The organism is Microcoleus sp. B6-A1 (genome assembly GCF_036705085.1).
Classification (GTDB): Bacteria; Cyanobacteriota; Cyanobacteriia; order Cyanobacteriales; family Microcoleaceae; genus Microcoleus.
Genome location: NZ_JAUBTU010000002.1, coordinates 137,994 through 180,099, shown reverse-complemented (window position 1 = coordinate 180,099; position 42,106 = coordinate 137,994). Strand labels below are relative to the sequence as shown.

Below are 42,106 nucleotides of genomic sequence, written 5' to 3'. Positions count from 1 at the left end.
AGTTTTTCTTGCAATTCTGCAATGATTTTTTGCAGCCCCAGTACCATTTCTACCAGTTCAGCTTGGCTCAACTGCTCGATTTCGGTTTTTTCCTTCTGTCTGGTTGCTGCGGGCTTTTTCATTCTTTTATTTTACCAGATGCCGCCACTTAAGTCTTTTTTGACCTGAATCCTTACAACAGTGAAATCTTAAAACAGTTGGCGACAGAGAAACTGGTAGAGATGATCGTTGAGCAGGCAAGGGCTATAGAGCAATGGCACAGAAAAAGTCTCAATCACGCCCTCCGTTTAGATTTCAAGACAGAGCGAGGTTCCTGCATTCGAGGATACGGTTTCGGTCTGCGTTTCAAGACTCTAGGTTCGGAACGCTCAGGTCGAATCATGAGTAAATTAGTTGCCACCTGTTCCAACAGCAATTGATGCCATTGTCGCTGTTGGCGTTTCCCTGTAGTTGCCAACAGCGTCAAGAACTGATTAAACAACTGCCGAGTTGATTGGAATGTATCCGCTCAATAAATCGGGGTAACAGTAAAAAAATAAGGTTCACAATCTAGGCACAGCATGGTAGAATATGACATATTATTATTAATCATAAAATCAAGAATGTCATAGTCTTTTTTAGCCACTAAAGTCACAATTAACCGTGGGTTTATACGACACTTACTACAGGAATCAAGTGCCAATAATTCAGAGCCTTTATATTTTTTTGAATTTCTTCAATCAGACCAGGACACACCCAGAGAATAAACCGAAGATTGTTGACGAATAATCGTCCCTAGAGATGGAATATTTCCCAGGTAAGAAATACGGTCGTGCATATATTCAAAAAAGCTAATTCCTAATTTGCGGGTAGTCGCCACCAGAGACATGAAAACATCCATCGCCTTAGTTCCTTCACAAGTTTGGGTTGCATAACTAATATTTCGTCGCTGCACGATTGTTCTAGCAGCTAATTGGGCCGGGTTATTATGTAAAGGTAATTCCGGATGCTCCAAAACTAAAAGCAACTCAGATATTTTACTCAAAGTTAATTTTGTATCGGCTCAATAAGTAGGGGTAGGAGAGAAAAAAAAGTAAGCAGAGTACACAAAGTGTCATAAAATAGGACACATGACGCCAAAGATTATTTCACAAGACAAGTCATCCTTCAAGATACTGCAAACCATCGACCCAAAAGGTATTGCAGACGAATCCATGCGTCACACAGTAGAGATATTACTGAACCTAATAGAGCAATTAGAATTAAAAGTCAAAGACTTGGAGTCAGAGAATCAACGGTTAAAAGATGAAAATAACCGATTGAAGGGAGAGCAAGGAAAACCAGACATCAAAGCCAAGTCCAAAGGATTCAAAAGCCAGCACTCATAGCGAGAAAGAACGAAAAACCCCAAAAAAGCACAGCAAAGGCAGTAAGAACGCCACAATTAAAATAGATCGAGAAGAAATACTAGAATATCCTTGCATACCAACTACCAGCAGATGCAGAATTTAAAGGATACGAACAAGTAATCATCCAAGATATCAGCTTGGCAACCGACAACATATTATTCCGCAAACAGAAATATTACTCACCCTCAGTCGGAAAAACTTATGTAGCAGAATTACCAATGGGCTACGAAGGAGAATTTGGACCAGGAATCAAAGCCTTAATCATTAGTTTGTACTATGGTGGCAATATGACGCAAGGCAAACTACTGGAGTTTTTAGCAGATCTAGGTATTTCTATATCAGCGGGTTATTTATCCAACCTGTTAATCAAAAACCACTCAGGTTTTGAAACCGAGAAAAAAGAAGTTTATGATTCAGGACTAGCAAGTAGTCTGCAGGCAACACTTCGACCAAACTGGTGCGCGTGTAGGTGGAGTAAACCATACTACCAATATCATCTGCAACCCTTTATATACAGTCTACTTTACAACAGCGAATAAAGACAGATTGACTGTCCTGAAAGGATTACAGCCAGGACGAGAACTAGAATTCCTGTTGAATCCACTCACATTCTCACTAATTGGGGACTTCAAAATCCCGACTAAATGGCAGAATGCTCTCAAGCTATTACCTCAAGAAACGGTGTTGAGTGAGTCACAGTTTAATCACCTACTCAATAAGTATCTACCCAAACTGGGTGTTCAACAACTGACCCGGATTAAGGAAGCAGCAGCTATTGCCTTCTACCATCAGCAAACAGATTGTCCAGTCGTACAAACTCTTTGTTGTGATGATGCTCCGCAATTCAAGTTAATCACTGCCGAGCGAGCGTTATGTTGGGTACACGAGGGAAGGCATTACAAGAAGTTAAGCCCGGTATTCCCTTGCCATCAAGTAATTTTAGGGCAGTTTATCGAAGATTTTTGGGATTATTATCGGGAATTATTAGCTTATAAAGATGCTCCCAGTCCCGAAGCTGCACAGCCTTTAAAGGCTAAATTTCGGCTGCTTTTTGAAACTCCGAGTGGCTATGAATTGTTGGATGAGCGCAAACAATTAACTGCGACAAAAGTATCGGAGTTGCTGAGAGTTTTAGAGCATCCTGAATTACCTTTACACAATAATCCGGCTGAGCTAGCTGCCAGAACTATGGTGCAGCGACGTAATATTAGCTATGCAACTCAAACGATTGAGGGTACGAGGGCTTGGGATACTTTTATGTCTCTTGTTGCTACTACTCGTCAGTTGGGAATCAGTTTTTTCGATTATGTCCGGGACCGAATTTCTCAACTTCGAGTTATTCCCTCTCTCTCTACTATTATTCGCGAATAATCTTCTCTTCATCCCTTGGGCTTGTCTTGGCAACTAGAATAACTGCTCCCCCTATTTATTGAGCCGATACGACCCGACTATAACTTAATTGAATTCGTAGGAAAATCGACAAAAGAATATATTGTCAATCGATTTTTTACATCACTTGAAGAGCTAGAGTATTTATTGCATAGCCTCTTAAATGAATGACATTTAATAATTAAATGGGGGCGAAAAATCCAAAACAAGGGTAATGCTTGTATCACTGTTTAAATGTGCAACAGCTTACCAACAATCTTCCTTCTTCCTTCTGCTATTCCTCTAGGTTAAGAGCGTCAAGAGCGGTTAATTAAAAAAATTAGTGATTTTGAATACAATTCCCGACTCAACAGTCGATCGAACTCCTCAATTTTCGATGCGGATCTAAAATTCACCTAAAGTTTAGCGCCCTTTCGCAAAACCCTTCCTAAGATAGAAGTTGGGGGACGATCGGTCTCTTAGCCGATTTAGGGGCAAGTGTCAAGGACTCCATCGAACCCAAATCCACAGCAGCAAGACAGGGAGGTTATCAATATCATGGTACAAGCGCCGACAGGGGAAACCCGACTGGGCCCGATCGATCAGGTGCAAGCCTTAGACCGCGATTGCACTACTCTATCCCGTCACGTACTCCAGCAACTTCACAGCTTTTCAGCAGATGCTCAGGATCTCAGCGCTCTGATGAATCGCATCGGGCTCGCAGCCAAGCTGATCGCGAGGCGACTCAGCAGAGCCGGATTAATGGCAGATGCCTTGGGGTTTACAGGGGCTACGAACGTGCAGGGAGAATCCGTCAAAAAGATGGATATCTATGCCAATGAAGTGTTTATCTCGGTCTTCCAGCAAAGCGGACTTGTCTGCCGCTTGGCTTCCGAGGAAATGGAAAAACCCTACTACATTCCCGAAAACTGTCCGATCGGGCGTTACAGTCTGCTCTACGACCCCATAGACGGTTCTTCCAATCTTGACATCAATCTCAATGTAGGCTCCATATTCAGCATCCGCAAGCAAGAGGGGGACGATGCAGATGGCTCTGCTTCCGACTTGCTGCAACATGGACACAAACAAATTGCCGCTGGCTATGTACTCTACGGCCCCAGTACCATGTTGGTTTATTCGATCGGTCAGGGTGTTCATTCCTTTACCCTCGACCCCAGTTTGGGCGAGTTTATTCTAGCTAACGAAAACATTAAGGTTCCCGATCGCGGCCCGATTTACAGCGTTAATGAAGGCAACTTCTGGCAGTGGGAGGAATCTTTGAGAGACTACATTCGCTACGTACACCGCAGCGAAGGCTACACCGCCCGGTACGGCGGGGCTTTGGTGGGAGATTTCCACCGGATTTTATTCCAGGGAGGCGTGTTTTTGTACCCCGGAACGGTCAAACAACCGGAGGGCAAATTGCGTTTGCTCTACGAATCTGCTCCTTTGGCGTTTTTGATGGAGCAAGCCGGCGGGCGCGCCAGTACGGGCATTCAAGACATCTTAGACGTTGTGCCGACCAAGCTGCACGAGCGATCGCCCTTGATTATCGGCAGTAAAGAAAATGTAGCGATGGTCGAGTCTTTTATTCAAGATCGATCGCGCAATCCTAGAACAGTCCAAGAGTGAAGTCATTAGTCATTAGTTATTGGTAATTAGTCATTAGTTATTGGTCATTAGTTATTGGTGATTAAAACCAAAAAATCACAACTAACAACTAACAACTAAGCAAGACCCAATGCTTTTAGACCCGATCCTAAATTCCCAATTAACAGCTATCAAATTGTAGGAGTTACAGTAATGACAGCAACACCAACGAATCACCTGTTAGAAATCAAAGAAATTGGCCAAAGTATCTGGATGGACAATTTGACTCGCGATCTGATCGAGTCCGGCGAACTAAAACAGATGATTGAAAGTCGAGGACTGCGCGGGATTACATCTAATCCGGCTATTTTTGAGAAAGCGATCGCGGGTAATGTGATTTACGACGCGGATATCGAAGCGGGCATCCGGGCGGGTAAATCTGTAATGGAGATTTACGAATCTCTGGTATTTGAAGATATCCGCAACGCTTGCGACATCTTCGCCCCCGTTTACGCAGAGTCGAAGGGTTTGGACGGCTACATTAGCATTGAAGTGCCACCGACGATCGCCAACGACACAGAAAGCACGATTAGCGAAGCCATACGCTATTACCAAGCCCTCGGCAAAGAAAACGTGATGATTAAGATTCCGGGAACCGCTCAAGGTTTGCCCGCAGTCGAGCAAGTCATCAGCGAAGGAATTAACGTTAACGTGACTTTACTGTTCTCGGTTGACAGCTACGTCGAAACCTTCTGGGCTTACATTCGCGGATTGGAAGCGCGGGTGGCTAAAGGTTTGGATGTGAGCAATATTGCTTCTGTTGCCAGTTTCTTCTTGAGCCGGATCGACATCAATATCGATGGCAAGATTGACGAGAAACTCAAAAATGTCACAGATATTTCCACCAAAGCTAAACTGGAAGCGGTGAAGGGGAAAATTGCGATCGCCAATGCGAAGGTAGCTTACCAGAAGTATAAAGAGATCGTAGCGAGCGATCGCTGGCAAGCTTTAGCAGCCAAAGGAGCGAAAGTGCAGCGCTTGCTGTGGGCTTCCACCAGCACCAAAAACCCCAACTACAGCGATGTCATGTACGTCGATGAACTAATCGGCCCCGACACCGTTAACACTTTGCCGCCGAACACTGTTGAAGCTTGTTTCGATCACTGCGATGTCGCACCCCGGATTGAGAACAACGTTGCAGAAGCTTACACGCTAATCGAAAGTCTCAAAGATCCCGACATCGACATCAACTTAGACCAAGTGATGGCAGACTTGCTCTTGGACGGGATTGATAAATTCGTCACCCCGTTCCAATCCCTGATGGATTCCTTGCAAGAGAAAGTGCAGAAGCTCTCACCCGTTGCCTAGTGTGATATCTGTATCCTTAGAGGCAGAAGCATTTAGGAGTCGGAATGGATAATTGTTTTGGTTCCTAAATGCTGAGTTTCCATTCCTAACTACGAAGCACAGATTAGCTATCTGGCCGAGCAACTAGCAGAAATGAGTAGCAAAGAAACAGAGTAATTCGGGGTCTTCCCGAATCTTCAGTAGTTAATCTACCTGCTACGCCAGATCCCACCCTTGAGGAAGGTGGAGACGCTTGAAAGGTCACAACCTTAATGGGATTTTCTCAGCTATAGAGATTGCTAGTCCCAAGCGGTTAGGGGAGGAACATCGCCTAGTTTCTGAAGGTAGAACACCAAACCGATTAACAAGCCCTCAAGCCGATCGAAGCAAACTTAACCCAATATGTGGAGAAGGCAGAAATGCCAAATTATGTGTTTCTTTTGAATACCGATAAAATGCCATTAGATCTGATTCATCCTGCTCGTGCGAGAGAGATTCAATCAAAGGGGAAGGCGAAAGTGTTTCGCCAATATCCCTACGTTTTGATTTTGCCAGAGCGAGTGCAAAATCCTGTCACAAAGTTGTATTCCATCAAGATAGATCCGGGGTCAAAATTCACCGGATTCGCCTTGCAATGCGGTCAAGATATTGTGTGGAGGATGGAGTTGCAGCATCGTGGCGAAACGATTAAAGCAGGCCTGGAGCAACGGGCAGGATTCAGACGGGGAAGACGTTCTCGCAATCTGCGGTATCGCAAAAAGCGGTTAGATCGCCGCAAACCCGAAGGATGGTTAGCACCTTCCATTCGGCACCGCGTCTTAACCGTTGAGACGTGGATTAAGCGGTTGATTCGGTATTGCCCCGTGGAGTGCATTGAAATTGAGCAAGTTCGCTTCGATATACAGAAGTTGCAGCATCCTGAAATCAACGGTATAGAGTATCAGCAAGGGACGTTATTCGGCTATGAAGTGCGTGAATATCTGTTGCAAAAATGGGAGAGAAAATGTGCGTACTGTGGCACTGAGAATGTGCCATTAGAAATCGAACACATTTATCCAAAATCAAAAGGAGGAAGCGATCGGGTTTCTAATCTCACATTGGCTTGCCATGCTTGTAATCAGGCGAAAGGCGATCGAGACATCAGAGATTTTTTATTACAAAAGCCGAGCACCCTAGATCGAATTCTCAAACAAGTAAAGCAACCTTTGAAGGATGCGGCAGCAGTCAACGCGACTCGTTACGCAATTGTGCGAATGGCGAAAGGATTATGTGATTCGGTCAAATGCTGGACGGGTGGGAGAACGAAATATAACCGATGCTCTCAGGGGTTAGAAAAGGCTCACAGCATTGATGCCGCCTGTATTGGGGAATCAGGGCAGTCGATCAATTTGCGAACCCATCAACCTTTACTTGTTACCTGTAAAGGACATGGGAACCGTCAAGCACGGCGCGTCAACGCATCAGGATTCCCGGCAGTCAAGAGGGCGAAAGATGTGTTTCATCATGTCAGTGCTGGCGATATTGTCAAGGTTTCGATCAACAAGGATAGAAAAAAGGTGAAAGCAGGAATCTACACCGCACGGGTGAAAACCCCAAACAAGAACGGTTGTGAAGTTCTCATCAACGGGAACCGAATCAGCTTTTCAACCATGAAAGATGTACATTTCGTTTACAGGAATGATGGTTATGGATACGCATTCTCAGACTGCGAAATACTAAGAAATACTCCGAAATACTCCAAGATTTCGTTGCCGAACGCTATAACTGCTAATTATCAAGCCGTATTAGCGCGGCTGTCAGCTTTAGAAGGAGCAAAATAGAAACATGGTCACAATTCTTGAAAACCCGCTGCGGGTAGGTTTGCGAAAAGAACGAGTGCCGGAACCACAAATTCTGGTCATCTTCGGAGCTTCTGGGGATCTCACCCAGCGCAAACTGGTACCTGCAATTTATCAGATGAAGCGCGATCGACGCTTGCCACCGGAAACTACCGTGGTGGGAGTTGCCCGCCGCCCTTGGAGTCACGATTACTTCCGAGAGCAAATGCGCGAAGGCATTGAAGAATTTGGCGGCGGCATTGGCAATGAAGAATTTTGGCAAGATTTCGCTAAAGGTTTGTACTACTGTCCGGGCGACATTGACAACCCCGAAAGCTATGAAAAACTCAAAGCTTTCTTAGCCGAACTCGACGAAGAAAGGAGAACTCGCGGCAATCACATATTTTATCTGTCGGTTTCCCCGAACTTTTTCCCAGAAGCAATTAGGCAACTGGGCGCGGCTCAAATGCTAGTCGATCCAGTAAAACACCGCTTAGTAATTGAAAAACCCTTCGGCCGCGACTTGAGTTCAGCAAAAGCTCTTAACCGAGTCGTGCAGAAGGTTTGCCAAGAACAGCAAGTTTACCGGATCGACCACTATTTGGGTAAAGAAACTGTTCAGAATTTAATGGTGTTCCGGTTTGCTAACGCGATTTTTGAACCGCTGTGGAATCGGCAATTTGTCGATCACGTACAAATTACAGTTGCAGAAACAGTAGGCGTAGAAGACCGGGCCGGTTACTACGAATCCTCTGGGGCGTTGCGGGATATGCTGCAAAACCACTTGATGCAGATTTTCTGTCTGACGGCGATGGAACCGCCGAACTCGCTCGACGCTGACAGCATCCGCACCGAAAAGATGAAAGTTCTGCAAGCAACTCGCTTGGCAGATTTGAATAACTTAGAGTTCTCAGCGATTCGCGGTCAATATTCCGCAGGTTGGATGAAGGGCAAACAGGTGCCGGGGTATCACGAAGAACCGGGGGTGGCTCCCAACTCGACAACGCCGACTTTTGTGGCCATGAAGTTTATGATTGACAACTGGCGCTGGCAGGGAGTGCCTTTTTACCTGCGAACCGGCAAACGGTTGCCGAAAAAAGTTAGCGAAATTGCGATTCAGTTCCGCGAAGTTCCGCTGCTAATCTTTCAGTCCGCGGCCCAACAAACTACTCCTAACGTTTTGACTATGCGCGTGCATCCGAACGAGGGGATTTCGCTGAGGTTTGAGGCGAAAATGCCGGGGCCGGATTTGCGGACGCGGACGGTGGATATGGATTTCAGTTACGGTTCTTCCTTTGGGGTGACATCTTCGGATGCTTACGATCGCCTGTTAATTGATTGTATGCTGGGCGACCAAACTTTGTTTACCCGTTCTGATGAAGTGGAAGAAGCTTGGCGGGTGGTAACGCCGGCGTTGATGGCTTGGGAATCGTCCAACGACCAAGATTTGGTTCCTAAATACGAAGCGGGTACTTGGGAACCTGCGGAAGCAGAACTGCTAATTAACAGAGATGGCCGCAAGTGGCGCAGACTTTAAGAGTCAGTCGATTTTAGATTTTAGATTTTAGATTTTAGATTTACTGGACAGATGAATCTGAGAGCTTAAACTAGGGTCTAAAATTTTCTGATCTCCAGGACTACTGAACTAATGACCAATCACTGATGACTAAAAACTGACAAAGGAGAAAAAACCGATGACGATGACACCGATGAAAGCTCCGCCTCTGGTTTCGCTACAAAGTCCTAAAGATGTGTCGATCGACCAAATAGAGGCCGAATTGAGTCAAATTTGGGAAAGTTACAGAGAATCGGGGTCGAAGGGCGATTTTCCGATCGCTAGTAGGGCAACAACTTTTACTTTTGTAGTCTACGAACCCGAAGAAACTCAGCGGTTATTGGCGGATCTAGGGTTTTACGACGGGCCGGTGGACGGTATTACCGGGCCGATGACGGCATCTAGCATCAGGGCTGCTCAAAAAGCTTACGGACTGCCGAGAACTGGCAAAGCTAACGCTGAATTGCTGGCGACTTTGCGGGAAGAAGTGGCTCGCAAAAATTCCAATGGCGAGGAGATGGGATCGAGTGGTTTGGGTTCGGGGGGTTCGGGCGTGGCTGACGCGATCGTGGCTGCCAATCCCTGCCGGATTATTGCTCTGTGTCCGACGGCGGGGGAAGATACGGGCGTGCAGGCTCAAGTGGCTGCTTATTGTCCGGTTCACAAGCGCACCAGTGGCAATCTGATCTGCTGCGAGTACATTACGCTGCGCGGTACGGAAGCTGCTTTGGAACGGGTGAGCGGCATCGTGACGGCGTTGACTATCGCTGATTTGCCGACGCTGCTGTGGTGGAAGGCGAATCCTGATGCCGATCGAGGTTTGTTCCAGCGGCTGGCGGCAGTTAGCAGTTCTGTGATTGTTGACTCTAGCAGCTTTGCCGAGTGTGAAGCGGAATTGCTGTTGATGCAAAGTCTGATCGAGGAGGGAATTCCGATCGCGGATCTCAATTGGCGCCGGCTGGCCGCGTGGCAGGAGTTGGCTGCTGAGGCTTTTGACGCCCCGGAACGTCGCGCTGCGATTCGGGAAATTGATCGGGTGACGATCGATTACGAACAGGACAATTCTACGCAAGCGCTGATGTATTTGGGTTGGCTGGCGAGTCGGCTTCAGTGGCGTCCTGTTGCTTTCAAACAGGAAGAGGGCGATTACCACATCAAGCGAATTAAATTCGCCGGGCCGGACGAACGCGTTGTCGAAGCCGAGTTGGCTGCTATTCCTACTGCTGATTCGGGCGATGTCGCGGGCGATTTGATTGCTCTGCGTTTGAATTCTACGAACGAGAAGGCTGACTGCGGTACAGTGCTGTGTTCGGAAGCGGGTGGCTGTATGCGGATGGAAACGAAGGGCGGCGCTCAAACCGATCGGTTTAACCAGGTGAGTCCTCTGTTCGATCAGGTGACGGAACAGTTGCTGGGCCAGCACTTGCAGAGTTGGGGCCGAGATGTGCTTTACGAAGAAAGTTTGGCAGTGACGGCTCAAATGCTGAAGTTGGCTAAGCGGTAAAAAGAAGTTCGGCAACGGATTGTGTAGCGGATGTAACGGATGTAACGGATGGATGGAATCAGGAGAAAGGAGAAAGGAATAAGCAAGACGGATTGAGTTAATATTCAGTGGGGCAGGCAATGTCTGCCCTACTTTTTTAGGAGTTATGAATTTTAAGTTAGGAGTTTTGAATTAATCCTGTTATTTAACTCAAAACTCTAAATTACTTCCCAAAAGCCACTAAATTACCTCTCTTCTTCTCATTCTTCCTTCGCGCCCTAGCGCTTACGCGCGGCTTCGCCTAACGCGTCTTCGCGGTTCGTTAAATATGTATTTTTTGTGAATAACCTAGAACTATGGCTTTAGTAATTGCTGGCGAACGCAGCGGTGCGGGAAAGACTACTGTGACGATCGCCCTTTTAGCTTTTTTAATCCGTCGCGGCTTGAATGTTCAGTCTTTTAAGGTAGGCCCGGATTACATTGACCCGATGTTTCATGCTTTTGTTACTGGTCGCCCCTGTCGGAATTTAGACCCGGTATTAACGTCTGAATCTTATGTAAAAAAGTGTTTTTATCGTCATATTCAAGATGTCGATTATGCCTTAGTTGAAGGGGTGATGGGACTATTTGATGGAGTGAGTCGAAGGAATCAGGAATCACAAAGGCACGACACGGATACAGGGATTAATTATCGAAAAGAAGAAGGCAATTATGATTTTTCCTTTGCTTCTACGGCTCATGTGGCTTATTTGCTGAATTTGCCGGTATTGTTTGTGATAGATTGCAGCAGGCTCTCTGGTTCTGTGGCTGCGATCGCCCACGGTTTTCGTTCTTTTAACCCTGACCTTAAATTCGCTGGTTTGGTGCTGAATCGGGTGGCGAGCGATCGACATTTGGAACTGCTTCAAGATGCTCTCAAACCGATCAATTTACCTATTTTGGGCGTTTTGCGTAGGGATGAGGCTGTTACTATTCCCGATCGACATTTGGGGCTGATTCCTGCTGAGGAGTTGCCGAATCTTCATGCTGCGATCGATAAACTGGCTGATTTGGCTGCTGTTAGTTTTGACTGGGAGCAACTTTTGCCTTTGTTGGCTGCAACTCGAAATGGGGGGGGTGAGGGGTCTGAGCAACTTTCGGGTAGGCACAGTCTCCCTTCGGGAATTGTAACTCAAAAAAATGATGTTGTCAACTGTTTGGGAAAACAATTTGGAGTGAGGATTGCGGTTGCGCGCGATCGGGCTTTTAATTTTTACTATCAGGACAATCTTGATTTGTTGGAAGAGTTGGGTGCCCAGTTGGTGTTTTGGAGTCCTCTTGATGACTCGGTTTTTCCTGACAATGTGCAAGGGTTATATTTTGGTGGTGGTTTTCCCGAAGTGTTTGCTCAAAAATTGAGCGGTAATGTTTTAATTCGGGATGCGGTAAGAAGTGCGATTTTTTCGGGAATGCCGACTTATGCGGAGTGCGGCGGTTTGATGTATTTGTGCGATTCTATTGTAGACTTCGATGGCAATTCTTGGCCAGGGGTGGGTGTGTTGGAAACTGCTGCTGCGATGGGAAAGCGTTTGACGCTGGGATACCGAGAAGCGGTGGCGGTGAGGGATAGTTTGGTGTTAACTGCTTTTGATGAGGTTTGGGGACATGAGTTTCATCGATCGCATTTAACTGTTGAACCGAGTAATCCAGTTTATCACAGTTGGAGGTATGGGAAGCGGGGGGAGGTTGAGGCGGTTGCTGAAGGTTGGGGAGTTTGTCAGGTACACGCTTCTTATTTGCATTTGCATTGGGGTGCTCGGCCTGATATTCCGGCTCGTTTTTTGCAGCAGTGTGCTGAGTTTGATTGTAAGGGTGTTTTGGGCGATCGAGAAAGCGAACTGGATTTTTTTATTTAATTAACCGCAGAGGGCACAGAGGGCACAGAGAAGAGAAGAGAGAGGAGTTACTGTATTAAAATGCTTTTGATGGAAAGCAGGGAGGGGGTGTTGGGATTTATGAGCGAATCAATTTCGACTAAGCAGTTGTTTGCCCAATGGGTGACACGGGAGAATTTTCGGAGTTACGGTCAAGTTATCTTTACGGCTGTTGATGGCAAGTCTTTCGATGCTGAGGATGCTCAGTTAAATTTGCAAAATGGTGTTCCTAGATTTTACATTATGCGGCTCCATAAGGAAGGTCGCAAGTTTCGCAAAATTACGCGGCACGTTGAATGTACTCAGTGTTTGGGTTCTTTGGATGGGAAGGATTGGTTGATGGCGGTTGCGCCTCCTGGGGATAGCGATAAACCGAGTTTAGAGGATATGGCTGCTTTTCGGATTCCGGGCAATTGTTTTATTAAGTTAGATGTGGGGACTTGGCACGCTGGGCCGTATTTTGATGCGGATTTTGTTGATTTTTACAATCTGGAATTGAGCGATACTAATGTGGTTGACCATTTTACTTTTGATTTTGTGAAAAATCACAATCTGGAGTTTGAGATTGTCTGATGTTGGCGATTTGTAGTTGCGCTTTCTTTTTGGTGATTTTTGAGTAAGATTTTTTAACCGCAGAGGGCGCAGAGGACGCAGAGGAGGAGAAGGAGGGGGTTCGCAAGTGATTGGGGAATTATTTTGGAATCACTAGGCCCAATCGCAACTAGGAAGGATAAAGTTTACAAGTATTAAAATAGCTGCAATTGTCATGCCTGAGCAAAAGTATAGCATTGTTCTGCGCGAATGTCGTTTGTTAGGTGCGGGCGATGATCGCCCAACGGTTGATATTGCTATCGAGGATGACCAAATAGTCGCCGTTTCGCATCGGGTATCAGAACTTGGCGAACGCGAAATCGACATTCAAGGCAATTTAGTTAGTCCTCCTTTTGTGGATTCGCACATTCATCTCGATTCGGCTTTGACTGAAAGCATCCAGGATACAAGCCCCCGGATTCATCGGTGGAGAAATAAAAACCTGTATCCGATGAAACTTGCCCCCCGAATTTATCCGTGGGGTCAATGCTTCAGTCTAAAATCTAAAATCTAAAATCTAAAATCTAAAATCGATTGACTGCGGGGGAACCGCGATGGAATGAAAGCGGCACTTTGTTCGAGGGTATTCAAATCTGGGGGGAACGCAAGCAATGTTTAACTCTGGATGATGTCAAAAAACGGGCTGTAGAAACTTTAAAGCTGCAAGCGTCTCAAGGGATTTTGTTTGTCAGGAGTCACGCTGATGTTAGCGAACCGACGCTGACTGCTTTGCAAGGACTTTTGGAAGTTCGTGAACAAGTCAAAGATTGGATGACTCTGCAAGTTGTGGCTTTTCCTCAAGACGGGATTTACGGAAGTCCAGAAAATGACAAACTCTTAGAGAAATCTCTGGATATGGGTGCGGATGCTGTGGGCGGGATTCCGCATTATGAGTTGACGCGGGAAGATGGGGTGAAGTCGGTTGAGCGAATTTTTGAACTTGCTGAAAAATACCATAGATTAATAGATGTTCACTGCGATGAAATCGATGATGAACAGTCGAGATTTTTGGAGGTTGTAGCGGCTTGTGCGATTAGAAGCGGGGCTGGTTCGCGGGTGACTGCAAGCCACACGACGGCTTTCGGTTCTTACAACAATGCTTATGCTTTTAAGCTGATGGGAAGTTTGGCCAAATCGCGAATTAATTTCATCGCCAATCCTTTAATTAATATCACCCTGCAAGGCCGCGCTGATACTTATCCCAAACGCCGTGGGGTGACGCGAGTTAAGGAGTTGTGGCAGCAGGGATTGAATGTGAGTTTTGGCCACGACTGTGTGCAAGATCCTTGGTATAGTTTAGGTACGGGAAATATGTTGGATGTCGCTCATATGGCGGTTCATGTTTGTCAGATGACGGGAATGGCTGAGATTGCAGCTTGTTTTGATATGGTCACTGTCAACGGTGCTAAAACTCTCAATCTGGGAGATGATAATTATGGGATAGAGGCGGGGAAACCTGCTAATTTGATTGTGTTGGACGCTGAGGATTGTTATGATGCAATTAGGATGCGCGCTGCGGTTCGCTATGTGATTTCGCGGGGAAAGTTGCTGGCGGAAACTGAACCTGCTAAAATTAGTTTTTATGGTATTTGACAAACAATATTTGAAGCTGTTAAATTGTGAATCAAGGTGCTATTCCCGATGAGAGTCCGAGAAATTTGCCGGAGCAACTTCTGTTGCAAGATGCTAAAGCTAGCGTCGGCAAACGAATTCTAGGCAGTGCAGATAAGCCGTTGGGAGATGCTCCCCGATTGGTCGCTAATTACGGGGGCAAAGTCGGTGATTGGGTTAAAATGGTTAGTTCCCAAACCGCAGTAATTGAGGGAGCAGTTGTTGAAGTACATTGGTTCAGAAATAACGAGACTGCCCAAACTGTTGAGTTTAAATTCAAACGTACATATCCTAAAACTACACTAAAAAATCTGTAGTTATAAAAAACATGAAAATTCGCTGTATTGCCAATACAGGTAATGCTCTCCCTGAAAGTTACCTCAAGCCTGAGTTCTATTTTACGAAAGAAGTGGAATTTCCGCTAACGCTTGGCAAAGAATATGTTGTCTACGCTCTTTACCAATCGCAGGGTAATGTTTGGTACTATATCTGTGACGATAACTACACCTATTATCCCATGCAGAATCCTGCACCGCTGTTTGAGGTGGTTGATAGTAGAGTTTCTAAGTATTGGCGGTTTGAACTAGCACCGAATGGGCGGTTAGAGATTGCTTTTGAGCAGTGGTTTACTGACCCTTATTTTTATGATAAGCTGACGGATCAGGAAGAGGCAGAGGTTGAGGTTTTTGAGAAGGTTAAGGAATTGATGGATGCTGAGGATTTTGCTTTGCCTCCGCTGGATGTTGCAGTTGAGAAGTTGCGGGAAAGTGTCAGTGTTTGAGTTGAGAAAGTGGGAAGGTAAATTTAGTCTTTTGCCGTTGATTCAAACAGCTTTTTGACAAATAACATCTGCAACTGTTAAACTATGAATCAAGGTGCTATTCCCGATGAGAGTCCGAGAAATTTGCCGGAGCAATTGCTCCTGGAAGATGCTAAGGCTGGTAATTGCATAGTCATTCATTGCGGTACAGATAGACTGTTGGGCGATGCACGGAGACTTATTGCTGTTTATGGCGGGAATGCTGAAGATTGGGATAAAATGACAAGTATTGAGGCTTTTGAAATTAATGGAGCTTCCGTACAAGTCCATTGGTTTCGGAACAGTCAGACTCTTCAAGATGTGGAGTTTAAGTTCAAGCGACAGTATCCCAAAACAGCCCCTAAAAATCTGTAGGTAATCAAGTTATGAAAATTCGTTGTATTGCTAAGACTGGTGAATCTCTTCCTGAAGAATATATAGATCCGCCACGCGGTTACACTAGAAAGGTTGAGTTACCGCTAACTATAGGCAAGGAATATGTTGTTTATGCTATCCGAGAATGGAAAGGGACTATTTGGTACTACATCTGCAATGATAATTATAGCTATTATCCCATCCATAATCCGGCGCCGATGTTTGAAGTGGTTGACAGCAGAATTTCTAAGTATTGGCGGTTTGACCTTTCACCCAATGGCTTGTTAATGATAGCGTTTGAACAGTGGTTTACTGACCCTTATTTTTATGATAAGCTGACAGACCAAGAAGAGGCGGAGGTTGAGATTTTTGAGAAGGTTAAGGAATTGATGGATGCTGAGGATTTTGCTTTGCCTCCGCTGGATGTTGCAGTTGAGAAGTTGCGGGAAACTGTTAGTGTTTGAGTGGAAAAGTGCGATCGCAAATTGTTTCTTTACCACCTTGACTCAGAGATATTGAAATGGTATCAAAGAGGAATAACCCGAATTTTGAAAAAAAATGAACGATAAAATTGAATCCAATAAAAACTATGAGGCAGTAGGCGATGATGATGTTTTGTTATTCGGTCAAACAACTTTTCTGGTACGAAAGTTTAAAGAGCTATCGGGTAGCAAGTTGAGTGAGATCCTGGGGATTCCCGCAAATGGACAATACATAAGGGATTGGATGAGAGAGCTAAAGATTAACCCAGAAACAATAATTAGTGTAGGCGAGATAAACTGGAAATCGCATGAAGAAGGAATCGATTGTCAAATTATCAAAATTGGTTCCAAGGGTTGGCAAAAAGGAAAGGTTCAAATCGAAGTTAATAAAAACATAAAGTCTGGGGAAACGCAGACATCTATAAAGTTTTGTCCTGATGAACCACTAGAGCCAAAATCTCCTTTAGATGATATCAGACAATCTGAGGAATACAAAAAACTGAGCAATAATAACTGACAGCCCGATCGCCCTTACAATACAATAATCGATCGCACTCCAAGGCTAGCAAGAAAAAAATGACAAATATAGAAGAATATGTCGATCGCACCGCCGAACTGATAAACTTACCCTTAGACCCGGAACACCGCCCCGGTGTTGTGGTAAACTTCGAGAGAATAGCTGCGATCGCCCGACTCGTTACTGAATTCCCCTTACCCCCAGAAGTAGAAGTCGCGCCGGTATTTGAACCTTAGATTTTGAACCGCAGATGAACGCAGAGGAACGTAAATTTTTAGCACAAGCGGATGCAGTCGCCACAGCATCAGCGGTTAAAAGTGGTAAAATTACAGCGACAGCGGTTGTGACTGCGGCATTAGAACGAATTGCCGATCGAGATAACGTCCTCAATTGCTTTACTGCAATCACTGAATCAAGCGCACTCGCAGCAGCCGAAAATATAGATAATTCGATCGCAAATAACCAAAACCCAGGCCCTTTAGCAGGCGTTCCCTTCGCTGTCAAAAACCTGTACGACATCGGCGGAATTACTACCCTAGCAGGGTCAAAAATCAACGCTGACAATCCTCCGGCTACCCAGGACGCGGCCGTGGTCGCCCGACTAAAACAAGCCGGGGCTGTGCTTGTAGGTACGCTCAACATGGATGAGTACGCCTACGGTTTCGTCACGGAAAACAGCCACTACGGGCCGACTCGCAATCCCCGCGATACTGCGCGCATCGCCGGCGGTTCCAGCGGCGGTTCCGCAGCAGCAGTCGCCGCCGGTTTTGTACCCATCACCCTCGGTTCTGATACTAACGGTTCCATCCGCGTACCGGCTGCTTTGTGCGGTGTCTTTGGGTTTAAGCCTACTTACGGCCGTTTGTCAAGGGCTGGCGCTTTTTTATTTTCGAGTAGTTTGGATTGTGTGGGGCCGTTTGGGCGCTCGATCAGGGATATGGCGCTGCTGTACGATATCCTGCAAGGCCCTGATTCTCGTGACCCAGTTTGCACTCAACGCCCGCCTGAACTTTGTTCGCCGCAGTTAAATCAAGGCATCGAAGGATTGCGAATTGCTGTTGCTGACGGGTATTTCGCCACAGGGGCCGAACCGGAAGCAATGGATGCTGTAGAAATAGTTGCTAAAGCCTTGACAAATGTCTTGGATTGTGGTAAAGGCACAGAAAAAACAACAAACCCCCCAAAAATAGGGGGGCTTGCAACTGTCACCATACCGGAATCCGATCGCGCCAGGGCTGCGGCGTTTATCATTACCGCCTGCGAGGGCGGAAACTTGCATTTAGACAATTTACGATCGCGCCCTCAAGACTTCGATCCGGCGACGCGCGATCGATTTTTAGCGGGAACCCTGATCCCTGCGACTTGGTACTTGCAAGCGCAGAGATTCAGACAGTGGTACCGCGATCGAATTCGCGAAATATTCCAACAAACAGACATCATCCTCGCACCCGTCACCCCGATAGCTGCCCCTGAAATTGGCGTCGAGAAAATGGTAATAGCCGGACAAGAAACAAGAGTGCGTCCCAATCTCGGACTGTTCACCCAACCCCTATCATTTATTGGCTTGCCCGTTCTTTGCGTGCCCGTACAGCGGCCCGGCGCTTTGCCCTTGGGGGTACAAATTATTGGTGCTCCCTACAGCGAAGCGGTGATTCTCCGAGTCGCTGCGGTACTAGAATCGCAAGGCATTATATCTGCCGAATCAATTTAGTGCTAATAATTCTAGGGTTTGTTGTTGCGGTGGAAGCGTCTCTTAGTCCTTCTGGCAATAGCTTTGCGCTTCTGCTTTTCCAACGGGGTTTCAAAGTGGCGGTGCTTTCTCATGTCGGGGAAAATACCCGCTTTAGAAACTTGTCGCTTAAACCGTCGCAGGGCTGACTCAATCCCTTCATTTTCGCCTATTACAACTTGGGTCATTATTTCTCCTTAGTGTTTGTCAGATCAAGTTTTATCATATCAAGCTTTTTGACCGCGCGACCTGTTGGAGGTCGGGCGATCGGTCAAAACCCCAAAATCATACCAGAAAATTGGTTCGTAGTGAGGACTTCAGTCCTTCTTTTTTGCGGACTGAAGTCCTCACTACAAACCAAAATTTTCGTAGTGAGGAATGCAAGTCCTGCTTTTTTGCGGACTGAAGTCCTCATTGACTACTGACTACTGACTACTGACTACTGTCAACTGACTACTGACTACTGACTACTGACCAACTGATTTTCCTGCCGCAGGTAAGCTTGAATAAACGGGTCTAATTCGCCGTTCATCACATCTGCGATGGCGGTTGTTTCCACTCCAGTACGCAAATCCTTGACCATTTGGTATGGGTGAAAAACATAATTGCGAATTTGGTTGCCCCAAGCCGCCTCCACCATATCGCCGCGAATCTCGGCAATTTCCGAAGCCCGCTGTTCCTTAGCAACTACCAACAGCCTAGCCTTGAGTAATGCCAAAGCTTTTTCCTTATTTTGCAACTGACTGCGTTCTTCGGTGCAGCGGACAGCCAAACCGGTAGGAAGGTGCACGATGCGGACTGCGGTTTCCACCTTGTTAACATTTTGCCCGCCCTTGCCGCCCGCGCGGGAAGTCGTGATTTCCAAATCCTTTTCGGGAATGTCCAACTTGACGGATCGATCGAGAATTGGCATCACTTCAACGCCTGCAAAACTGGTTTGACGCTTGTCATTAGCATTAAAAGGCGAAATTCTGACCAAGCGGTGAGTGCCTTTTTCCGATCGCATATAACCGTAAGCGTAGCGGCCGACAATTTCCAAAGAAGCAGATTTAACACCTGCTTCCTCTCCCTCGGAAATTTCCATTAAATGTACTTTGTAACCTTGACTTTCCCCCCAGCGGGTGTACATCCGCAGCAGCATTTCGGCCCAATCTTGAGCATCTGTGCCGCCGGCCCCGGCGTTAATCGTCAAAACGGCGCCGCCTTCGTCGTAGGGCCCGGATAGTAATTGTTGCAGTTCCCACTGGTCGAGTTCGCGGGTTAACCGAGAAAGACTTGATGAGGCTTCTTGGAACAGGGACTCGTCGGCTTCTAACTCCAGCAGTTCTAAAATAGCTTTAGCATCTGCCAAGCTAGTTTGCCAGCCGCGATATTGGTCTAAATGAGATTTGAAGTCATTAAGTTCTTGGAGGGTTTCTTGAGCTCTATCTTGGTCGTCCCAAAATGCTGGTTGGGCGCAGATTTGCTCTAAGTCTTGAATTTTGGCTGTAAGTGCGGGGATGTCAAAGATAGTCCTGGGTTGTACCCAGTCGATCGCACAATGTTTCGATGTTGTGTTTGATGTCTAGAACTTCCACTGTTAGTTCTCCTAGTTGTGGGGTGTCTTGTCGATTTTAGCTGAAATTTCGACATTTCAGCAATTAATCCGTGTATCCGTGTCCAAATCCGTGTTGTGCCTTCCTGCTTAGATATACTGCAAAGCCGTTGAGTTCAAAACTTTACCGCCTTAAAAAATCAAAATTCCCAAAAAGTTGCTAGAATCTAAAATCAGGTTAACGAGCTCGATGGAAGTTAACTGCCATGATTTCCCCAGAACTAAAATTCAGCTTGCCGTCCACCGAAGACCTGCCCTGTTCGGACGATACCCCTGTGGATAACGAAGACCAGAATCTGCTGCCGAACCTATTGTTGTTTGTCCTGACCGGTATTTGGTCGGCTCGCATGGATTGGTACTTTGGGGTGGATATGGCGGTGTATCACACTACAGGAATAAGTCCCAAAGTGCCTGTCGTCCCCGACGGGTTTCTCAGTTTGGGGGTGGAGCGCCGAAAAGGGGGCAAATCTCGCCGCAGCTATGCTGTCTGGGAAGAAAACGAGGTTGTGCCGATCGTAGCATTGGAAATGGTGTCTCACAAACCCGGTGGGGAATACGACGATAAAATGTCGATTTATGCCGGGTTAGGGGTTTTATACTACATTATTTACAACCCCGAATTTTGGCGGCGCGATCGCCATCAACCGTTTGAAGCCTACAAGCTGATTGACGGGCAGTATCGCCAGCAGATTGGCGAACCCTATTGGATGCCAGAAGTGGGACTGGGCATGGGGCGATCTGGGCAAGTTATTGGGGGCATCGAGCAAGAAATTCTAGTTTGGTACGACGAGTCGGGAAATATCTATCCCCTGCCGGATGTAGCGGCGGGGCAGATGCGCGAACAGTTGAGGGTAGAACAACAACGAGCTGAGGTTCAACAACAGCGAGCCGAACGCCTAGCTGAGTATTTGCGATCGCAAGGGATCGATCCCGATAACCTGCCTGAATCGTGACATGAAATTCGATCGCTTGACCGCATTCTTCCTTCTATCTTGTGACAACAGTCAACAGTCAACAGTCAACAGTCAACAGTCAACTGACTTCTTATATATACTGCGAACCTGTGGAATTGAAAGTTTTACCGCATTCGTGAGCGCATACGTCCAACCTTTTAGAACAGGAAAAACTTTTTGTGAGGTCTTCGCGAAACCAATCACTTTCCAGGGCATCTTTCACCGATTGAGTTCTGAGAGAATTAAAGCCCTCTCCGTATTTTTCAATTAAAGCCAGCATCTGCGGTCTGTAAGTATCATTATAAACAGCGTATTTAGTATGACTTACCCAACAACAAGGCCAGAGTTCCGCTTCAAAACTGATAAAAATGTCTTTGCTAGCTTGAGTTTGGCAGCTAATTTCTACATTTCGGTAGTAATTGTTTAGGCTACCAAATTTTTCTACAGCTTGGATAAATTGGTCTCCCTGTGGATTTTTATATTGTTCCAACGATGGGGGTTGAAGTTCTTCGCTGGCTGGCTTTGATGGGACGGGCTGAGTTTGAGCGGGTGCTTGAGAGGTTTCGATAGCTATAGCTTGATACCAAGCATAATTGGCTTTTTCTGGTTGCCCCAACTGCGTCAACACTTTAGCTAAATTGCGATAAGCTCCGGCAAAATTGGGTTTAAGCTCGATCGCCTTTTGGTAATAAGCACTAGCGGGCTGCCACTGTTGCTGTTGAGCATAAAGACTGCCGACATTAGCATAAACTTCGGGAAAATTAGGTTGGATTTTTAGTGCCTTTGCGTAACAATCTGCTGCTGCTTGCATCTTCCCCAAACCTTGAACAGCATTGCCTAAAGTTTTCCAGGCTGCTGCAAAATTAGGTTGAATTTTTAGGGCTTGTTGGCTGGCTGCGATCGCCTCTGAGAGCTGTCCTTGTTTCAAACAGTCCTCAGCTTGTTGGTGCAACCCAACAGCCGTCTGTGTTTGATTTTGAGGGGCTGAGGCATTAGTTGTTGCTGGTTGGTTGGGGCGATCGCTCTTGGCATCTACCTGAGAGTTTTCTGCCTTCTGAGGCTGTTGATTTGCGGACTCTTTCTCATATATCTCTTTCGCCACAAAACGAGAGGTAGCTTTCGGTACAAACTCGACAAATCCTAGTTGTTGGGCTAAATCCCGCGCTGCTTCTACTTGGTGCTGGTTGTGTTCAAATATCAAGTAGTGCCAGACAGCTTTTCCGCCAGCTTGGATGAAGGCATTAACCGACTGCATTATTCTATCCCAGTTGGTATTTTTGCGGTAAATGCTGTTAGTATCTGCCAAGCCGTCGATACTAAAAGTTACGTTGTCGTTGTCTCCTGTCATCGCCTTTGCCAGGGCTTGCCACCAGTCGGGATTGCGTCCGCTACCATTAGTATAAAGCCCGATTTGAGGAACTCCCATGCGATGCCAATATTCGATCGCCGGAATTGTGGTATTGCTAGTCATAGCATCGCCGTAGTTGCCGCACATATACACCAAATCCAACTGAGAGCAAAACTCTTGTGGGAAAATTCTCTCAATATCCTCCATCTTTAATTCTGCCCCCGGCAAAATCGGGTTGTCGGTGCGGGGACACTGGGGACAAGCTGCATTGCACCTGGAGGTAATTTCTACGCTGACTCTCCTGATATCTTCATATTTTAAGTACATGAGTTTTCTCCAATTAATTTGTGATTAATATTGAAATCGCGATCGACAGAATTAGATAACAAGACCTTGGATAGAGTGATTAAAAAGTAAAATTATACCTCATGCCTGTCGCCTGTGGACATGATATAAGTTTTTTGTATGACGGACAGAGGACGAGAGGACGAGATGACCGAAGAACGAGCCCGCCGGGCCCCTGGCTTTAGACACGGGGATAAGTCGGTAGCGGTTTCAACCGCCTTCAGTTTTTGATATAATTCAAACAGCAAGTAAGAATAACCATCTACGCGAAGAATCATCCTAGTGCGGAGAAATCCCGGCAACGGAGACATCCGCCTTTGATGCGGAATACTTAAAGGGCGAATAATGGCAGGGTGAGGAGCGTACCTATCTGGCTCGTGCGATGGACTCTGAAAGTAAGAAAAACTCTAAAAGTAAGCGCAATTGCAATATCTTTGATACGGGTATTGTTTTGAGCGTCTAGGGGGACTTTTGCCTGTCCCTTCCAAGTTTAGCTTGGAGAATCCCCAGGCTTGGGCCGTGGGGAGTGTCAAGACTATCTTGATTCCCAATCTTAATCAAAAACCGCGGCTCGATCGACATCGAGCCGCGGTTTTTTTAAGCTAAAGTTTCACTTAATCGCGGCCGTTGAGAGCAATCAGCAAGCGCAGAATAAAGATGAACAAGTTGATGTAGGTCAAGTACATCGACAGAGCAGCGGGCAAATACTGGTCGTCGCGGTAGCTGCGGGGTAATATGTAAAAATCGACGATCGCAGCGCCGGCAAATATAAAAACGCCGATGCCAGAAATGCCAATTTCCAACCAAGTTGGGGTGTAGACGCCAAAGAGAGAGAGCAGAAACTGACCGCCAACGACGACTAACAAAGCAATGACACCTAAACTTATAGTTTTGGTGAGGGCCATGCCGTCTTGTTCAGAAAGGTTGGAGCCAATTTGGCGGGCGGCGATAAAAGTAATGCCACATCCAAGTGCAGCAAAACCAATACCGGCGATGCCGACGCCTTCGCTTCTGAGGGCTACAGACACCAACCCGCTGAGGGTGTAGCCGGAAAGCAGGCTGTAGGTTGCCAGCAGGGGCAAAGCGGTATTTTTGTTGCCTTGTTCGGCGGCGGCGCGGGCGACGAAGAATAGAATTAATTCTACGACGATCGCAGCAATGAAGGTGGGAAAGAAGATCCCCGGATAGTTGCGGATCACTCCGAGGCCCCCGTAGGTGCCGACAGCAGTTAAGACAAGTCCGCCGCCCACGAAGGGGAGAGCGTTGGAGATGACGTTGGGGCCTACTAGCGCGTGGTTTTTAGCCTCGCGCACGGCTTCGCGGAAATTGCTAGTGTTACTCACGAGGATTTACCTAATTTTGGCTGAGAATTGCTATCTCTATTTTGACAGCTTTACAGTTTGTTTGCAAAACCTGAAAGAGTTTAAAGATTTGATAAAGAAGGGGGGTGAAATCACTCCAAAGCAGGGATCGATTGTTTATAATCGACTGCGTACAGGTCTGTGCCGTGTCGCTGTCTCGCACCGTTGCGCGTCGGGGCAAAGCTATAATTGAGGTTAAAGGGCCGGCGCTATCTGCGGCCAGGGGTCAATCGATTTTAGATTTTAGATTTTAGATTTTAGATTTTAGAGGCGACCCCACGGATAAATGCGGGGGCTTGAGGATTTTCGATTTGGGATTGATTCCACGGATAAATCACGTGGCGGGTACCACCTTTGAAATTCGTGGTCAGCTTAAAGTCTATCAAATCGCAGATAGCGGATGTAAATCAATTTTGGAGTGGGGATTTACGATTGGGGATTAAGGAGTATATGCTAGAGACAGGGATCACAGTAGATTTTAGGTTTTTGATTTGCGACTTAGTTTAAACTAGAGACCAGAAAGTTCAATAATGTAAAATGTAAAATGTAAAATCTAAAATCTAAAATCTAAAATCTAAAATCGGTTCCGTTAATGGCTAAGGTAGCTTAGACAGAGGATACCCGGAAAATTAATGAATAGATCGAGTTCTATCGACAAACTGCTAAATAGGTAATGTCCCATGCCCACATTTTTTGAGCGCAAATTATTGCCACCTACAGCCGCAATTTTATTGGCTGTCGCCGCCGTTATTTCCGGCGGTCAAGCTGTCGTTGCAGCTAATGTCCGAGCCGTTTATACCGCTACTTCATGGCAGGGTTCAGAAAATTTGCTGCTGGCTAAGAATACCGAGCAATTCACCCAAGCAAATTCTGGAATACCGAGCCGGGGACCGGGAAAGCCGGTGCCTCTCCCCGCAAGAATTCCTGAGCCTTCGACGGTGGTAGGGTTGGGTTTAGTTGCGGGTTCGCTGGCGCTGACTCGCCGGAGAGTGAGAGTTAAAAATTAGACTTTGGGCAAAAAGTCTAATTTTTGGATTTTTAACCGCAGATAAACGCGGATAAACGCAGATCAATCCGGGTATCAGGATTTTAGCCGATCGCGTCGCGCAGAGCATTTTTAGTCATAGCTGCGATCGACTGTTCGGTAGCTTTCGGCAAGTGATAGTATTTCCCTCCAGAAGTCTTGGCCAATTCCTTCGCAAAGCCAGTCGAAATAAACTTGCTCTCGGTATCAATCACCAGCAACTGCATTCCCAACCCACGAATTTTGGCAGCAATTTCTAACAATTCCTTTTTAATATCAGGCTTTTCTCCATCTAAAATCGGTTCGCCCAAAGAACGAGCCAAAGGAATATTACCGCGTCCGTCAGTAATTGCGACAATCGCCACTTGACCGATATCTCCAGACTGTCGCGCGTTGACTCCCACCCGCACTGCTTGAGTCAAACCGTGGGCCAGGGGGGAACCGCCACCGCAGGGCAAACGTTCCAAACGCTTACGGGCCAAGGCTATGGAGCGAGTCGGCGGTAGGAGCACTTCTGCTTGTTCTCCGCGAAAGGGAATCAGAGCAACTTGGTCGCGGCTTTGATAAGCTTCTGTGAGTAGCTGCATGACTGCACCTTTGGCGGACTGCATTCGGTTGAGGGCCATCGAACCGGAGGCATCGACGACAAACACGACTAGAGCTCCAGCTTTTCTGGCCAAGCGCTTCGCCCGAATGTCTCCCTGTTCCACAAATACACGACGCTGAACCCCCCCTTGCCCCCCCTTACTAAGGGGGGGTTGACTCGCCTGTTGCCCCTCCTTGCTAAGGGGAGGTTGACTTGCCTGTTGCCCCCCCTTAGCAAGGGGGGGTTGGGGGGGGTTAGAATTCCTGTCGCGACGGGCTTTTTGGTAAGGTGCGGCGGCTCGGAGGGTAGCGTCAACGGCGATGCGGCGGACGGGGCCTTTGGGTAAGACTGGCTTGACGTAACGGCCTCTATCTTCGGAGAAAATGGTGCTGCGGCTGCCCGATTTGCCTTGTTTGTTGGCGGATTGTTGGGCGAATAAAAGCACGCTGGGGTCGAGAATTACGCCTTCGGGGTCGAAGAGAAATTCTTCGGGAATGGTATCTTTTTCTGGTTCTTCTTCAGGTTCCGGGTTGTCTTCATCCTCTTGGTCTTCTTCGTCTTCTTGCTCGTTTTCTGGTTCGTCTTGTTCTTGTTCTGACTGCTTTTGGGGAGGCGGTGGGGGGGGAGGAGGAGGAGAGTTTTCGTCGGGGGGAGTTTGGATGATGGTGGCGCGGGGTACGATGACTAATTCTACGGCGCGGCGCAGGTCTTCGGCGTTAACTTCTGTGCGTCCTTCGATGGCGGCGGCGGCTTTGGCGACGCGGACTGCGAATATTTCGGCGCGGTGTCCTTGAACGCCACCCCGGATGGCTTCTTCTACTAGGTAGGCAATTTGTTCGCGTTTAATGCTGACATCTTTGAGCCATTCTCTGGCTAGAATGATTTGGGTTTTGAGGTTGTCGGTGTCTTCGCTGTATTGATTGAGAAAGTCTTGGGGGGAGCGGGAGTAGGATAAAGCTTGTTCTACTGCATAGACTCTTTCTTCTAGTTCGAGTGCTGCGTCGGCTGAAAGTACGATCGCGATGCGATCGAGCAAATGTTCTCTCAGCGGCCCTTCTTCGGGGTTGTAGGTGGCGATAAATAGAGGTTTGCAGGGGTGTTGAAAGCTAATGCCTTCGCGCTCTATTTGGTTGCGCCCTTCGGTTAATACTGTTAGCAATTGGTTGGAAATGTTGTCGTCGAGGAGGTTAATTTCGTCTACATAAAGTACGCCTCGATTTGCTTGGGCTAAGAGTCCGGGTTGAAATACGGTTTGGCCGAATTTTACTGATTGTTCGACATCGACGGAACCTAAGAGTCTGTCTTCGGTGACACCCAAAGGAATTTGAATGAATGGTGTGGGAATTATTTCAGTATTTAAGGAATTAGTATCGGTGGTGTGGGCATCTGGCCCGCCATTTTCTGGTAACAAGCCTGATGCCTGTTCGGCAATAATTTCATTAGGTTCGGCGTTGCAAAAAGAGTCTTTAACAATTTCAATGGGTGGCAGTAAGGAGTGCAAGGCGCGGGCCATTACTGATTTTGCTGTACCGCGGCGGCCTGCGATCGCAACTCCTCCCAATCCGGGATCTACTGCTGCTAACAGCAGGGCTAATTTGATTGCTTCTTGCCCGACTACGGCTGTGAGGGGAAAGGCTGTGGTGGAAGGGCTAAGGTTGGCTGCGGGCATAGGATTTTCGGATGTAAAAATTTGAACTTAATGTTTAGCTTACTTCTTGGAGTATTTTAACTTCTTGCGGCAGAATCACGGTAAAAGTTGAGCCGACTCCTATTTCTGATACTAACTCGATTTTGCCTTGCAGCAGCGTGACGAGCCGCGATACTATTGCTAATCCCAGGCCAGTGCTTTCGGTAGGAAAGAGCTGTTTGCCTGCTTTTCCTGCTTGAAAGAAGGGGTCAAAGATGCGCTTTGTATCTTCGGGGGCGATGCCAATGCCGGTATCTGTAATTGCGATCGCCCAATTTCCTTCTCCAACAGGGTGGCAACTTAATTCGATGCTACCAGATTCTGTATAGCGAATGGCATTGCTCAGCAGGTTGGTCAGAATTTGTTGCAGCCGCCCAGAGTCGGAGATTACTTGTGTTGGGCCGCAGTCGCTGGTAACAGCGAGCTTTAGTCCTTTAGCATCAGCAATTGGCTGCATCATTTCTACTACGGTGTTAATTACAGATTGTACATTAGTTCGCTGCAGGTTAAGTTTAATTTTTCCGGCATCGGCGCGAGAAAGTTCTAGTGTGTCATTAATCATGCGAAGCAACTGTCTGCCGTTACGCAATACTCGCTCGATGTGTTCGATGCCGGGGAGGGTATCTTTGATTTCAGATTGCCATTTTTCTTGGCGCAAAAACAGTTCGGAATAACCAATAATGGAGTTGAGAGGAGTTTTGAGTTCGTGAGCTAAATGGTAGACGTTTTCTTGATTGACGCTGACGAGGCGATTGAGCTCTTGATTGGTGAGTGTTAACTGAGTTTGGATTTGGTGAAGTTCCCGCATCCTCTGAGCGACGTAGCTGTTGAAACACTGGGCAATTGCTTCGTCTACTACGGCATCTATCAGCCGAAAAGCTCTGAATACGTCGGCGGTGGTTCCTGCTAGCAATTCGGATTCTAACTGCGAGAATATTACTTGACGTAATAAGTGGTATTCCCGGGCTACTTCTGCGGCATCGTAGCCTTGTTCTGCTCTGAGAAATCCGTGATCTAAACTGGCTTCAATTATTAGTTTTATTTCGCTGTTTTGATATTGGGAAAGCACTGTGGCCATCGCCGCCAGCAGGTGAGGTATGTGATTTTCGATTGCTGAGTGCGGTAAGGCGTCAGCGCTTTCAATTTTCCGATCCTGACGAACTGCTTCAATCCAGTTTTTGACGATAATATCGGTTTTGTCGGCGAGCACTTGGCTGTAGTCCATTATGTCTGCGTGGGGGTTGAGTTTGGCAGAGGTTGCCCATGCTTCATTGTAGTTGAGCGATCGCCCGATCGCCATATCAAACTTCTGGCGATCGCCACCCTGCCAAAAGAAGTAGTTTTGAGGTAATTTTTTGCCTGGGCCTGATCTCTCTTGATGAGTAGAACCCAGGTTGTTGCTGCAAAAATCAGCACTTAAACTTATTGACAGAAGAGCCAGAAAGTAGTATAGTCACTCGAACCGAGAGTTTTAAATTTTTAAGTTTTATTTTTTTCAGGGGACTAAATGGAAAACGTGCAAGCTGCGATCGCTGCAACAACATTTATATGTGTAATTTTCTTAATAATTACAGAATGGATACACCTCACAGTTGCGGCATTTCTGGGAGCGGTGATTCTGGTTTTTACCCACGTGATGACGTTAAACAACGCGATCGAATATATCGGTCGGAGTCACGCCACGCTGGGCTTATTCTTCGGAGTCATGGTAATGGTGAGAGCCTTTGAGCCTACCAAAGTATTTGAATACTTGGCAACTCAAATGGTGCTTTTGGCGAAAGGCAAAGGCAAAAATCTCTTGCTGGGTATTGTCGCAATTACTACCCCAATTTGTGCAGTTTTGCCCAATGCCACGACAGTCATGCTGCTAGCACCATTAATTCCGCCAATGGCAGAAGAAGTCGGTGTAGATTTTGTGCCGTTACTGATTTTAATGGTATTTGTAGCTAACAGTTCGGGACTGCTGACAATCGTGGGCGATCCGGCGACATTCATTGTCGGTGATGCTATTAACATGAGCTTTGCAGATTACCTGGTAAAGTTAAGTTTGGGCGGGGCAATTGCAGTAGGAGTGATAGTAGTTATGTTGCCTTGGCTGTTCCGCGAAATTTGGAACAAAAAATTAGACGATTTGGAACATTTGCCGCACCCAAAAATCAATCACCCACGAGTTTTAGCAGTGGGCGGTGTAATTATAGCTTTCGTGCTGACATTTTTTGTAATAGGAGAGTCTCTGCCCGTGCCTATTTCACCGGCAGCCGTTGCTTTGTTGGGGGCTGCTTTGGCAATGCTTTTAGCTCACCATTCCCAAATTGATTCTGTTAATAATATTTTGCGGGATTTAGATTGGAGCACCCTGCTATTTTTTATGTCTATCTTTGTGCTGATTGGCGGTTTAGAAAAAACCGGAGTTATCGGCAATATATCTGGAATATTAGCAGTGATTTTAGGTAAGAATATTTTTCTGGGTTCTTTAGTGTTGTTATTTTTTGTAGGTTTGATGTCGAGCGTGGTGCCAAATATTCCCTTGGTAGTGGCGATGGTGCCACTGCTAAAACAGTATGTTGTCAATATCGGGCTTGCACCGGCAGAGGTGCTGGCTCCGGATTTTGCAGGGCAGTTTCCACCTGCTGTGCTGCCACTGTTTTATGCGATGATGTACGGAGCAACTTTAGGCGGAAATGGCACTTTGGTAGGAGCTTCTTCTAATATAGTGGCGGCGGGAATTTCTGAACTCCACGGGCGCCGGATTTCTTTTCAAACTTTTCTGCGTTACGGGCTTCCTGTGATGGCGGTGCAATTAATAACTGCGGCTGTTTATGTAACTATTCGGTTTCTGATTTGAAGAAGTAATTAGTCATTAGTTATTAGTCATTAGTTATTAGTTATTAGTCATTAGTCAACAGTCAACAGTCAACAGTCAACAGTCCACAGTTAACAGTCAACAGTCAACAGTCAACAGTCAACAGTCAACAGTCAACAGTCCACAGTCCACAGTCCACAGTTAACAGTAATTTAAACCCCATCCAATTCTAAGGGGAAAATTACAGTGAAGGAGGAGCCAACTCCTACTTCAGAAACTAATTCGATTTTACCTTGCAAAAGGTTGACTAATCGAGCGACAATTGCTAGGCCTAAGCCGGTACTGTCAGGCATCACAGAACCCAGGGAGTTGTTGGCCCGAACAAATGGCTGAAAAATCCGATCGCAGTCTTCTGAAGCAATGCCAATTCCTGTATCGGTGATGCAGATACTCCAATGTTGGTCTGGCAATAATTCGGTTTTTATGGTAATAGTACCAGCTTGGGTGTAGCGAATGGCGTTGCTCACCAAGTTGGTGATAATTTGCTGCAAGCGCAAGTAATCTGTCATAACTTGATCGAGAACCGGATCGCATTCAAGGGCGATCTCTAAATTTTTTGCTTTGGCCAAAGGCTCGATTATTTCGACAACAGTGCCGATCGCCGATCGCAGATTTGTGGCACTTAGCTGCAATTTTATGCGTCCCGTGTCGTACCGCGAGATTTCGAGAGTATCGTTAATTAATCTAAGTAATAGTCTGCCGTTGTTGAGGACTTTATCAATATGTGCCAAATTGGGAGCCGAATCTTGAACTCTAGGATTGTTTATTTGGCGCAAAAACAATTGTGAGTAGCCAATAATAGAGGTGAGGGGGGTTTTCAATTCGTGAGCTAAGTGAGATATATTCTCTTGACTGGCGCGAAGTAAGCGAGTCAGCTCTTGATTTGTAAGTTGCAATTGGTTTTGTAAATCCTGTAGTTCTTGGAGTCTTGCCTGGGTATAGGTTTGGAAACAGTCAGCAATTGCTTCGTCGAGGGCAGTGTCAATTAAGCGATAAGCTCGGTTCACTTCAGCGGCTGAGCCTTTTAGCAATTCTGGCTCTAAAGCATCGAAAATTACCCTCCGCAGCAAGCGGTATTCCCGCGAAATTTCTGCGGCATCGTAGCCTTGCCGGGCCCTGACAGTCCCGTGGTCTAAACTTTCTTGTATGACTGTCCGAAGGTCGCTGTCTTCTGATTCGGACAGCATAGTTACGATCGCATGCAGTACGATGGGAAGGCTGTCGCGCACGGAATCGTAGGTGAGTTGCTTGGCGGTGTCGATTTCCTCGTCGCCCCGAACAGCTTCGATCCAGTTTTCGATAATTATGTCAATTTGATCTTGTAACGCTTGGCTAAAATCTATCATTGCTTTTATATAAATCCAGTAACCGATCGCATTTTATATTTCTAGATTACTTTAATAATTAACTTTTTGAATTTTCTCTCAACTTTTGGGTTCTGTCGCACTCAAATAGCTACTTCTAAAGACATATTGACAATATAATACGCTCGTGCTACTTTAAGTTAAATTGGCTTAAAAAGTCAAGCCTAATTCAGCACTGCGCGATCAAACCAAGCGTGTGGCTGGAGCGGAGGAACCAATTTTCGGGGCGAATCTCTAGAGAATTAAAAAGCAAAGTTAAAAATTGCCAAATTTGAGTGTAATTTTTGATTTTGAAATCTAAGGAGAAGGACATCTCTCAGTCCTAGCCCGTCAGCTAACTTCGCAGGCATTGAGAAGAGACTGAAAAGCCAAATGTTCTGAAAAAGATTGTTTGGCTTCGTCAGTGTCTCCGGTTGGTATTGTTCAAGATTCTTGTACCTGCCCTGACTCTGAAGGAGATTGAAATGTTCATACAGCTTAATTTATCTGCGATCGCACTTGCAGGAGTTGCAACGTGGAAGCGTGTAAAACCCGTTGTCATCCGAGATGCTGTTTTGTTACCTGCTGCGGGTTTTTTGGGAATTCTTGGCTTGTGGTGGATTGTTGCCAGCTTCAACAGCGATTTGATTCCCACTCCCTATCAGGCGTTAATAGCTAATTTAGATTACATATTGCATCCATTTTACCAGCGCGGGCCTGGAGATTTAGGCATTGGCTGGCTGCTGCTAGCGAGTTTGCGGCGGGTGTTGGTGGGATTTTTGCTGGGTGCAGCAGTGGCGATTCCCGTGGGATTTCTGATCGGGATGTCGAAACCGGCAATGATGGCGCTCAATCCGCTGATTCAAATCTTCAAACCGGTGTCGCCGCTAGCGTGGCTACCGATAGCTTTATCGATTTTTAATTTAGCAGAGCCGTCGGCAATTTTTGTCATATTCATTACCTCTTTGTGGCCGACAATTATCAACACAGCTTTGGGAGTTTCTAGCGTTTCCCAGGATTATCTGGATGTGGCGCGAGTGTTGGAAATGCCGCGCTGGAGGCGGATTACCAAGATAATTTGGCCCGCGAGTTTGCCATACATTTTTACAGGTTTGCGGATTAGTTTGGGGATTGCTTGGCTGGTGATTGTGGCGGTGGAAATGCTGACAGGTGGTGTGGGAATTGGCTTTTTTGTGTGGGATGAGTGGAGCCGTTTGAACCTGAGTTCGGTGTTTTTAGCGGTGTTTGTAATTGGCTTAACTGGATTGTTGCTCGACGCTGCTGTTGACAAAGTTCAGGAATTGGTAACGCATCGACCGATCATTAATCATTAGTCATTAGTCATTAGTCATTAGTCATTAGTCATTAGCTAAAAATTCGGGACTTTTGACTTGAGGAATTACTCGCGGGTAGTCAGAAACCGGGTTTTTTACAACAATACTTGGCACTCACCCGTAGATTCGGTAAAAAACCCGGTTTCTTTGGACTCAATGCGTAAGCCTTGGACTACGGAAAAAGACAGAAAATAGTTAACGATTAGGGATTTAAAATTAAATATGAGTGACAAATTTTCCAATGAATGGAACCGCCGAGAGTTTTTGCAAGGAATGGGCTCGGCGGCGGCGGGAATGGCTTTATCTGGTTGTGCAATTAGCGCGGATCGATCGGCAAAAGGACTCACAGAAGAAGCCGAAGCCGTAAAGCCGGTTGTCGATTTCCGAACCTTAGAAAAACCAAATTTAACCGTAGGATACGTGCCCGTTAACGATTGTGCACCATTTGCGATCGCCTGGAAAAAAGGCTTTTTCCGCAAATACGGTTTAAACGTCAAACTCAACCGCGAAGCAAGCTGGGCAACCTCCCGCGACGGCGTAATCTTCGGCCGCCTCGACGCCTCCCCTGTCGTATCCGGCGCCGTCACAAACGCCCGAATTGGCGCCGAAGGAGCGCGGCACGCACCCCTGTGCGCGGCAATGACAATTCACCGCCACGGCAACGCCATGACGATGAACAAAGCTATGTGGGATTTCGGTTTGCGCCCGTGGCACGAATACAACGGCAATTTGGAAGAATTTGGCAAACAATTTCGAGCCTTTTTTGACAGTCAGCCACCGGAAAACAGGGTTTGGGCAGTGGTTCTGAGTTCGGCGATTTACGAATACTTTGTCCGCTACATATCGGCGGCTGCCGGTGTCGATCCGTTCAAAGAATTTCGGGTAATTATTGTGCCGCCGCCGCAGATGGTAACTAATATCAGGATTGGCGCGATGCAGGCTTACATGGTGGCCGAACCTTGGAATACGCGGGCAATTCAAGGCAATTTGGGAGTGGGTTTTACCTTCGTGCAAGGCAAGGAAGTTTGGCTGGGACATCCCGATCGCCTTTTGGGAGTAATGCAATCATTCATTGAGGAAAATCCGAAGACTTATTACTCGCTGGTTAAGGCAATGGTGGAAGCTTGTCAGTATTGCAGCAAGCCGGAAAATCGCAGTGAAATATCGGCGCTGCTGACTGAGCGATCGTTTACGGGGGCGAGACCGAAAAAAGGGGCGATCGACAAATTTACGCGACCGGCAATAGTTGGCGACTACAACTATGGAGGGTTTGACGAAAAAGAGCGCACCATACAATCGGAAGATGCAACTATTTTCTATGACATTCCTAAGAATTTGCCTCAAATACCCGGAAATCATTCAACATTTATGTGGCAGTCTCAAAGTATTTGGTTGATGACTCAAGCGGCTCGCTGGGGACAGATTAAAGAAGTGCCGAAAAATGCTGAGGAATTAGCTAAAAAAGCTTGGAGAACCGACCTTTACCGCAAGATTGTTGCCGAAATGGCGATCGATTGTCCCCAGGAGGATTACCAAGTGGAACCTGCGGAACATTTCATTGATAAAAAGGCATTTGATCCTAGCGATCCCGTGGGTTATTTGAATAGTTTTGAAATTCGAGCCAACCGCCCTCAGTCTTTTTATCAGTCTTAATGTTTGAGATGTTGCGCTTTTCCTAATGTCCCGCCAGGGAATGAATTCCCTGGCTAATAGAAGACAGTCGGTTTCAACCGACTGCCCAATTTTAGGATTTAGGCAATAGCAAGAAAAGTCAATAAACACTTTACTACTTTTTAGGAGAATACCATGAGTCAACACACTTCTACTTCTACCAGTACCAAAAGTTCCGTCAAGAGCGATCGTCCATTTCTAGAAATAGACAATTTGTTCAAGTCTTACAAAAATGGTGACGGTACAGAATTTAGCGTCTTGGAAAATATCAATTTAAGTATTGGAGAAAACGAATATATTTCGGTAATCGGTCACTCCGGGTGTGGCAAATCAACGCTGCTAAAAATAGTGGCAGGTTTGGAAAAACAGAGCGCGGGAATGGTGACACTGGAAGGAAAAGAAATTCGCAAACCGGGAGCCGATCGCATGATGGTATTCCAGCACTACGGATTGCTGCCTTGGCTGACGGTGCGGGAAAATATTCGGCTGGCCGTTGATGAAGTTTTGCAAAGTCTTAGCCGTTCTGAGAAGATTAGTCTTGTCAACGAACACCTAGCAATGGTAAACTTAACATCGGCAGCCGATAAATATCCCGACGAAATTTCAGGGGGCATGAAACAGCGGGTTGGGATTGCGCGAGCTTTGGCGATTCGACCGAAAATGTTATTAATGGACGAACCGTTTGGAGCGCTGGATGCTCTGACTCGCGGCAAGTTGCAGAAACAGGTGCTGGATATCTGGGAAAATCACAGACAAGCTGCAATGATGATTACTCACGATGTGGATGAAGCTATCTATATGTCCGATCGCATTGTGCTGATGACAAACGGCCCGGCTGCGACGATAGGTGAAATTTTGTCAGTGCCGTTTTCGCACCCGCGCGATCGCCAGGAGTTGCGGGAATCGAAGGATTATTACGAACTCCGCAACTATGCTTTGAATTTTCTCGATCGCTACTTTACTCAAGACGAGTAACGCCCGACGGACAGACCAAACAATTCACTTAAGAGAGGTCAATGCTGTGAATCTCAAAACAATGTTAGCGCGTTTTGAAAGTGCATTGGGATACCAAAATTTAGCAGAAGAAATGGTGTTGCTGCCGGAGCCAACATTACCAGTTTCTAAGAAATCAAAATCCCCAAAACAGGCCAAAACAATCAATTTTATTGTCGGTTACAACAGTTCTCCCCAAAGTCAAATAGCCCTGGATATTACCCTTTGGATGGCGCATCAAACTCGTTTAGTAACAACTAAAGAAGTCACGGTTCAAGTCGTCTACGTGATCGACGAAGCGCCAAAAAGTTACCGCGAAGATACTTGCAAATTGGCTGTAGCAAATGCCTTGGCTGCACAGCAGAAAGTGTCTGATTTAGAGGAAACATTCGCCCTTAGTTGTGCCGCGCCTGCGATCGCTTTACCAACAGAAATCGAATCGGTATCCCAGCCAAAAACTTGGATCGACCCGCATTATTTTCGAGAAATTTTTGGTCAAAAGAATGAGTATGAGATAGCAGATAAGTTGCTGTGGCAAGCGCGCTGTTTGGCTGAGGAGTGGCGCGGTTTATTCAAAGCTCATTTACGCATCGGGCGGGTTGCTACAGAACTGAGAAATGTGGTTGAATTAGAATCAGCAAATTTACTGTTCTTGGGCTGTGGTTCTGGCAACCATCGGCTGGTTAGGGAACTAGGCAATAATTTTCCCTGCTGCGTACTCGGGATTCCTTCGGCACTCAGCTATCAGATGGATTTTCAGCCTGAAGAAAGTTTGAGCAAGTTACAGTTGGCGACAACTATACCTGCACGTTAAACTTGTTCCCTCGTTGGGCCAGAATCTAATTATGTAAGGTGCAGGACATCCTACGACTATAATTCGCGCGCCCAACCTTTTTTTGCGTATGTTCTATATCGCTCAAAAATTAAAAATAGTTTCCTCGGTCGAAGTCCTAATTATGAGACAATTAGGACTTTTTTTGATTGTGGAGATTCTAAAAATTATCGTCAAGGAAAATTATCGGCACTTATCTGATCATAGACAGTTCGTTAACTAATTTTATCCTTCCACGGCACACAGAGCGTAGCAGGCGATCGATCGAGCGTTTGTCTTCCTCAGTCAAATTTTCGTCGAAAATAGCAGCCATCAAACCGTACCTATCGGCTAGAGTAATGTAGCCATTTTGATTCACTTCGGCAAACAGCTCGCCCAAAGCAGATGGAATCAGGTGGACAGGAGTTTGCATAGTAATTGACTCTCTACTCGACGATCGCGCGATCAGGCGTTTCTGCGGCAACCAAAGGCGATCGCACTCTAAAAATTTATAGCTGTATTCCCTTTAAAGGTGTGACAATAAACAGCCCAATTTGTGAATTAAATCACATTCCATATGTACGAATTATGATAAAGCTTGCAGTTGCTTTTTAGCGAAGACCGAGCAACTGCAAACTTAATGTTTTCTAAAGATTGAAAATCATCACTTCCTCCACAGGTTCAGCTAACTCAAACTTAAACACCCGCGAATAGAAATAGAATTCGCCGTCAAGAGTTCTTTTGATATTTTCAGCGCGGCGAAAACCGTGCTGTTCCCCTTCATAAGCAACATAAGCAACCGGCAAACCTTTAGCTTTCAATATCTCTACCATCATTTCTGCTTGATTGGGCGGAACCACTTTATCTTCTAATCCTTGAAAAAAGATAACGGGACAAGATAAACGTTCGGCGGAATGAATCGGCGAACGAGCTACATACAAATCTTTTCTTTCAGGATAAGGCCCGATTAATCCATCCAGATAGTGCGCTTCAAATTTGTGAGTCTCGGTTGTCAAAGCTTCCACATCGCTAACTCCATAATAGCTCGCACCGGCCTTAAACACATCGCGGAAAGTAAGAGCACACAGAGTAGTGTACCCCCCTGCACTGCCTCCGGCGATCGCCATTCTTTCGCCATCAACTAAACCTTTTTGAGCTAAATATTTAGCACCGTTAGCGCAGTCGTCAACATCGACAATTCCCCAACTATCTTGCAGTCTTTTTCTGTATTCTCGGCCGTAACCAGTGCTGCCGCCGTAATTAACATCGAGCACGGCAAAACCGCGACTCGTCCAATATTGAATTTTCAAATTCATGCTGCTAGAAGTAGCAGCAGTTGGGCCGCCGTGACTTTTCACAACTAACGGCGGTTTTTCCCCCGCAGGTGCTGCGAAATCTTGATTTTTCGGGGGATAGAAGAAACCAAAAGCAGTCAAATTGTTTTCCGTGGGAAATTCGATCGGTTCCGGTACTGAAAGATAGCCAAAATCGATGCTTAAATTGCTCGATTTACGCAATATTTCTAGTTGATTTGTTGCTAGATTTAATTGTACAATAGCAGTAGATTCAGTCGGCGAACCTGCCATAAAAACCACAGTTTCTCCCCGCGATTTGACGGAGGAAATATCAGTGTAAGGCGTGTCAATTGTTGTCAACTGCTTAGTCGTTAAATCAAGACTCGCTAAATACCACTTGCCTTGCTGAGTGTAGGTGCAAATAATTTTGCTTTCCGAGACAACGGCATAAGTAGACATTCCAAAAACCCACTGAGGAAGTCCGAATTCAGCCGCCATTTCGCACAAGCTGGTTTCTATCTCTGCTTCCCCCCTTACCAAGGGGGGAGTGAGGGGGGTTCTAGATTGCCAGCGGTAGAAATTCCACCAGTTAGACTTGTCAGAAACAAAATACAAAACTCCATCGGGCGACCATTCCGGTTGAAAAATCGACTCCTCAACCCCGCCAGCAACTAAGTATTTTTCACCTAAAGAACCGTCAGCATTAATTTCTGCTACCCACAATTCTGTGCCATCCCACGGCATATTTGGATGGTTCCAACAAATCCAGGAAAGTAGAGAACCGTCTGGACTTAAACGAGGGGAAGCATAAAAATCATTTCCCTGAGTTAAGATTTGAACATCTTCGCCGTTATCTAAATTAATGCTAACAATAGTATTGACAGGTTCGCCCTCGCCTGCATAGTCTTCGCGCACGCAAATCAGGCGATTTTTCTGCTTGTCAATTATCGCATCTGCATAGCGAGAATTAGCAGTAGGTGTCAGAGGTTCTGGTGGAGAATCTAATGCTTGAGAATAAATACGTTGGTCGGCAAAATGAGAGAAATAGACAACACCGCCAGCAACTGCAAAAGCAGCGCCGCCGTATTCGTTAACGCGAGTGCGAACATTAAAAGGAGGCGGTGTCACGTCGCTGATTTTACCATCAGGAGTGCGCCGCACGAGGACGCTTCTTCCCGCTTCCGAAGGTCTTCCCTCAACCCAATAAATATCATCGCCGTCAATAGCAATTTGTCCGAGCCCGACAGTTCCAGAAACAATTAAATCGGAAGAAATAGGTGATTTCCAAGAGCCGTAAGGTGATACTGTGGTCATATAGTTGAGGCAGTTGTGTTTATAGAACAAAAAAATTAATATTTGTAGTTTACAGTAATTCAGTCATCGGGGAAGCAAAATGTCTAAAAAACTCGTACTAATGGATCACGACGGTGCAGTTGACGACTATCTCTCAGTCGTGTTGCTGATGACAATGGAGGAAGTCGAAACTCTGGGAGTAATTGTAACTCCTGCGGACTGCTACATTCAACCGGCGGTGAGTGCAACGCGCAAAATCCTTGATTTGATGGGGCGTTCAGAGGTTCCGGTGGCGGCGAGTACGGTGCGGGGACTGAATCCATTTCCGGTGTTATTTAGGCGAGATTCCTTTGCAGTCGATCGACTTCCCATTCTAAATGAAAAAGGAACCATTGACACGCCGTTAATATCAGAACCAGGACAAAACTTTATGGTGCGAGTTTTGCGGGATGCAGCCGTACCAGTCACATTAATGGTAACGGGGCCGTTAACAACAGTAGCGCAAGCTTTAGATATCGCGCCAGAAATTGAAAGCAAAATTCAAGAAATTGTTTGGATGGGAGGCGCCCTCAATGTTATCGGCAATGTTAGCAAAGATATGGAACCGGGACAAGATATGTCGGCGGAATGGAATGCTTACTGGGACCCGATAGCAATCGAGAGAATTTGGCAAACCCAAATTCCCGTTGTCATGTGTCCTTTAGATATCACCAATAATGTACCGCTGACTGTAGAATTTTCCAATCTCTTAGCAAAACAGCGCAAATATCCAATTTCCGACTTAGCAGGACAGTGCTATGCTCTCGCAATATCTCAAGATTACTATTTTTGGGACATTTTGGCAACTGCTTATTTAGCGCATCCCGAATTTTACCAAATGCGAGAATGGGAAACAGAAATTATTACCGAAGGCATCAGCCAAGGACGCACTAAAGTTAAAACGGGAGGGCGAAAAATTAAAGCAATGGATAAAGTAGACACCGCCAAGTTTTACAATTACATATTACAACAGTGGGCGAGGTAAAAATCCCACTATCTGCTAGAAGTGAGCAAAATCTCCGTACAAAACCCGCCCTAACGCGAATATTTACGGATTCTTCTCTTCCCTCTCTTCCTCTGCGCCCTCTGCGCCCTCTGCGGTAAAAAAAAACTCCTCTCAAAAATGCTACCAATTCTATCAATCATCCCCTTAGCCCAAACCCCTCCCGCACCTCAAGAAATCGTCCAAATCCAAGAAGTGCGACCACTCCCCGGACAGTTAGACAACATACCAGTATTTAACAGCAACAGTCCAGAATTAGTGCTGCAAGAAGGAATTTTGCTTTCGACATTTCCCCCGGATGGTAAAAGATTTCCGGCAGCACATTTAAACTTTCCGTTTCAAGGACGTTTCGACATATTTGCCCACCACATAGCCCGCGCACCTTCCCCGGAAGATTTGCGAACATTGTATCAAGGAGTAATTGTTTACAATCCGGGCAATAAACCTGTAACATTAGATATATTGCAAGCTGCGAGTTATCTCAGTCAACCCGATGCACCTTTTATTGAATTGCCGCCGCAAGTCGATAATTCAAACAGTAATATTTACGCGGGGCCCGGAAGTCGCGCTGTGAATGATATTCTCAGAGGAAGGAGACAGTCTGATTTTCCTGGGCAGTTAATTATTCCACCGGGAAAAAGCCAACTGTTGATGAATCATCCGATACCGGTGCGAGAATTGAAACCGCCGCTAAACGGTCGATCGACCTTGATGCGGTTGCGGAGCGATGGTATAGTCTATGTTGCCAGTCTGGCGATGTTTGCCCGAGTAGACGCACAGGGAAACGGACAGGGAAACGAGCGATCGCCCAACTTAGCAGAATGGCAAAACTTATTAGACAATGGTAATATAGCCGGGCCGCGCGATCGAACTCCCACACCGCCCGAAATCACCGAAGGTCAAATAATTTACGGCCGAGTTGCCGGTGTAGCATTAGGTTCAGAATGGCGAGCACTTCTCTCCGACAACCCCGCCACATCAAACCTAGCAATTCCCCAACCCGGAACAGCATTTTCCTACCCATTAAGCAGCCTCCCGCGCGGAATGCTGGGCGCAAATCAAGTGCAAAGTGCGAGAATGCTAGTCCGCTACCCAGATACAGCATACCGCGCCCACGGCAATTACGGAATTCAATACAATCTCAGCTTGCCGCTGTACAATTCTACCAGCAACAATCAAACTGTAACTGTCGCGATTCAAACTCCAATTAAGACAGATAAATTAACTTCAGGAGGACTGAGTTTTTTAGAACCTCCGGCACCTCAAACTTTTTTTAGGGGGACGGTCAGAGTGCGATATAGTGATGACAATAAAGTGCCTCAAACTCGCTACGTGCATTTAGTGCTGCGGCGAGGACAGCAGGGGGAACCTTTGGTAAAATTAGAGATGAAATCGGGAGAAAAGCGGCTTGTAGAAGTGGATTTTATTTATCCGCCCGATGCGTCGCCGCCGCAAGTTTTGACAGTGAAAACCAATTAAATTTGAGCGGCAGGTACTGCTAGGCAGACGCCTAGAAATACAATGCGTAATTAACCAGATTTGTTTTTATTTGTGCGTGGCGCGGACTTGATTGGTTCCCAGTCGGTATCGGCAAAAAAAAGATGAACTTATCAAAAAAATTCTGGATAGTTGCTTGTTTTGTGTACGTTTTAATTCTTCTCAGTATTATGCTTTTAGCAGGTACGGGGAAATTAGTCAACTTTCCTCTAGCTCATCCGCCTTATGACAAACTCGGCCACTTTATTTTGTACGGAATAGCATCTTTTTTGTGCCATAGAGCAACTGGAAAAAAAAATATGAATTTGTTGAATTATTCAATTCCTTTCGGGCCCGCAATTTTTACTATGTTCACTGCTGCAGAAGAAATGCTGCAAGCGCTTTTACCAAATCGTACTGCTAGTATGGAAGATTTTTTATATAGTTTTTGCGGGATTGCAGTTTTTTATTGGATTGGAGAAGTTTGGGATAGAAAAAAAGGGCATTGATGATATAGAAGGA

The 42,106-nt window shown here is 46.2% G+C and carries 39 protein-coding genes, 1 pseudogene and 1 riboswitch; of the genes and pseudogenes, 30 read left to right on the top strand and 10 right to left on the bottom strand.

The features are described from left to right. Positions 1-715: 715 nt before the first annotated feature. On the bottom strand, positions 716-1,024 hold the full coding sequence (locus QUB11_RS01530; RefSeq protein WP_333389472.1) for a hypothetical protein: 309 nt from the start codon (positions 1,022-1,024) through the stop codon (positions 716-718). 85 nt (positions 1,025-1,109) lie between these two features. On the opposite strand from QUB11_RS01530, the gene QUB11_RS01525 reads away from it, so the two are divergent. The 20 genes and pseudogenes from QUB11_RS01525 to QUB11_RS01430 all read left to right on the top strand — a co-directional run bounded on the left by QUB11_RS01525 (position 1,110) and on the right by QUB11_RS01430 (position 18,547). Further along, entirely contained in the window at positions 1,110-1,367 is a 258-nt protein-coding gene (locus tag QUB11_RS01525) for a hypothetical protein (RefSeq protein WP_333199374.1), read from the top strand. 158 nt (positions 1,368-1,525) lie between these two features. Beyond that, a complete protein-coding gene (locus tag QUB11_RS01520) occupies positions 1,526-1,927 on the top strand; it encodes a hypothetical protein (protein ID WP_333199372.1) in 402 nt (133 codons plus the stop codon). A gap of 55 nt (positions 1,928-1,982) precedes the next feature. Next, on the top strand, positions 1,983-2,759 hold the full coding sequence (locus QUB11_RS01515; RefSeq protein ID WP_333389470.1) for an IS66 family transposase: 777 nt from the start codon (positions 1,983-1,985) through the stop codon (positions 2,757-2,759). Between the two features lie 69 nt (positions 2,760-2,828). Then, positions 2,829-2,948: pseudogene (locus tag QUB11_RS01510) on the top strand (IS630 family transposase); the annotation flags it as partial. A 366-nt stretch (positions 2,949-3,314) separates the two neighbouring features. Beyond that, positions 3,315-4,388 carry a class 1 fructose-bisphosphatase gene (gene fbp / locus QUB11_RS01505; protein WP_333199369.1) on the top strand — a complete coding sequence of 358 codons (1,074 nt, stop codon included), beginning with the start codon at positions 3,315-3,317 and terminating at the stop codon, positions 4,386-4,388. Between the two features lie 171 nt (positions 4,389-4,559). Further along, positions 4,560-5,714 (top strand): transaldolase, encoded by a 1,155-nt coding sequence (gene tal / locus QUB11_RS01500; RefSeq protein WP_333199367.1) that lies wholly within the window; start codon positions 4,560-4,562, stop codon positions 5,712-5,714. 398 nt (positions 5,715-6,112) lie between these two features. Further along, entirely contained in the window at positions 6,113-7,513 is a 1,401-nt protein-coding gene (gene iscB, locus QUB11_RS01495; RefSeq protein ID WP_333199366.1) for an RNA-guided endonuclease IscB, read from the top strand. Positions 7,514-7,517: 4 nt separating this feature from the next. Then, positions 7,518-9,047, top strand: coding sequence for a glucose-6-phosphate dehydrogenase (zwf, locus tag QUB11_RS01490; RefSeq protein WP_333199363.1), 1,530 nt, complete (start codon positions 7,518-7,520; stop codon positions 9,045-9,047). Between the two features lie 157 nt (positions 9,048-9,204). Then, entirely contained in the window at positions 9,205-10,569 is a 1,365-nt protein-coding gene (opcA, locus tag QUB11_RS01485) for a glucose-6-phosphate dehydrogenase assembly protein OpcA (RefSeq protein ID WP_333199362.1), read from the top strand. Between the two features lie 335 nt (positions 10,570-10,904). Beyond that, positions 10,905-12,443 carry a cobyrinate a,c-diamide synthase gene (locus QUB11_RS01480; protein ID WP_333199360.1) on the top strand — a complete coding sequence of 513 codons (1,539 nt, stop codon included), beginning with the start codon at positions 10,905-10,907 and terminating at the stop codon, positions 12,441-12,443. 99 nt (positions 12,444-12,542) lie between these two features. Then, complete coding sequence (locus QUB11_RS01475) at positions 12,543-13,034, top strand: ureidoglycolate lyase (protein ID WP_333199358.1); 492 nt, start codon at positions 12,543-12,545, stop codon at positions 13,032-13,034. A 193-nt stretch (positions 13,035-13,227) separates the two neighbouring features. After that, entirely contained in the window at positions 13,228-13,566 is a 339-nt protein-coding gene (locus QUB11_RS01470; protein ID WP_333199356.1) for a hypothetical protein, read from the top strand. Between the two features lie 20 nt (positions 13,567-13,586). Then, positions 13,587-14,645, top strand: coding sequence for a cytosine deaminase (gene codA, locus QUB11_RS01465; protein WP_333199354.1), 1,059 nt, complete (start codon positions 13,587-13,589; stop codon positions 14,643-14,645). A 26-nt stretch (positions 14,646-14,671) separates the two neighbouring features. Beyond that, positions 14,672-14,980: a hypothetical protein gene (locus QUB11_RS01460; protein WP_333199352.1), complete on the top strand. Its 309-nt coding sequence runs from the start codon at positions 14,672-14,674 to the stop codon at positions 14,978-14,980. Between the two features lie 11 nt (positions 14,981-14,991). After that, on the top strand, positions 14,992-15,444 hold the full coding sequence (locus QUB11_RS01455) for a hypothetical protein (RefSeq protein ID WP_333199351.1): 453 nt from the start codon (positions 14,992-14,994) through the stop codon (positions 15,442-15,444). Between the two features lie 84 nt (positions 15,445-15,528). Beyond that, positions 15,529-15,837 carry a hypothetical protein gene (locus tag QUB11_RS01450; protein WP_333199349.1) on the top strand — a complete coding sequence of 103 codons (309 nt, stop codon included), beginning with the start codon at positions 15,529-15,531 and terminating at the stop codon, positions 15,835-15,837. Positions 15,838-15,848: 11 nt separating this feature from the next. After that, positions 15,849-16,301, top strand: a complete 453-nt coding sequence (locus tag QUB11_RS01445; protein WP_333199347.1) for a hypothetical protein — start codon at positions 15,849-15,851, stop codon at positions 16,299-16,301. A 94-nt stretch (positions 16,302-16,395) separates the two neighbouring features. Beyond that, a complete protein-coding gene (locus tag QUB11_RS01440) occupies positions 16,396-16,836 on the top strand; it encodes a KGK domain-containing protein (RefSeq protein ID WP_333199345.1) in 441 nt (146 codons plus the stop codon). Between the two features lie 59 nt (positions 16,837-16,895). Further along, complete coding sequence (locus QUB11_RS01435) at positions 16,896-17,072, top strand: DUF4089 domain-containing protein (protein ID WP_333123882.1); 177 nt, start codon at positions 16,896-16,898, stop codon at positions 17,070-17,072. A 14-nt stretch (positions 17,073-17,086) separates the two neighbouring features. Beyond that, a complete protein-coding gene (locus tag QUB11_RS01430; RefSeq protein ID WP_333389468.1) occupies positions 17,087-18,547 on the top strand; it encodes an AtzE family amidohydrolase in 1,461 nt (486 codons plus the stop codon). 11 nt (positions 18,548-18,558) lie between these two features. Here QUB11_RS01430 and rpsU read toward each other — a convergent pair whose 3' ends face one another. Together rpsU and prfB are read right to left on the bottom strand one after the other, a co-directional pair. Beyond that, on the bottom strand, positions 18,559-18,753 hold the full coding sequence (gene rpsU / locus QUB11_RS01425; protein WP_006632476.1) for a 30S ribosomal protein S21: 195 nt from the start codon (positions 18,751-18,753) through the stop codon (positions 18,559-18,561). A 272-nt stretch (positions 18,754-19,025) separates the two neighbouring features. After that, positions 19,026-20,142, bottom strand: a protein-coding gene (prfB, locus tag QUB11_RS01420) for a peptide chain release factor 2 (protein WP_333389466.1) whose coding sequence is annotated in 2 segments (ribosomal slippage) — positions 19,026-20,069 and positions 20,071-20,142 — 1,116 coding nt in all. Because the reading frame shifts where the segments join, the coding sequence is not laid out codon by codon here. Between the two features lie 223 nt (positions 20,143-20,365). On the opposite strand from prfB, the gene QUB11_RS01415 reads away from it, so the two are divergent. Beyond that, positions 20,366-21,112 carry a Uma2 family endonuclease gene (locus QUB11_RS01415; RefSeq protein WP_333389464.1) on the top strand — a complete coding sequence of 249 codons (747 nt, stop codon included), beginning with the start codon at positions 20,366-20,368 and terminating at the stop codon, positions 21,110-21,112. Between the two features lie 91 nt (positions 21,113-21,203). Here the strand turns inward: QUB11_RS01415 and QUB11_RS01410 are convergent, their stop codons facing one another. Next, positions 21,204-22,787 carry a tetratricopeptide repeat protein gene (locus QUB11_RS01410; RefSeq protein ID WP_333389462.1) on the bottom strand — a complete coding sequence of 528 codons (1,584 nt, stop codon included), beginning with the start codon at positions 22,785-22,787 and terminating at the stop codon, positions 21,204-21,206. 632 nt (positions 22,788-23,419) lie between these two features. Next, positions 23,420-24,148 carry a Bax inhibitor-1 family protein gene (locus tag QUB11_RS01405; RefSeq protein WP_333199331.1) on the bottom strand — a complete coding sequence of 243 codons (729 nt, stop codon included), beginning with the start codon at positions 24,146-24,148 and terminating at the stop codon, positions 23,420-23,422. A gap of 698 nt (positions 24,149-24,846) precedes the next feature. Here QUB11_RS01405 and QUB11_RS01400 point away from each other — a divergent pair. Beyond that, entirely contained in the window at positions 24,847-25,173 is a 327-nt protein-coding gene (locus QUB11_RS01400; protein WP_333199329.1) for a PEP-CTERM sorting domain-containing protein, read from the top strand. A gap of 82 nt (positions 25,174-25,255) precedes the next feature. Here the strand turns inward: QUB11_RS01400 and QUB11_RS01395 are convergent, their stop codons facing one another. Next, positions 25,256-27,445, bottom strand: a complete 2,190-nt coding sequence (locus QUB11_RS01395) for a VWA domain-containing protein (protein ID WP_333389460.1) — start codon at positions 27,443-27,445, stop codon at positions 25,256-25,258. 34 nt (positions 27,446-27,479) lie between these two features. Continuing rightward, the gene (locus tag QUB11_RS01390; protein ID WP_333199324.1) at positions 27,480-28,763 is read right to left on the bottom strand and encodes a HAMP domain-containing sensor histidine kinase; all 1,284 of its coding nucleotides are present in this window, start codon (positions 28,761-28,763) and stop codon (positions 27,480-27,482) included. Between the two features lie 207 nt (positions 28,764-28,970). Here QUB11_RS01390 and QUB11_RS01385 point away from each other — a divergent pair, with 207 nt between their 5' ends. Then, positions 28,971-30,308: an ArsB/NhaD family transporter gene (locus QUB11_RS01385; RefSeq protein ID WP_333199323.1), complete on the top strand. Its 1,338-nt coding sequence runs from the start codon at positions 28,971-28,973 to the stop codon at positions 30,306-30,308. A gap of 170 nt (positions 30,309-30,478) precedes the next feature. On the opposite strand, the gene QUB11_RS01380 is transcribed toward QUB11_RS01385, so the two are convergent. Continuing rightward, on the bottom strand, positions 30,479-31,672 hold the full coding sequence (locus QUB11_RS01380) for a sensor histidine kinase (protein ID WP_333389458.1): 1,194 nt from the start codon (positions 31,670-31,672) through the stop codon (positions 30,479-30,481). 169 nt (positions 31,673-31,841) lie between these two features. Then, positions 31,842-32,054: riboswitch (cyclic di-AMP (ydaO/yuaA leader) on the top strand. 100 nt (positions 32,055-32,154) lie between these two features. Between QUB11_RS01380 and ntrB the strand changes: the two genes are divergently transcribed. The 4 genes from ntrB (at position 32,155) to QUB11_RS01360 (ending at position 36,481) form a co-directional block, all read left to right on the top strand. Further along, positions 32,155-33,003, top strand: a complete 849-nt coding sequence (gene ntrB / locus QUB11_RS01375; RefSeq protein ID WP_333389456.1) for a nitrate ABC transporter permease — start codon at positions 32,155-32,157, stop codon at positions 33,001-33,003. A 222-nt stretch (positions 33,004-33,225) separates the two neighbouring features. Further along, the gene (locus QUB11_RS01370; protein ID WP_333199307.1) at positions 33,226-34,656 is read left to right on the top strand and encodes an ABC transporter substrate-binding protein; all 1,431 of its coding nucleotides are present in this window, start codon (positions 33,226-33,228) and stop codon (positions 34,654-34,656) included. 153 nt (positions 34,657-34,809) lie between these two features. Next, positions 34,810-35,649, top strand: a complete 840-nt coding sequence (locus tag QUB11_RS01365) for a nitrate ABC transporter ATP-binding protein (RefSeq protein ID WP_333199305.1) — start codon at positions 34,810-34,812, stop codon at positions 35,647-35,649. A 46-nt stretch (positions 35,650-35,695) separates the two neighbouring features. Next, a complete protein-coding gene (locus QUB11_RS01360; protein ID WP_333199303.1) occupies positions 35,696-36,481 on the top strand; it encodes a universal stress protein in 786 nt (261 codons plus the stop codon). A gap of 211 nt (positions 36,482-36,692) precedes the next feature. Here QUB11_RS01360 and QUB11_RS01355 read toward each other — a convergent pair whose 3' ends face one another. Next, positions 36,693-36,911 (bottom strand): hypothetical protein, encoded by a 219-nt coding sequence (locus QUB11_RS01355; protein WP_006632461.1) that lies wholly within the window; start codon positions 36,909-36,911, stop codon positions 36,693-36,695. 214 nt (positions 36,912-37,125) lie between these two features. After that, positions 37,126-39,087, bottom strand: coding sequence for a S9 family peptidase (locus tag QUB11_RS01350; protein ID WP_333199292.1), 1,962 nt, complete (start codon positions 39,085-39,087; stop codon positions 37,126-37,128). A 79-nt stretch (positions 39,088-39,166) separates the two neighbouring features. Here QUB11_RS01350 and QUB11_RS01345 point away from each other — a divergent pair, with 79 nt between their 5' ends. From QUB11_RS01345 to QUB11_RS01335, 3 genes are all read left to right on the top strand, one after another. Then, entirely contained in the window at positions 39,167-40,090 is a 924-nt protein-coding gene (locus tag QUB11_RS01345) for a nucleoside hydrolase (protein ID WP_333199289.1), read from the top strand. Between the two features lie 138 nt (positions 40,091-40,228). Next, positions 40,229-41,587, top strand: a complete 1,359-nt coding sequence (locus QUB11_RS01340; protein WP_333199286.1) for a DUF3370 domain-containing protein — start codon at positions 40,229-40,231, stop codon at positions 41,585-41,587. 122 nt (positions 41,588-41,709) lie between these two features. Continuing rightward, entirely contained in the window at positions 41,710-42,093 is a 384-nt protein-coding gene (locus tag QUB11_RS01335; protein ID WP_333199283.1) for a VanZ family protein, read from the top strand. Positions 42,094-42,106 lie beyond the last annotated feature (13 nt).

What these genes read in the sequence shown, in the direction of transcription:
- QUB11_RS01345 (WP_333199289.1), top strand. Translation starts at nt 39,167, where the DNA reads ATGTCTAAAAAACTCGTACTAATGGATCACGACGGTGCAGTTGACGAC.
- QUB11_RS01400 (WP_333199329.1), top strand. Translation starts at nt 24,847, where the DNA reads ATGCCCACATTTTTTGAGCGCAAATTATTGCCACCTACAGCCGCAATT.
- QUB11_RS01350 (WP_333199292.1), bottom strand. Translation starts at nt 39,087, where the DNA reads ATGACCACAGTATCACCTTACGGCTCTTGGAAATCACCTATTTCTTCC.
- QUB11_RS01525 (WP_333199374.1), top strand. Translation starts at nt 1,110, where the DNA reads ATGACGCCAAAGATTATTTCACAAGACAAGTCATCCTTCAAGATACTG.
- zwf (WP_333199363.1), top strand. Translation starts at nt 7,518, where the DNA reads ATGGTCACAATTCTTGAAAACCCGCTGCGGGTAGGTTTGCGAAAAGAA.
- QUB11_RS01370 (WP_333199307.1), top strand. Translation starts at nt 33,226, where the DNA reads ATGAGTGACAAATTTTCCAATGAATGGAACCGCCGAGAGTTTTTGCAA.
- rpsU (WP_006632476.1), bottom strand. Translation starts at nt 18,753, where the DNA reads ATGACCCAAGTTGTAATAGGCGAAAATGAAGGGATTGAGTCAGCCCTG.
- QUB11_RS01470 (WP_333199356.1), top strand. Translation starts at nt 13,228, where the DNA reads ATGCCTGAGCAAAAGTATAGCATTGTTCTGCGCGAATGTCGTTTGTTA.
- QUB11_RS01335 (WP_333199283.1), top strand. Translation starts at nt 41,710, where the DNA reads ATGAACTTATCAAAAAAATTCTGGATAGTTGCTTGTTTTGTGTACGTT.
- QUB11_RS01445 (WP_333199347.1), top strand. Translation starts at nt 15,849, where the DNA reads ATGAAAATTCGTTGTATTGCTAAGACTGGTGAATCTCTTCCTGAAGAA.
- QUB11_RS01365 (WP_333199305.1), top strand. Translation starts at nt 34,810, where the DNA reads ATGAGTCAACACACTTCTACTTCTACCAGTACCAAAAGTTCCGTCAAG.
- QUB11_RS01390 (WP_333199324.1), bottom strand. Translation starts at nt 28,763, where the DNA reads ATGGCGATCGGGCGATCGCTCAACTACAATGAAGCATGGGCAACCTCT.
- QUB11_RS01475 (WP_333199358.1), top strand. Translation starts at nt 12,543, where the DNA reads ATGAGCGAATCAATTTCGACTAAGCAGTTGTTTGCCCAATGGGTGACA.
- opcA (WP_333199362.1), top strand. Translation starts at nt 9,205, where the DNA reads ATGACGATGACACCGATGAAAGCTCCGCCTCTGGTTTCGCTACAAAGT.
- QUB11_RS01450 (WP_333199349.1), top strand. Translation starts at nt 15,529, where the DNA reads ATGAATCAAGGTGCTATTCCCGATGAGAGTCCGAGAAATTTGCCGGAG.
- QUB11_RS01415 (WP_333389464.1), top strand. Translation starts at nt 20,366, where the DNA reads ATGATTTCCCCAGAACTAAAATTCAGCTTGCCGTCCACCGAAGACCTG.
- QUB11_RS01385 (WP_333199323.1), top strand. Translation starts at nt 28,971, where the DNA reads ATGGAAAACGTGCAAGCTGCGATCGCTGCAACAACATTTATATGTGTA.
- QUB11_RS01355 (WP_006632461.1), bottom strand. Translation starts at nt 36,911, where the DNA reads ATGCAAACTCCTGTCCACCTGATTCCATCTGCTTTGGGCGAGCTGTTT.
- QUB11_RS01440 (WP_333199345.1), top strand. Translation starts at nt 16,396, where the DNA reads ATGAACGATAAAATTGAATCCAATAAAAACTATGAGGCAGTAGGCGAT.
- QUB11_RS01395 (WP_333389460.1), bottom strand. Translation starts at nt 27,445, where the DNA reads ATGCCCGCAGCCAACCTTAGCCCTTCCACCACAGCCTTTCCCCTCACA.
- QUB11_RS01430 (WP_333389468.1), top strand. Translation starts at nt 17,087, where the DNA reads ATGAACGCAGAGGAACGTAAATTTTTAGCACAAGCGGATGCAGTCGCC.
- tal (WP_333199367.1), top strand. Translation starts at nt 4,560, where the DNA reads ATGACAGCAACACCAACGAATCACCTGTTAGAAATCAAAGAAATTGGC.
- iscB (WP_333199366.1), top strand. Translation starts at nt 6,113, where the DNA reads ATGCCAAATTATGTGTTTCTTTTGAATACCGATAAAATGCCATTAGAT.
- QUB11_RS01435 (WP_333123882.1), top strand. Translation starts at nt 16,896, where the DNA reads ATGACAAATATAGAAGAATATGTCGATCGCACCGCCGAACTGATAAAC.
- QUB11_RS01480 (WP_333199360.1), top strand. Translation starts at nt 10,905, where the DNA reads ATGGCTTTAGTAATTGCTGGCGAACGCAGCGGTGCGGGAAAGACTACT.
- fbp (WP_333199369.1), top strand. Translation starts at nt 3,315, where the DNA reads ATGGTACAAGCGCCGACAGGGGAAACCCGACTGGGCCCGATCGATCAG.
- QUB11_RS01410 (WP_333389462.1), bottom strand. Translation starts at nt 22,787, where the DNA reads ATGTACTTAAAATATGAAGATATCAGGAGAGTCAGCGTAGAAATTACC.
- QUB11_RS01340 (WP_333199286.1), top strand. Translation starts at nt 40,229, where the DNA reads ATGCTACCAATTCTATCAATCATCCCCTTAGCCCAAACCCCTCCCGCA.
- QUB11_RS01455 (WP_333199351.1), top strand. Translation starts at nt 14,992, where the DNA reads ATGAAAATTCGCTGTATTGCCAATACAGGTAATGCTCTCCCTGAAAGT.
- ntrB (WP_333389456.1), top strand. Translation starts at nt 32,155, where the DNA reads ATGTTCATACAGCTTAATTTATCTGCGATCGCACTTGCAGGAGTTGCA.
- QUB11_RS01380 (WP_333389458.1), bottom strand. Translation starts at nt 31,672, where the DNA reads ATGATAGATTTTAGCCAAGCGTTACAAGATCAAATTGACATAATTATC.